Genomic DNA, 57,671 nt, shown 5'->3' on the forward strand with positions numbered 1-57,671 from the left:
AAACAAAATATTTGTGTACAAAATTTTCTGTAGCCGCAACAATGGCTCTCGGTCAGTTGTAAAATTAGTTAACAAAAAAGGAGGGGTACAATGCAGATCAGAAACTATTACCTGGGGCTCGGTTTGGCGGCGGCGCTGCTCAGCGGGTGTGGAGCGGCGTCTACGGCAGGTACCGAGACCGCGAGCACGGCCAGCACGAGCAGTACCGACGCGGCGGCTGCGGCTGTTGCCTCGTTGTTCAGTTCCGGAGCGGGGGCCAATATCGCGAAGGCCGCGAGCGTTGAAAGCCAGTCCCAAGATTTGGGGGACACCTGCAATTTTGTTGCGGCTGATTTGGCGCCGAGCACGGCAGTGCAAGTAAGTCCGTATCGGGATCCGGGTGCGTTTGGTTCGGTAAACGCGCTGCTGAATGTCGACGCGGCACATTTCTGTACGCAGCCGGATGGAACGCCGAATGAGGGGGCGGGACCGGATGGTGAAGGGAAGCTCGCGGCCTTCGAAATTACCGGTCAAGTCACCGGGGATTGCAATGGCACGACGATCCTGATGCAAAGCGGGTCGGTCGGGGTGTGGCGGAATACCGACAGCTATGAGCCGCAAATTTGGGGACAGTTTAACTTCGATGTCGAGGGAGAATCGTTGACACTCGACTGCACGCTCTATCTCCAGGGCAATGGCCAAGTTGCGTATGCCGATTGCTCGGACCAAAACGGCAACACCGTGGTGCAAGATAGTTCCGAACAATGCCAATTCAACGACGAGTAGGCATTCCCACGCTACTCGGTCCGTGTGTTCACGGGGCGCCCCTCTGCCGGGCGCCCCGTTTTATTGCCTGAACCGATTTCAAGACGGGCGTTCCAGTGGCGTGTCTGTGGCGAGCGCGATCAGTTCGCGGAGGGCGTGGTTGGCGTCTTGGGTCGTGTGGGGCAGCAGTGCGGCGAGGAGTCTGCGGCCACGCTGGAACTCTGCGGCCGTGAGCGGCTCGGCAAACGTGGCGCCCCATTCGGTGTTGGTCAGTTCCTCACAAAGACGGGCCAACAAGGAGAAGTCGCCGCTGGGGTCGGGTCGCGGCGCGGCCCTGTCGATGTCGGTCGCGATGGCGCGGGCCCAGTCATAGGCGCCGATCTCGAGACACCAACGATAGTGGAGGAGCAGCGTGTCGGTCTCCGCCGGGCGATACGTGTGTTGGTGTGTGACCACTGTCGTATCCGCGATGCCCGGCAGGCAGTCTGCTGCCACTACGGTGGCGGCGACTGCGAGGACGGCACGGACTCGGAAGAGGAAGGGAAAATCGGTGCGGCGCTCCGGTTGTGTAGCGGCGATTTCTTGGAGGCGTTGGAGGGCGTGGGTCAGGAAGTCGTGCATGCGACTGTGGGGAAAGGTGCGCCGGATGGTTGTATCCGCCATGCCGGCGGGCAGGCGGCGCGTCCATTCCCGAGACCAGTCCCGCAACAGGGCGGCGTAAGCGAGGCTGGTGTCCAGGGACGCATGCGGTTCATAAGTGCGCGCGCCGAGGGCGTTGACGATCGACACGGTCTGTTCCGTCGCGAGATCGCGGCGACCGCGTTGCCAGGCCGTGGTGATATCCTTGCGTCCTGTCGGGTAGCCGACGGTTGCGAGTGCGGCATCGAACGGACGTTGCCATCCATCCTGAATGTGATCCCACGCCAGACCACGCAGTGCCGCCAACACGGGGGGCGAGATCGGAGGGAGTCGGTCGCCTCTGGACGCGGAGTGTGAGCCTTCGTGTGCGGCGGCGTCATCGGGTGGGGGGGCGTTCCGGGCCGGCACTGGACGGCCGTGCGGGGAATCCGCGAAGCGCAGCGCATGCGGGGTCGGAGGTTCGGAGTTCCGAAGTTCCGAGGTTCTTCCTTGGGATGGATCCGAGATATGCATGGCCAATGCCGCGTCGGTCCGAAGGCCGTGCGCCGCAACAGGCCAGCCGCGTGAGACGTAAATCCATCCGTTTGGCAACGGGACGGCGATAGTGCCGAGCGGCAAGCGGACGCGGCGGAGATCGGCGGTGGCTGGGAGATAGCGGGCGGCACGAGGCACGGGACGCAGGGGCATGGCGCATCTCTAGCCATTGATATGTCGCATAGTAAAGGATGTTTTTCTGAGGAACACGGAGCGATCCCGGAGAAAATCCAGCACGTTGGAATACGGTTAGCGCACTGCATCGTGACAATCCACGCAACTTTTTCTTTGAAGGCGTCGATATACACGGCACACGGAGGAATGACACCTATGGCACTGACACCCGGATTGGTTCGACGCAATATGAGCACGGTGCGAGAGGCGCTTCGTGGGTTGCCGGCGCCGCAGGCGCAACGGTTGGCGAAGCGGCTGCAACGTGCCGAACAGGGCCTGAATAGGGGGCCGCGCTGGTTTGATTTTTTGCGTCCGGGCGACGACTGGCATCTCGCGTATCTGCAGCGTGCGAATGCGCGTGTGCTTGGCGTGGCGCGCGCAACGCAACTCGAGACGCTCGAGATCGTCGGCGATACCGTGCAACGGCGCCGAGCTGCGGCACTGGATCATGCGGCGCGACGTTTCGCCCCGACGGCCGGCGATTACGATCCGCGGATGCAATCCGTCACCATCGACATCGGCGGGATCGAGGCCGGGGTCGCAGCGGCCGCGCGCGGCACATCGCCGCTCGCCCATGCAGTCAGTTTCGGGGCGCATTCGATCGACATTAATTTGGCAGGACTTCGGCTGAGTGCTCCGGTGCAGTTCACGTTTGCGCGCGGCGGTACCGGGTGCGACGGGTCGCAGGGCGTCGAGGCATTGGGGGCCGAACACGTTTTGGTGCGCATTGATGATAGACTAATCTCCCGACGACACGACGGGCGGCCGGGTCACTTGACGGTGACGTATGATCCCCTGCATCGGAGTGCGTCCTTCGTGGTCCAGGACCATGGGTCGACAAATGGGCCGCTGGTCGGTGCGACGCGGGTCACGCGGGGGACGAGTCAACAATTCGAGGCAGCGACGCTGCGTGGGGGGCAACGCGGTCTTGAACTGACGATCGGCGATTGGCCGGTGACTGTGGTCGTGGGGCAAGGCGCTGCGGCGGCAGGGCGAGGTCGTGCGGATGCGCCCGCCGAACCACCGCCCGATCGGGCGGCAGCGCGGATTCGTCGGTCGGTGGAATTACGTGAAGACGACCCGGTTGCCGTGGCGGAACGGCGTCGCGACGCATTGGGTGGTCTCGACGATCTCCGTGAGGCGCCGGATCCCGCAGCCGCGCCGTTAGTCCGCGCGCGGGGGGCTAGCCCCGCCGTGGTGGAGGAGGGCTCGCATCCCTTTGTTGCGCGGGGTAGCAAAGAGCGGCAGTTACGCGAAGCGCTCGGGGGGCTGTTCGGGCCTGAGTGCCGGGTGAAGGTCTCGGAGCGGGACAACGGCGATATTGCGGTCGAGGTGTTGCCGGCGGCGAGCGGCGAGGCCGGGCATCTACGCATCTCCCTCCCGGGTGATGTGGCGGTGGATGGCATGATTGAAGTCGTCGCGGCCGTGTCGCAACACATCCGCCCCTTTGGGACGTCGGCGCGCGCTAACGTAGATGTCGATTTCTTCCGACGCCGTCACTACGACAGCATGGTCGGCGTGTATCAGGGGGACATCCACGACGTGGAACTGGCCAGAATCCGCGGAAGCATCGCCTTTGCGGGCCCAAGCGGCGGGGGTTCGCTGACGAGCGCGTGGTTGCCGCAGGTCGATCGTGACGGAGTGATGGGTTCGTGGACGAGTGCCGACGTGCAGCGAGCCCGCAGCGCTCCCCCCGGCATTACATTCAACCTGCCGTGGCCGGACGCGGGGTATCTGTATCAGCACGAAGGTCGTTGGTATTACCATCGCAACGCTGCCGATGCGGCGCGGCTGCTCCTGAACGACGCGTGCGCGCGTGCATGTGCGGCGCTGCGTCGTTTTACGCGACTCAATCCGGACGTGACCGCGCGGGCAGAAGACATGTTCCATCATGGGAGGGTGCCGGGCGTGGTCTATTTCCCGCATCAGGATCGGGACGTCAGCGCCGAAAATCCGCTGAATCGCGTTGCGTCCGCGTTGCCGCCGAATGCGCGCATCCTTGATCCCGCGCACTTGTTGCCCTCCGTCGTGCCGCAGCGTCGGTGAGAGAGGAAACATCGGTCGACTCGGACCCTCATCCTCCGCCTCCGGCGGAACCTTCACCCCGTCGGGGTGAGGGGAAAATATGGAAGTCAGGTCTACTCAGGCAACTTTTTCCGTGCGGCGGTCGATATAGGGACGAGGGGTGCAGGTCAGTCGGCGGAACGTTTGCCGGAGGAGTGGATCGTATGGGCGTAGGACGCAATGGGGTCGGGAATGGATCGAATATCACGGCGCGTTTGGCGGCGGCGCGGGCGCGGTTGATGCGCACGCCGAACCCTCCACCGCAGGCCCAGGCGTTGGTGCAACGTGCTGAGCGAGTGGCCGCAAAACAAGTCGGCCCGCTTGGCCGGCTTATCGGCCGGGCACAGGATCATTATCGTACCGCTGCGGCGGGGTTGTTGGATCGATTCGACGCGTTGGTCCAGCCACGAGCGGAGCGGGCGCGAGTGGGACTGTTTCGAGAGCGGGCGGCCGATTTGGGTGCCGAACCGGTGGCGGGGCGGACGGCGCTGTTGCCGGGTGATGCACCGCCGAGCGCGGGACGACCAGCGGCCTCTGACCGCATGGCCGCATTGAAGCAACGTGTCACAGCGACTGGCCACGGTCTGATCATCGATCTCGATGGTTGGGAGGGGCGGGTCGAATTTGTTCTAGGGCGAAATTCCGATACCCTTGCTCCAATTAACAGTGGACGTGTGTCTCGGCAACATGCCCGGGTGACCTGGGTCCCGACGGCGCGTGAAGTGACGATCACGGATTTGGGATCATCGAACGGCGTGTATGTCGGAGGTCGTCGCATCACAGGGAGTCACTCATTGACTGTTCCGTCGGACCAGGATCGGGTGGAATTCAATTTGGCGGACGTGTCTGATTTCCGCGTAGTATTGCAATTGCCGCGAGGTGCGCAGGCCCGAACGGTGGCTTCTTTCCCGGCAGCGCGACCGCAGTCGGCAGCGGCAGTCGCGGCGATGCCGACGCTCAGCGCGGCGGAGGTACAGATGACAGTCGCGAATGCGGTGAGCGCGGGGCCGAATCGCCTGACTGTGACCGCGCGTGCCGGTGGGCGCTTCGATATCCGAATCATGCCGGATGCCGAGAGCGCGCCGCGACGGCGCGGGCAAATTCACGTCTTGTTGCCGACGACGGTGACCGTGCCGGAACTCAACGCCATTTTCGCCCGACTCGACTGGCCGGCTTTGTTTGCGGAAGGCGTTCCGAGTGTGCAGGTGGCGATCGACTGGGTCACTCCGGATATGTACCAGAACGTGCTCGGCGGGATGACGATTGGCGGCGATGCGGCGGGACGTGCCCGCATGGCACGTGAAGGGATGATTTCGATTATGTCGGGATCGGGAAAGACGGCCATTAAACAGTGGCGAGTCGATCAGCACGGCGTTGATGGGACGTTCACGGTTGCGGATCTGACGAATGCGCATGGCATGGTCCCGACGGTGAATTGCGTGGTCCCTTGGGAGAGCGGGCGTCGGGCAGCGGAGCAGGTGCAAATCCTGCAACGGCGCTTGGCGGCGCATTTAAGTGGATATGAAGAGGTCGAAGCGATGGAATTGTATGGGCGTCTGTTTGATTCTACATCACGACGTTGATCATAAAGGCAGTCATGTTCCAATCCGGACGCACGCGTGCTGCAAATCTTCACCGTAACGATGGACTGTCGTTTGCGCCGCAACATCTGAGGCGAGAACGGCTGCGGCAAAATCTGGTGCGGTTGCAAGAAGGACTCTTAGGTGATCCCGCGCGTGTGCTGGACGCATCCGATGCGATGGGCGTGGTGCGGGTCGTCGGGCAAATAGTTGCGGGAACGCGGGCGGGGCGAAAATTGGACGTCGGTTCGCTGCGGATCAGCGATGGCTCGGATCCGGTCGAGGTGGCGCGGGCGTTGGCGCGTGTGACCGGCAAGGCGTATGGCGGCTTCGCCGACGCGCTGAGCGAGATCCGGCATTTGGATATGCCCGGGCGCTTTGCGGAACTGGTCGGCGCGCCATTATCGGCCGTGCCCGCAGCGGAGGCGTTGTCGACTCCGTGTCCGGAACCGCTCCTGTTCCCCGATGCCCCGGAGTATGCCGCGCGGGCGCGTGGGTTGCGTATTCAAGGAATGGCTTGGGCATTGGCGGCCGGCTGGCCGTGGGGTGTAGGCGTCAGCGCTGCGGCGTTAGGCAGTCTCGCCGCAGTCGTGGCTGGATTGTTTGGCCCGCTTGCCGGAGGCGTGGCTGTGGTGAGCGGCGCCGCCACGTTGTGGGGCGGGACGATGGCAGTGGCCCACAGGGCACGCGCGCTGCATCCTGCCGAAGTGGCATTCTTAGAGCGGGCGGCGCAGGCGCCCGTTCCGTTTGACGCGTGGGCCGCGTTTTTTGCCCAATTCGCCGGGAACGTCGCAACGGCATCGACAGCGAGCGCCGAAAGCGCGGCGTCCGTGGTGGAACAGACCGTCGCGGAGTTGGCGAAGAGTCGCGGGCCATATCCCGACCGCGCGCCGGTATTTTCCACTCGTGCCGGGATGTGGCCCCATTTGGACGATTGTGCCGCGCTGGTCTCGTTGCTGAGTCGCAGCGCGCTGCCAGACGCCACGGTCTGGCGCCATCTCTCCGGCGCGGTTCCGCTGGCGATGTTGCAACGACTCAATTGGCAGCCGTATGTCTATCGCGTCGATCGCTTGGCGGCCGTGGCGCAGGCGCAAGCGGAAGGAAAGCGCGTCATCTTTGTGGTCACCCATCGCTCCCATTACGATACTCCGACGATCCTCGGGTTCCTGCGGATGTTTGCGCCGGCTATTGCCGCGAAGGATGACTTGTTGACCGCGCCGTGGATCGGGCTCTCCGCGTTGCGCCATCCGTGGCGGCCCACGCAGTGGCGGCATGACGGGGCGTTGGCCATTGGTGACTGCATTATCGTCGATCGCGATTCCCCACAGGCGCGCGCACATTTACGGGCGCAGGCGTTGCAACGCTTCGACGCCGACCGCAGCGTGCTCATCTTCGGTCCCGGCACCCGCGACCACACGCCGATCCCTGGATTTGAATATGGCCTCTCCCCGTTCACTGCCGGGATGGTCAATGTTGCGACGGCAACGCGGACGCGAGGAGAAGACGTGCTCTTCGTGCCGATTTACCTGGTGGGGCCGGGGAGTACGATGGGCACCGATGGCGGCCGATTTTTGAAGCATGGGATCCGTTTGAATCAGCGGATGATCATGGGGGTCGGGGAGCCGCTGGCATTTTCGGACCTCGAGGCCGCGTGGGATGTCGCGCAAGAGGGGATAGTCCGGACCGCGCAGCGGCAGAATGGGCGCGGTGGGGAGGCGTTAGCCCCGGAGCAACGGGAACGACTCCATGTGCGTTGGGTGACCGGCCGAATCTGGGCCGCGACCGCGCGCGAACTACTGCCATTACAACGGTTTGCGCACGGATGGGAGCCGCCGTTGGAGGAATAGCCGCAGTAGCCGCGCAGCACGAGTTGTCCCCTCTCCCTTTGGGGAGAGGGCTGGGTGAGGGGGAGCGCAACAAGGGAAATCAGGTCGATGCAGACCCTCACCCTCCGCCTAAGGCGGAACTCTCTCCCCCGTCGTGGAGAGGGGAAAATATGGAAATCAGGTCGATTCAGGCAACATTTTTGGCTTGCGGCCGATAACGGTTGTATTAAGGGGCGGTACTCTATGGCAGGTCCTCCGGAAAAGGCGCCGCCGGTGCGAACTCCGACGAAGCCCGCATGGGCCACGCGGCGTGCGAAGCCTCCTCCCAGTCCGTTGCGTGCACCACGACCGCCGCGGCGCGTAGTGCGACCGGCCGAAGATCTTTTCGTCGCTCCGCCTCCCGCGCAAACCTGGAATGCCCAAGCGTTCGCTGCGCTGGAGCGGGATCTGGCGCGTTTCGTTGCTTTGTCTCCCGCCGCGGTTCGGGCGTCTGTCGAGCGGTTGGGTGTGAGGATCTGGATGACCAGCGCAGGCGTGGCCGGCGGACGCCCGGCGCATGATGCGGCGTGGCCGTTTGCCGGTCTTCCTGGACTTGCGGGCCGTTCGTTGAGTTTCGATCCGGCTCGCTTGTTGGATCGGGAGCAATTTGCGGAGCTACTCCGGCAATATCCGTTCCTCGCAGGATTATCGCTCTATCCCGCGATGTTGCCGCTGCGCGCGGATGCGCATCCGTTGGCGGCAATCCTCCAACGCGCAGTGCGACCAGTGCTCGGTGGCGATCCGGTCGCAGTGGCTGGCGTAGGTGGCACATTACACGAAGTGCTTACGGCATTTGCGCAACTGCGCGAACGTCCGATCCGCGAATCTTCAACGGCCATCCGTGATCTCGATTTGGTAACGCGTCAGGCGGCGGAGTTGTTCGTTGCAGAGACGGGTTGGTTCCTGGCGCAGGCGCGGGCCGCACGCGCAACGGCGTCGCGAACGAATGAGGAATTAAGCGGGTGGCAAGACTTGTGGGTCGGCGTCGCGGACAATTTGCAGACGTGGTTGACGCGAACCGTCGGCGACGTGCGGCACGGCGCGCAGCTCGAGGGCGTGGTTGCAACACTCTACTATTTCGCCCGACAACACGGTTTCCAACGGAGCGCGGCGATATTGGGGCGGGCGTTGGTTGAGCGTGGAGTAGCGGGCGAGGCCGCGTATTTGGAACCGCTCGCATTGCTGGCGGCGATCCACGACGCTTTGCTTGCGGGGAATGTCGAAGCGGTCAGCGAGGCGGTGTGGGCCTATCAAGACGTCGAGCGACGGCTTGCGGAACGGATCGATGGTGGCGCCGAGGTGGTGCGCAGTCAACTGCGCCGTTTGCTGGAACGGCGTCGGCAAACGCCGGTCGAGGTGGGCACGCTCTTCCGTGATGGAACGGCCGCCATTGCCGCGCAAGGGCTCAGCGCCACAGTGCAAGCGGCGGAAGATTATCGTGCGGCGCACACGTTGGATCAACGTCTGGGACTCGCCGCTGGACGGGGCGAACTCCAGCCGCTGCCCGCTGTCCAATTTGCGCTGGCCGACCTCGAACTCGTGTTGCGCCATCCGCGGCCGTTGCAGCTGTTAGAATCCTATGTCGTATTGCGGGAGCGTCGTGCTGCGGCCACGGCCGCGTCGACTCCCGGGACCCCGGCCGCGTTGCCGGCAGGTCTCTCGTCTGGCAGTGACCTCTTTCATCGACGCTTCCAGCAGCTGCTGGCCAATTTGAAAGAATTTGTGGCCCCTGCGAAGCAAGCTGAGTCCCGTGCTGTGGATATCTATATGGATGCCGTCCGTACCGGGGCCTTAGCGCTCGCCCGCTCCGCACTCGGTCCGCTGGCCCGCCTCTTCGAAGCCCATGGCGATCAACTCGACGGCCGAATCGTTACAATCGCCGAACTCCTGACGCTGGCCGGCGACGACGAACTGCTGCGCGGCGCGGTGATGACCCTTCAAAACCTCCTCAAACCGATTCTCAAACCAGTTGCCGTTGCTTGACGTCCCGCGAAGCCCCGTGTTAGCGCGTCCGCCATTGATCGGGTGTCCCACCTTAATATAAGGAGCCACTATGACCATTCGTATCGCCATTAATGGGTTCGGGCGCATCGGGCGCTATGTGGTGCGGGCAGGGATCAACGATCCGGCGCTGGAATTCGTCGGGATCAACGACCTGTTCGACGTCTCGACGATGGCGCATCTGTTGAAATACGATTCGGTCTTCGGGCGCGCGACGGAGGCGGTCGAAGTGCGCGCTGGCGCATTGGTTGTGGGCGGTAAGACGATTCCGGTGACGCAGGAAAAAGACCCGACCAAGCTGCCGTGGAAAGAGCGCGGCGTGCACGTGGTCCTCGAATGTACCGGCAAGTTCACCGATCGCGCGGCGGCCGCGCTGCATCTCCAAGCCGGGGCGCGCAAGGTCTTCGTCTCGGCGCCGGCCAAGGAAGCGGACTTAACGGTCTGCTACGGCGTGAATCACGAGAGCTACGACGCTGGCAAACACGATGTCCTTTCCAACGCGTCCTGCACCACGAACTGCCTGGCGCCGGTGGCGAAGGTGTTGCACGAAAACTTCGGCATCGAGCACGGCTTAATGACGACGATCCACTCGTACACCAACGATCAGCGTCTGATGGACAGCCCGCACAAGGACTTGCGGCGCGCGCGCGCGGCGGCGTTGTCGCAGATCCCCACCACGACCGGGGCGGCGAAGGCCGTCGGCTTGGTGCTCCCGGCGTTAAAAGGGAAGCTGGATGGCATCGCGATCCGTGTGCCGACGCCGAATGTCTCGTGCCTCGATCTCACGGCGACGCTCGCCAAAAAGGCGACGGCCGTTGAAGTGAACGCCGCACTCAAGGCCGCGGCCGCCGGTCCGTTGGGGGGCGTGCTCCGCTATTGCGACGAGCCGCTGGTCTCGATCGACTTCCTCGACGATCCGCATTCGTCGATCGTCGACGCCGCATCGACCAATGCCATCGGCAACTTAGTGAAGGTCCTGGCTTGGTACGACAACGAGGCCGGTTTTTCGCGCCGCATGCTCGACGTCGTCCGCTACATCGGGACGCGGTTGTAATACGTGCGTACGTCAGGGGGGAGATATGGTCCAATCACTCCAAGAACTGAATGTTCATGAACGGCGCGTGTTCCTGCGGGTCGATTTCAATTGTCCGATCAAAGACGGCCGCGTGACTGACGACACGCGCATTCGCGCCGCGCTGCCGACTATCGAGTATTTGCGGGAACAAAAGGCGCGGCTGATTTTGGCCTCGCACCTCGGCCGTCCGAAGGGGAACGGATTCGAGGAAAAGTATTCGCTAGTGCCGGTGGGCGAACGGCTGGCGGAACTGTTGGGGGGCGTCGATATCGTATTACCCGAAGATTGTGTGGGCGATGGGGTGCGGAAGCTTTGCCACGAGCTGCACGTCGGACAAATTGTGTTGCTGGAAAATCTCCGCTTCCACGCGGAAGAGGAAGCTAACGACGACGGCTTCGCGCAAGAATTGGCGGCGCATGCCGAAGTGTATGTTAACGATGCGTTCGGGGCGGCGCATCGGGCGCACGCGTCGGTCGTGGGTGTGCCGAAACATCTGCCGGAACATGCGGCTGGATTGCTGATGCGGCGTGAAGTTGAAACGTTGGGTAAATTGTTGACCGCGCCGGCGCGTCCGTTCATCGCGGTGTTGGGCGGGGCGAAGATCGGCGATAAGCTCGACTTGATCGAAAATTTGCTCGGCAAGGTCGACGTGATCCTGATCGGCGGTGGCATGGCGTACACGTTCTTGAAGGCGCGTGGCATTGCGGTGGGCACGTCGTTGGTAGATGAATCGAAGGTCTACACGGCCAGCAAGTTGTTGGCGCGGGCCAGCGAAGTCGGCGTACGCATCGTGCTGCCGGTCGATCACGTGATGGCCGAATCGCCGCAATCCACGACGCCGCGGCCGAGCGGAGACGATGCGATTCCCGCCGGGCTGATGGGCCTGGATATCGGACCCGCGACCGTGGCGGCGTTTTGTAGTGCCTTAACGCGGGCCCGCACGATCTTTTGGAACGGTCCGCTCGGGTGCTTCGAACAGGCCCCGTTTGCCGCCGGCACCAAGGCCGTCGCGGATGCCGTCGCCGCCAGTCGAGGAACCACCGTCGTTGGCGGGGGGGACTCGATTGCGGCATTGCAACAGGCCGGAGTGGCTGATAAGGTGACGCACCTCTCTACGGGTGGGGGGGCGAGTATGGAATTTTTGGAAGGGAAACTGTTGCCAGGAGTGGAGGCCTTAGCATGACACGTCGGCGGCTGATCGTGGGGAATTGGAAGATGAACGGGACGGTGACCGAGTCATTGAAGATCGTGACGGCGCTGGAACATCAGTTCAAGACGCCGCCGGACGCCGATGTGGTCGTTGCCCCGCCGTTCACGGTCCTCTATTCGGTCGGGGTCGCGATCCAAGACCTGCCGTTTCAACTCGGGGCGCAAAATTGTCATTGGGAAGACAAAGGAGCGTTTACCGGCGAAGTGGCAGCGGCGTTTCTTTGCGATATCGGCTGTCGCTATGTGATCGTCGGGCACTCGGAGCGGCGGCAGTACTGCGGCGAGACGGACGAGATGGTCAACAAAAAGATCGCGACCGCGTTACGTCACGAATTACAACCGATCATTTGTGTCGGCGAGACTGCGGGCGAACGGGAAGCGAATCGAACTTGGGAAGTGTTGGATCGCCAACTGAAAGGGGCGTTGGTCGATTTGCACCATCGCGAAATGGAACAATGTGTCGTGGCCTACGAACCGGTCTGGGCGATCGGGTCGGGGACTCCGGCCACGCCGGAAATGGCGATTGAAGTGCATCATTATATACGGAACCAAATCGCAAAACGCTTCGATGCCCCGACTGCGGCCCAAGTGCGCATTATTTATGGCGGCAGTGTGAAGGGGAGCAATGTCGCGCAATTCTCTCGCCATCCGGAGATCGATGGCTGCTTGGTCGGCGGCGCGTCGCTCGAGGCGGTGGAATTCGCGGAAATCGTCCGCACGATGGAACGCGGGGTGCGATCGCGGGAAGAAGGGAACTAATATGGCTACGGCGTTATTGATTGTGCATGTGGTGCTATGTCTCGTGCTGTGCGGGGTGATCTTGTTGCAGCAAGGGAAAGGGGCGTCGATCGGAGCCGCGTTTGGGGGTGGCTCGCAAACGATCTTCGGCGGGCGGGGGCCTGCCACTTTTTTCCAAAAGATGACCACGGGCGTGGCGCTCTGTTTCTTGCTGACCGCGCTGGGGCTGGCGCGGGTCGCGCGCACCACGATGGAGGTCAACAACTCGGTGATCGAAACGGTCCCGGCCGCCGATGTCGCGCCGACGCCCGAAGCGTTCCCGGTGCCGGAGGCCGCGCCCAGCGAAGCGCCGACCGAGCCGACAACGCCCGCACAGCCGTAGCAATGTCCCTTCTCCCTTTGGGGAGAAGGACAGGATGAGAGCCCATGGCATTCTCCCCCTCACCCCGCCGTCCACCGAATGTGGACGGCTACCCTCTCCCCAAAGGGAGAGGGAGAATAAGGAAGGATGCGTAACTGGCCGCGGTGGTGGAATTGGTAGACACGCATGCTTGAGGGGCATGTGGGGCAACTCGTGGGAGTTCGAATCTCCCCCGCGGCACAACGATTTTCCGCGAGGTAAATCGTCCTCTATTTTCCATTTTCTATTCTTCTATTTTCTGCTGTTTCGTGCCGTTGCTGTGGGCGGAAAATCGGGAAAATAGAAAATGGAGAATAGAAAATAGAGGTTTTCAAAAGAAGCGAATAGTCAATCTCCGCCCTCCTGAATCATGCTAATACCATCTGCATGTCCCCCCGCGTGTTGAAATGGATTTGTTTGGTTGTGCTGGGCGTGTGGGTGGTGGCGTCGCCCGCGCATGCGACGGAGTCCATTCCGCGGACCGTGCTGGCGATCTACGACGATCGGCGCTTTCCCGACCACTTCTTCACTTCGATCCATCAACACGCCGAGGTCTGGCTGAATCACTTGGGCCTCATCGTGCGCTATCATCCGCTCAGCCGGCCGCTGCCGCGCGCCGCGGAGTTGGAGGATGTCCGTGGCATTCTGACCTGGTTTGCCGGGCGCGATGTCGTGGCGGACGGTGCCGCGTACTGCGCGTGGCTCGACGCCCAAGCGACGCGAGGACGCCGGATCGTGATCCTTGAAGAGCCGGGCGTGATGTTGCCGGGGACGCGGCGGATGTCGCCGGCGTGCGTGCAATTGTTGCATCGACTCGGCGCCGATTATGATGACGAATTTTCCGACAATCCATTTTTCTGGGACGTCGTGACCAAGGACTCCGCGATGGTGGAGTTCGAGCGGCGACTCGATCTGACGGAACCGCTGACGTACAACCGGTATCGTGCCGCGTCGGCGGCCACGACGAGTTATTTGACGGTGCGCCGTCGGGACTTGGCGGACAGCGACGCCGCGTTGGTCTTTACCAGTCCGGCCGGCGGCTTCGTACATGCCGGGTATGCGTTGTATGAAGACACAGAGCTAAAACGGATGCAGTGGCGACTCCATCCGGGTCGTTTTTTTGCGGCGGCTCTTGACCTACACGGATTACCACGCCCCGATGTGACGACCGTGAATGGGCGGCGGATCTTCTATAGCCATATCGACGGCGACGGCATCTTTAATGTCTCGCATCTCGACGGGCAATCGTACGCGGGCGAAGTGATCCTCCGCGAGATCGTTCGGCGCTTTGCCGACGTGCCGATCACGGCGTCGCTGATCACGGGTTATTTCACACTCGCGAATTATCAAGGGCCGCGGATTACGGCGTTGTATCACGAGCTGTTGGCGCTGCCGAATGTCGAAGTGGCGGCGCACGGTTTTGCCCATCCGAATCACTGGGGCAAACGGACGCTCGCGTTGCAAATCCCCGGCTATCAATTCGATGTGGCGACCGAGACGGTCGGATCCGTGGAACGGCTGCGGGAGTTGCTGCAGACGTTGCGGATCGACAAGCCGGTCCGACTCTATCAATGGACCGGCAATTGTCTTCCCGACGAGGCCACGCTGACTGCGGCCGCGAGCGCGATTCCGCTCACGCTCAATGGCGGCGATAGTCGGATCGACCGATGGCATCCGAGCACGGCGTATCTCTTTCCGATCGGGATCGAACGCGGCGGCGCGCGGCAGATTTACACCAGTATGCCGAACGAAAATGTCTTCACGAATCTCTGGTCGGGGCCGTATTACGGCTATCGCGATGTGTTGGAGACGTTCACTCGTACCGAAACGCCGATTCGCCTGAAGCCGCTGAATATCTACTACCATTACTATAGCGGCGAGCGGGAGTCGTCCGTCGCGGCGTTGCGCCAAGTCTACGATCAGGCGCTGCGCGAGGAAATCTTTCCGCTGTGGGCGAGCCAATACACGGCGCTGGCCAACGATTTTTACCGTGTGCGGATGGAACGCCAGGGCGACGGCTTTGTGCTTCACGACCTCGGCACGTTGCGCACCGTGCGTTTCGACGACGAGCCGCGCTCGGTGGATTTCACGCGTTCCCACGGAGTGCTCGGTTTTCGCCATGTCGCAGGATCGCTCTATGTGACGCTCGACGCCATCGCGGCGGCGCCGTTCATCGCGTTGACGCCGACGCAACCGACGCGCGCGTATCTGGAGCAGGCCAATCTGGAAATTCGGGACTGGCATGCGGATGCGGTACAGGTCCGGTTTGCCAAGCAGGGCTGGGGGCGCGGGATCGTGGTGCTGGCGGGGATGACACCGCAGCGCCGCTACCGAATACAGCGCGGCAGCAGCGAGCAGACGGTCGACGCGGATGCCACCGGGCGGCTGACGTTGCACTTCCCGGTGGCGACGTCTTTCCGGCGATCGGAAACGGTACACATCGATGCGACGCAGTAGGCTCACGTTATTGGGATTCTTCGGCGCGATCGTATTGGTCGCGACGGTGCTCTATCCACGCGCGTTTTTCCTCGGCTACATTTATGAGGGACGCGCGGAGCTGGAGCGCGCGGAACAGGCTTATTTACGCGGTTTGGCCGACCGGCCAACGGCGAAGCCGCTGCTGTTGCGGCTGATCAATTTGTACGAACGAATGGGACGCCCCGAGCAAGCGGCGCTGTTGTGGGAGCGTTTGGCGGCCCACCGTGCGACCGACTGGCGCATTGCGACGCAATACCTCGATTTCTTAGAACGGCAATCCGATCCGGAGGCCGTGTATCGCGCGCAAGTGCGCGTGGCGCGCAACTTTATGGCAATAAAGCGATTTCGTCGGGAACGCGTCGAGGCATTGCTCTACGACGCGTATCGCTATGCACGCTGGACGCAGCGACGCGACGAGGCCTACGCCTTGTTGGCGGACTTGGAACGGGTCGCGCGCGATCCGCAGCCGTATCGGGAAGCGCGCGAGGGAATGGATCGCGGCCGGCAGGACCGCGCGGCGGTGCGCGCGGCGTTGGAACGACAGGTCGTTGACACGCCGGATGACGTTGGGTCGCGTCTGGAACTCGTCAGCGTGTTGCGCGATGGCGCTGCGTTGGACGCGGCGCGACGGGTCCTCGACGAAGGCTTGCGTCGAGCGGTGGGCAGTGCGCCACTGTTGCGGGCAAGTGCCACGTTGGCCATAGCGCAGGGCGATTTATCGCGAGCGGTGACGGATCTCGAGCAATGGGTGCAGCAGTCCGGCGCGGGAATGGCGGAGCGCCGCGATGTGTGGCGCGAATTGGCGAGTCTCTATCGGCGGCAGGGAACGGCCGCGTCAGCGGAGGCGGTGTATCGCACGTTATTGGCACAGGACCCGCGCGATCAACCGGTGTGGCAGGATTGGATTGCGCTGTGGCTCGATGCGGCGCAGCCGCGCCGCGCAGTGGTGGCGCTGCAGGAGTATTTACAGCACTTTCCCGACGATCACGAACGGCAGCGGCTGTTAGTCGATCTGCTTCTCTATGAATTGCACGACGCCGCGCCGCTCCCTCTCTATTGGCGCTATGTAGCGACGCATCATGATCGGCGACGCGCGCTGGATGTGGCGCATCTGTTGATGAGCCGTCGCGCCGATACACGCGCCGCCGCGTGGTTGGCGCAAATCGCCGGACTGTGGCCGCGTTGGCCGGAAATAGTGGAGCTGCGGATCGAGGCGTTGCGGCGTGCCGGGCGCAATGCGGAGGCAGTGCGGATCGGGCGTGTTTTTTTGCAACAGGCGCCCGCGCATGGTGGTGTGCGGCGCGCCGTGGCGGCGTTGGCCGTGGAGCACGGAGATTTCTCGAGTGCGGTGCAGGATTATGTCGCACTCGCGCGATCGCATCGCGCCGACGCGGCGGTACAGCAAGAGGCGGCGGAACAATTGTTGGCGCTGGGAGAGCCGGAGACCGCGCGACAACTGTTAGTCGCCGCGACCGCGCAAGCGCCCGCGCACGCGGCGCTCTGGTTTTGGCGCAGCGAGGCGGAAGCGGCAGTGGCGCAGATGAAGGCCGCGCGCGCCAGCGCGGCGCAACTGTTGAGCGTCGCGGGCTCGGCCTTGCCGCGTGACCCGCTCGTCGCGCAACAGTGGTTGAAGGCGAAAGTCCGTTTGGCCGACGTCGGCGCGAAGCGACTCCCGCGCGCGTTGTGGGCGGATTACGAAGCCGCGTTGGTGCGATTTCCGCAGCATGCGGACTTGGTCATCGATGCGATCGATCTGTTGTTGGCCGATCGGCAATATGCGGCGGCGCGGCAACAGTTAGATGGTTTTGCGCAGCACTTTCCGTTGCTGCGCGCGCAGCGGGAGTGGTTGGAGACGCGTTGGTGGATTGCGACGGCGCAGTGGGACCGGGCCGTTCCTCGCTTAGAGGCGCTGTTGGCAAAGCCTAGCGCGATCCCGCTATTGCCGAGTGCGCGGAGCGCGTTGCAGCGCGATTTGGCGGAAGTCTACGGCCGCTCACGACGCTGGCGCCAGGCCGTGCCGTTGTGGGAGCAGGTGGGTGCTGCAACGGGCAACCGGCTCGGCGCGGCGGACGCGTTGTGGGCGTTGCATGCCGAACACGATGCGCGGCTGCGCGCGGTCTCGCACGTCACGCGCTATGGCAGCGACACGATCGTTGCGGAGGAGTTGGGGTATCGCCAGGAAATCGGCGCGCGATGGGCGATTGCGGCCGATGCGGAGCTCGGCCATTTGCAGAGTGACGGCGGGGCCTGGCGCACGGCCGGCATCGCGCGGATTCACGGCGTGACTGATATCGGCGCTATGTGGCGAGTCGGTGTGGGACTCGGAGGCGGAAGCAGCACCGCGCGCCAAGTCGTGACGCCGTCACTGATGCTGCGATTCGCGCCATCCGATCGGCTGCAACTGTCGCTGGCCGGAGAATATCACGGCTTGCGCATCGATCTGCCGTCCGCGGTGCAGGCCGGTACGGCGCAGGATCGCGGCGAATTGCAGTGGGAATATCGTCCGTGGCGTCGTGTGGTGTTGAGCGGGCGCTACGAATATCGGCATCTGCACGCGAACAGTGACGGCGCGGCGGCGGACGAGCACCATTTCGAGCCGGCCGTGGCGATGATCGTGACCGAGCGACCGCTATTCAGTGTCGGGTACCAATTCGGGCTGACGCAGGTGGAGGATCGCGGCAACTTCCTCGCGCAAGTCCCGTTGATTGCGCGGAGCCGCGCCCATTACCTGACGGCGCAGCTGGCGCATCGGCTCCGCAATCATGCGTTGCTGGAGGCGGGCATCTTTCTGGGAGAGGATCCGAGCCGTGGCCTGCATCTGTTGCAAGGCGAGCTCTTCGGGGTCCGCACGCGGGCCGAAGTGCCGCTCTCTTCCTGGCTTGATTTCGCATTTGGCTACCAGTATGGGCAGGAAACACGCACGCAGCTGGCCGGTCGCAGTCATGACGTGCAGGTCGGATTCTCCGGCCATTGGCAATGAGCGGATCATGACGACGACACCACACATTTTACTGATCGACGACGAGGTCGATTTTACCGAGCTCACGGCGGCGTTGCTCCGTTTTTACGACTTTACCGTGACGACACTCAACGATGCCGCCCACGCAATGGCCACGCTCGATCTGCAACCGGTGCAATTAGTGGTCACCGACCTGATGATGCCGCAGGTGGATGGAATGCAACTGATCCAACAGCTGCGGGAGCGGCCCACGACGGCGACCGTCCCGATTCTCACGTTGACGGCGAAGGTCTTGACCGACAGTGAACGGAAATTCTTACTGCAACACCGCGTCGTCGTGCTGACTAAGCCGTTCGAACCGCAACGCCTCGTCGACCAGATTCGCCAACTCCTATGCAGTGGTTAAAGGCGTACGCCGCGTGGTACGAAATCCCGCTCGCGTTCGGCCTGCTCGTCGCGCTGAATCAGCTGGTCTGGCCGGAGTGGCCCGGCTTTCTGGAGATTGACCCGCACCCGTATTGGTTGCCGATTCTGCTGTTTGGATTCCGTTACGGGATCACGGCGGGTGTCGTGAGCGGCAGTCTCGCCGCAGCGCTGTATCTGGGATCCGCGTGGCATTCCGTCGATCCGTATCGGCTGGAAGATTTCAGCTTCTATTTTTTGCCCGGCACGTTTGTGTTGCTCGGCGCGCTGATTGGTGTGGTCACGGCCCGCGATCGCGCGCGCATCGCGCAATTGCAGGCGGAGAATGCGCAGGCCGCAGCGGGATTGCAGCACGTGCAGGAAGAAGCACGCACGCTGGCCGACGTGAATCGCGGCTTGGAACAGCGCATTGTGTCGCGGATGTCGACGCTCGTTACGCTGTACGAAGGGGCGCGACGATTGGACGCGACATCGCTCGAAGCGCTCTATCCGGCGTTGCTCGATTTTATTGCGAAGACGCTCGAAGCCGACGTGGCGGCGCTGTATCTGCGCGACGGCGCGACCTGGCGTTTGCATACGTCGCACGGCTGGCGCTCCGAAGAACAACGGCCACGGAGTTACGCGTGGAACGAAGGGTTGGTGGGGCGCGCCGGGGCGTTCGGTCGCGTCGTCAGCGTGCGCGATGTGCTGAGCGACGAAGTCTTAGTGGGCGGCGCGTTGTCGTCCAGCGATGCGGTGATGGCAGGCCCGCTCTTTGCGGGCGAGGGCGGCGATCCGGTGGCGATCGTCGCGATCCAGCAATTGCCGTTGACCCAATTTCACAGCGCCGGGATCAATCTGTTCAGCTTCCTGCTCGGCTGGGGATCGCGCGCGATCGGGCGTGCGCAGTATGTCGAGGCATTGAAGGCCGGCGAAATCCTCGATCCGGAATTCCAACTCTATTCCGCCCGCTATTTCGCGGCGCGGGCCGAACAAGAATTCTTGCGTTCCCGCACGTATTATCTCCCGCTCGGCATCGTCTTGGTGCAAGTGGAAGGGTTGGATGGTCTCCGCGTCGCACAGCGTGATCGGTTGTTGCTGGCCTTGGCGCAACTGTTGAAAGGCTGCGTGCGCGATCTCGATATCGTCGCGCGCTACGGGGCCGCGGAGATCCCGTTTGCGATGTTATTAATAACGGCGACGGAACAACATGTGGCGCAGGCTTGCGCCCAATTCCGCGAACGCCTCACGAGTTTCCGTTTGCACGCGGTCGGCGAGGGATTTGATCGGATCAGGATCCGCGTCGGTGCGGCGAACTTCACGCCTGCGATGCACGAATTGGCGACGCTCCTGCAGGCGGCCCAACAACGTTTACTGCACAGTGACGACTATGCCGCCGCCGGATGAGTGGTTCCCGCAGCGTGCTGCGGGACTCCATTCCCCTCTCCCCCTTGGGGAGAGGGGTGGGTGAGGGGGAGGGGCACACGACATGGCATCGCTACGAATTGACTGGAAACCGCGCTGGCGTCCGTGGCTCGCCGTGGTGTTGGCGGGTCTCTGCGAGTGGCCGTTTCTCCAGGCCTTGGGAACCAACGGACGTTGGATCGAACAATTTCCCGGGTCTGCGCTGCTCTGGCATTTGGTGGCGGTCGGCGTCCTCTTTCTGTTCGCGGAACCACGAGGCCGAAGTTATTTCGCCCCGGAACGCCGTCACGCCCAGTGGGGCGCATTGAGCGTCGCGTTCCTGCCGCTGATCGGATGGGGTGTCGCGGTTGGGCTGACATGGTGGCGTCATGCCGTCGGCTCGGCGTCGCTGGACGACGCGCTCGATCCGATGGGCGCGTCGGATCTGCTCACGGCCGTGCCGGCGGCGCGCTCCGCACGTGAGCGGCGTCTGCAAGTGTTGGAAGGCCTCGACGTGCTCCCGTTCGCTGAAATCTTGGCGGGCACCGACGAGGCCTTGAAGCGCGGTGCGGTGCAGCGGCTGGCGGTGTTGCGGACGTCCGACGCGATTGCGTTGTTGCTGCATCATCGGCGCGATCCGAATCTCAGCATCCGTTTTGCGATCGCGGCGACGCTCGAACAAATCAAAAAAGACTTCGACGAGGCGCTGGACGCCGCGCGCCAGGAATTGCGCCGTGGGCCGTTCAAGGTCTCGGCGCGCATCCTGATGGCGAAGGTGTATTGGCAATATGTCACGTCGGGACTGCTCGACCCCGAGACCGCGCGCGCGTACACCCAGGAGGCGCGCGAACATCTGACGGCCGCGACGCGAACGCCGTATGCGAACGCCTCGGCCTATTGGTTGCTGGTGGAGTTGCATCGCCGTGCGCGCGATTGGTCCGCCGCATTGACAGTGCTCGAGCAATTGGCCGCGCAGCCGGAAATGGATTCGGTCGCCGTCCATCAGGCCCGCGCGGAATGTTTGTTTGCGGACGGCCAATATCACGCCGTGCCTGCGGCGATCGCGGCGATCCCGCAAGTGACCGCCGGCGAAGCGACGTGGCGGAGTTTGGGGCAATGGTGGGGGGTAAAAGGGGTGGCTGGCGACTAGTGACTGGTGACTCGTGGTCCGATCCCCAGCCACTAGCCACCAGCCACTAGCCACCAAGAATTTATGATCGATCTCATCACCATCCGCCGGGAAATTGAGGAGGGGAGCGAAGACGCGCGCTTTGGGGCGTGGCTCGGGCTGTATCGCGCCGAGGCCGAGCCTGTGCAAGCGGTATGGGAGCAGATCATCCATGGCGGCGATCCGATCTTGAAAGTCCTCTGTTGTCGGTTCCTCGCGCATATCGCGGAGCCGCGCGCCACGCAGACATTGCAGGATTTATTGCGCGACGCGAATCCGGTCGTGCATCGCGCGGCCGCGCAGGCCTTTGTCGAAAATCGCGATCCACAAAAAGACGCACAGCTACTGCCACTGCTGACGTTGAGTACGGGGCCGGCACTCGAATTCGCTATTGAGCAGTTGGCGAAGGGCGGACATCGGGAAAGTCTCGACTACCTCTTAGCCCTGTTGCCCCACGCCGAGGAGGCGTTGTTGCTCCACGTATTGCGCGCGTTGCGCCATTTCCCGGAGCCGCGCTTGTTGTTGGACTTGCGACCGTGGTTGGCCGATCCGCGCGCCGTGGTGCGGGTGCAAGCGCTGCTTGTCGCGGGTGCCGTCTATGCGGCCGGGAGCGGCGCGGCGCATGCACTGTTGCGTGCGGCAGTGCGTGATGCCGACGGTGCGGTCCGCCAAGCGGCGATTTGGAGTCTCTGCCAGCGACCTCGACGCCGCGACGTGCCGGTGCTGCTGGCGCGGCTCACCGCCGATACGTCCGCGCGGGTGCATGCCGAGTGTCTCCGCGGGCTGGCCCATTTCCCCAGTGTCACGGTCGTCGCAACCTTGGTCCGTGTCGCAGCCACAACGACCGCACATCATTTGGCATTAGGCGCGGAGGGGATCTTGTTGTCGTTGCCGCCGCGCCTCGTGGCTCGCGGCGTGGCCACGCTGTATGCGGCGCCCGAATCGGCGGTACGGAGCAAGGCCATACTGTTGGGGGCGCAAGTGGAACGACGATCCGCACGCTATTTGCGCCGCTTGACGAATGCGTTACAGCAGGCCGCGTCGGAGCGGGAGCAATTGTTGTACATCGAGGCGCTCGGTATGCTCGGAGCGCCGCGTGCGATTCCCGTGCTCGAACCGCTGCTGACGGCGAGCCCGTTGCTCGCGTATGCCGCGCTCGGCGCGATCCTGCAGTTGGTGCCCGCCGACGCGACGCCGCAACTCTTTCAGTATCTCGCGATCACGAGCGCGCGTCCGATTCTACAACAGCAAGTGCTCCGGGCGTGCGTGCGGCGCGTGGCGTCCGGCCGCATACAAGACATCGTCGTGACTCCGCTCCGCACGTTGTTGCACTCCCCGGCGATCAATCTCTGCTATTTGACCATCCAGATTCTTGCCCACATCGGCGATGCGACACTCGTGCCGGAAATCCTGGCCCGCTGCGCGTCCGAAGCCGATCCGGGCGTGCGCGCGCATTTGCTCGAAGCGGCGCATCCGCTCTTCACGCAGCATCCTGCCGCCGTGATTGCATGGGCGCGTTCGGCCCCCGTCGCGGACGATGTCGTCGTGGCCTGTCTGCAGGTCTATCAAACGTTGGACCCGACGGCCGTCGACGGGAATGCGTTGGCGGAGGCGATTTGCGCCGAACCGTGGGACGCCGGCTCCGTGGCGTTTGCGGCCTATGCAGTGCCGTTGTTGGTCGCGTTCGTCGGTTCAGGACGGATCGATATGGTCCGCCTGATGGAATGGCTGCTCGCAACGGACGTGCGCCGGGCCTGGTTGGCGCGTTTGGTGCTCGCGTTGCAGGAAACCCCGGTGCGGTTTGCGCTGCCGCTCGAGACCGTCGTGACGTGGATCGAGTCGCACCGCGATGCAACGCGTCGTGTCTTGATCGAAATGCTCAGCTTCAGCTCGCAAGCGGACGCCGTGGGTTGGCTGGCAACGCGCTTGGGAGACGAGACCTGGTCGCCGTGGCACGCCGATGTCGGCGCGGCGCTGCGCCGGATGCTCGCAAACGCGGCATAAGATATGATCGATGTCTGTCTGATCTTGGAAGGGACTTATCCGTATGTTGCGGGAGGCGTCGCGACGTGGGTGCATCAGCTCGTCTCGGCGATGCGTGATTTGCGCTTCGGCATCGTCTATATCGCGCCGCAATCCGATCCGACGCGCCGGGCGAAATACACCATTCCGCCGCACGTCCTGTTTTTGCGGGAAATTTATTTGCACGATTACGTCGTCGAGTCGACGCGGCGCCGCGATCCGACGGACGCCGATTTCGCGCAGTTGGCCGCGTGGTACGACGATCTCGCGCAGGCGCGCTACGATCGCTTTCCCGCGTTGGTCCGCAGTTTCCAAGGCGATGCGCGCTGCTTCGACCTGCCGACGCTCTTCGGCCATCGCGCGATCTGGGATCTGCTCTGCCGCTGGCACTTGCGCGTGGCTCCTAGCGTCTCGTTCCTCGATTTCTTCTGGACCTGGCGCGCCACCCATTTGCCGCTGGCGCAAGTCTCGATAGCTGCGATTCCGCCGGCACGCATTTATCACGCTGTCTCGACCGGCTATGCGGGATGGTTCGCCGCGATGGCCAAGCTGCAGCATCACGCGGCGATGTTGCTGACCGAGCACGGGATCTATAGTTACGAACGGCTGCTCGAAATTTCTCAGGCGAATTGGATTTACGAAGAGGCCCAGCCGCGCGTACGCGCCGCACGCCAACTTCCGTTTTTCAAGCAGTGGTGGGTCCAGCTGTTCCATGTGTTGAGCGGCGTCGCGTATGCGCAGGCCGATCAAATCTTTACGCTGTATGAAGGCAACAAGACGCAGCAAGTGCTGGGCGGCGCCGCACCGGAAAAGATCGCGATCATTCCCAACGGCATCGACCTGGATCGCTTGCTGCTCGTGACGCGGACGCGCAGCGCGAAACCGCAAATCGGCTTGGTGGGCCGCGTCGTCGCGATCAAAGACGTGAAGACTTATTTACAGGCCGCGCAGCGCGTCTGTGAAGCGATGCCCGCAGCGCACTTTTTTGTGATCGGCCCGGCCGACGAAGAGCCGGAATATGCGGAAGAATGTCGCCGTCTGGTCCGGCTCGCGCGCTTGGAGGATCACGTGACGTTCACTGGCCGCGTCGATCCGCTCGAGTATTATCGTTTCCTCGATCTCGTCGTGCTCACCAGCGTCTCGGAGGCGCAACCGTATGTGATCCTCGAAGCGAACGGCGTCGGGATTCCGGTCGTCGCGACCGACGTTGGCGCGTGCCGCGAGATGCTGGAGGGCCGCGGGCCGGACGATCGCGCGCTCGGCGTCAGCGGCCTGCTCACCGAACTCGCCAATCCAGACGCTACGGCCGCCGCGATCTTGCAATTGCTCCGCGACCGCGCGCTGTATGATCGCTGCGCCGAGGCCGGCCAAACCCGCGTCCGCCGCTACTACGACCAAACCGATCTGCTGAGCCGCTATCTGAATTGGTACGAGCGCTATCTGTGAGGGGGATAATTGACGTTGACTACGTATGCTCAATACGTATGATAATCGTATGGCAAAACCGATTACGCTGAGCTTCACCGAAGCGACGATTGCGCGGATGAATCAAATGCTCGCAAAAGGCGCGAAGAGCGCCTTCATCGAACAGGCGGTTGTCGAGAAGCTCGACCAATTGCAACGACACGCCGCACTCACGACCCTCCTCGACACGGTCAAGACCGTGCGCCGCCGCGCCCGAGGCGCCGCCGTTCGTTTGTTGCATCGCCAACGCCGCACACACTGACCATGGATTTGCCGCCACTTATCGTGTTGGATGCCTCTGTGGTTTTGACGCTGTTGTTGAACGAGCCGGCCGCTGCGGATGTCGCAGCGCTGTTGCACTTGTTCGTGCGCGGCCGGATCACTTGTCTGGTGCCAGCACTGCTCTCGTATGAAATCGCCAATGCACTACAACAAAAAAGCGTCAGCCGATCGGACGGTGTCATAGCGACCACGCTCTATGCGCAATGGATGGCCTTCAGAATCCCACAGCGAGATCCGCAGCCGCAGGAAACGGCCATGGCATTTCGCATCTTGGGTACGACCCGCCGGCAGACCTATTACGATGCCGTGTACCACGCGATGGCCATCGTCCAGCAGGGGACACTGCTCACGGCCGACCGCCGCTACGCCCGCGCAGCCTCCACCCACGGCCATCTCTTGACGCTCGACACCGTCCCGCCGCTGATCCGGCGATGGCAAAAGTGATGCGCTCAACTGGTGACCGCGCTTCACGCAACTTATTTTCTGTGCCGCCGATAATCGACCAATATGCGATTGAACCTGTCAACCAGTCCCCGCAGGTGGGGGAGTAAAAAGAGCGGAGCCCGCGATGCCATTGTTCAGTAAACGTGGATATCAACCGATGACCGTGCGGACGGCGCTGGAGACGCAACCACATGTCGGAAACGCGGCAGCGCGACGTGAGTGGCTGGGTGGTTTGGACCGAGCACAGGGGAGCAAAGGGCAGCGCATGGTCGCGCAGATCGTCAGCGAGGCCCGCGCGGAGGGGCTGCAATTGGCCCCGTTGCCGGCGCGATGGGCCGGACTCCGCCGATGGCAAGTGCAACGGTGCGATGCCGCGCGATTGTTCGAGATGGTGCTCCACACCACGGATCCATGGACGGGGGGCCTGGCACTCGATGAAGTCGTGCGACAATATCAGAACGGCGACAGGGTGGCGGTCTCGGCCGTAAAGTTGCTCTTAGAGGACAGCCCGTTCTCGTTCGCGCGTTCCGGGGCTGGGCAACAGTTGTTTGCCACGCTGGTTGCCGCAGCGGCGACGCAGCGCAACGCGGCGATGCAGGAACAACACCGTCGAAGCGACCCGGGTCCGGCCGAGTTGGATGAACTGGCGATCGCGACGGAACGCGCGTTGCTCACCGTAGTGCAGGATGGTTATCGGGACGTCCGTTCCGTTCCACTGTTGCAAGCGATCGCGCGCACCAATCCTCTTGTTATCGGCATGGTCTATTTCACATGCTTGATTCGCACCGCGGTGCGTTTCCCGACATTGCTCGACGCCGTCGGAACCATTGCGCAAGCGCGGTCGGACCTCGGCGTCATGCTGTTGGAGGCGTCGGAGTTTGCCCCAACGGTGCACAGCTTTCTGACCGATTTGCTGCACGGGCCAGCATCGGCTCTGGAAATTCCGGCATAATGTGGCTGTTCGTACGAGCAGTGGGGTGTACGAAGCTTTTTGAAAGATCATCTCTGCGAATGCATCGATGTTGCTTTCACGCCCTCAGCGGTTGCCGGCGCAATGCCTACCGCGTCTCCAGGACCTCAATACGGGCGGGATCGCGCAAGATGCGGGCGCATTGGTAGTCGAACGGCGCACTGTACAACGTGAGGATCTGCTCCGCGACCCAACGTGGATCGAGCATGCCGGTCACGTCGCGTCGGCTCTGCGCCCAAAACGGCGTCTGCATCCCTGAAGGGCCCGCGACCAACACCCTGCCGACGCGTTCGTCCAGCGCGACCGAGTTGGCCAACATCCCGAGGCCTGCTTTCGCTGCGGTATAGATCGGCTCCAAGCGACGCGGTGTCCATTGCGAGGTCGACGTGATCGCGATGAAGCCGGGCAAATCGACTTGCCGTTGTAAGAGGCGTTGCAGTAACAGAGCGGGTGCCAAGAGCCCGACCCGTTGCATGGTCGTCAACGCGACGTCGGACAACTCGCTGATACGGCCCTCTTGGTAAAACCCGGCGGCGTAGACGAGCAAATCAACGCGTGGCACGGCACGGAGCAATTGGTCGAGCCGCGTGCCGAGCGTGGGCTTCGCCAAGTCGAGCCGATAAAAGGTCGCAGCGGCCGTCCCAGGGTTCTGCCGCCCAGTGATCGTGACGTGATAATCCTTTGCCAATATATGCGCGAGCTCCAATCCCAATCCGGAACTCCCGCCGATGATCAACGCTTCCATAACATCTCCGTTTCAGACACGTTGTAACACGACGCCCTTGAAATAATCGGTCTCCGGGACGCCGAGGCGGACGGGATGATCGGGGGCAGCGCTGAACACGGCTTCGATGCGGTAGTCGCCACCGGCATCGGCGGCGGCGGCGCGGAGCATCTCCATGAATACCGCACGATCGACGTGGTAGGAACACGACGATGTGTAGAGCAACCCGCCCGGCGCCAACAGCCGCATCCCGCGCACGTTGATTTCCTTGTAGCCGCGCAGTGCGCCCGCGACAGCACGCGCGTCTTTCGCAAACGGCGGCGGATCGAGGATCACGCGATCGAATTGCGCGCGTTCGCGCACCAACGTGCGCAAAACTTCGAACGCGTCGTCCGCCAGCACGCAGGCCGCGGGCAGCTCCGCGCGTAGCTGCGCGACGGCGGCCGCGTCGGTCTCCACACACGTTACGGCTGCGGCCCCGCCGGCGAGCGCATAACGCGCGAACAAGCCGAGGTGCGCGAAGCAGTCGAGCACGCGCGTATCGGCGGCGTGCGCGCGCAGATGGCGCCGCAGTTCGCGCGCGTCGAGGAACGCGCCGGTCTTTTGGCCATGCAGCGGATCGACCGCGACCGCGATCCCGTCGCATTGGCAACGGACTGGCAATTCCGGCGCGCCGTGCAACACCCCCACTTGGGACCGCACGCCTTCATGCGCCAGTCGTGCCGTGTCGGAACGTTCCACGATCGCGTCGGTGGGAAAAAGCGCGCGCAGTGCGGCCAGGAACGGTTCGCGCAGACCATGTGCGCCGGCAGTGCCGAGTGCCACCACCAAGACCGGTGGATAACGATCGACGATGAAGCCGGGGAGGCCATCGCCTTCGGAAAAGACGACACGGCACGGTTCTTCCGCTAAGCCGTATTGCTCGCGCAACGCCCAAGCGGCCGTTATTGCGCGCCGGAAAAATGCGGCGTCGATCGCCTCATCGGAGCGGCGCGTCAGCAAACGAAACGCAATTTCCGAATGAGGATTCACATAGCCGCGACCGATCCAAGCGCCGCGCGCGTCGTGCAAATCCACCACATCGCCCGGTCGCAATCCTGCGGGCAGCACCAGTTCGCTGCGATACGCCCAACAGTGTCCGGCCATGATTCGGCTCGGTCGTCTTCCAGGCTTCAGACGCAACGTCAGCATCGACCGCATCTCCTCACGAAACACCGAACGACGGTTCATCCAGCGTGACCGGCCGTCGACGGGCCTCGGCTTCGAATTCCTGTGGTGGCGGTGTGATCGGTTGATGCATGAACGTAATGAACGTGAGCGCTTCGACGCGCTCGTAGAGGCGGATTGTGCCCCACAATAACGTAATGAAACTCGCGGCCGCAAAACCGAAGCCATAGGCCGGCAGTCCGACGGCCAGCGTGCCGAGCGCGAAGCCGCCGTTCAACACTGCGAACAGGCCGGTCAGCACCAACGCCTCGCGTTGCCAGTCGAAGTAGAAAAAAAACGTCAGGATGATCAAGATGCCCATTTGCAGAAAGGCGCCGAGCAGGCCGATCCGGAAGATCCCGAACTGCGCGGGATTGAGCTGAAAAAATTCGCTGATCTCGAGAAAGAACAGGATGATCACGCCGGTCACGAGTCCTTGAAACAGCGCGAAGCGTCGCAATTGCGTCGTGATCGTTTCGCGGACGTTGGTCTCGTGCGCTCGGATCGTCGTGAGCGGCGCACGTTGGCGGATGGCGTGGTAGTACGACCAATACACGCGTACGAAATTGGTTTCGATCTGCACTAAGAAAAATGCCATCGACGGCACGATCGTCAGGAAGGCCAAAAACATCGGGGTGTCGTACGCGAAACAGACGCGGAGATTGCCGCCGATCGCATTGCCGGCGTCAGAAAACCAGAAGCACCATTTGTCGACCCAAATGCCGACCGTGTACGCCACACCGATCAGCGCCAGCAACGGATGGGTCTTGAAATAGCGCAGGAAGAAAAATTCCGGGCCGCGCGGCAGTCCGAATTCGCGCGCAATGCGCACGCTCAGGATCAGCCAGGTCACACCTTGCCCTAAGGCGAAGCCGAGCAGGAAGCCGTCGAAGCCGCGTTGTGTGCCGAACCACACGGCCGCGCCGTAGCCAACCACGCCGCCACACAGAAACGCCGCGCCGATCCATTGAAAGCTGCGCGCGGCGGAGAGGAAGAGCATCGCGATCCAGGTCCCGCTGACGGACAGCAACAACATCAGCAGCGCCCACTTCGTGACCACGGAGAACGGCTGCGACGTGAGATAGGCCAGGCCGACAAGCGCTTGGAGCGGAAAGACGCAGCACAGCGCGCCCCCATACGCCGGGGTAAAGCGGTCGAGTTGGCGCGCGTAGTGTTGATCGGCCAAATAGCGCGTGACGATATATTGAAACGGAGCCACGCCGAGCATCGATGCCGTATACGCGTAGACGATCAGTCCGAGCAGCAGTTGGCCTTCTTCCAAACTGACGTAGTGACTGAATTGCCATTTGATCAGCGCCAACGTCGTAATGACGATCAACATCGGGCCGGTGGTGATGACGGCGGAATACAAGTACGCGCGGAGCCAGTCGGTGTACGACTCGCCGCTCAACAGACGCTGTAATCGAAACCCGATGCCGGCCATGCGTTTCCACTACTCGAGCGCGGCGATGCCTTGCAACAACGATTCGGTTTGGAGTGGGCTTTGCTTGCCCCTGCGCACTCCTTATCGGACGTAGCCTCCGCTCACAGTCAGACAGGTGCCGTTGACGTGGGCGGCTTCGGGGGAGAGCAAGAAGCGGATCGCCGGGAACACGTCGTCGAAATGCGACAGACGACCGGCGGGGAGTTGGGTCGCGTCGATCGTATCCACGGTGTTTTCTAGAAATCCAGGCGCAATTAAATTCACCGTCACGCCGTCGCGCGCGGCCAGCTGCGCGTAGGCCTTGGTCAGCGCCAAATTCCCACTGACCGCGATCCGGTACGCGACCGAACGCACGCCGTGGTAAATGCGTTCACAGCCGACGCAGCCGACGGTGATGATGCGGCCACGCTGGCGCGCCCGCATCCGCGGCAACAGGGTTTGACAGCAATGAAACGTGCCGCTGAGCGTCGTTTCCAACGCCGCACTCCACTCCGATGCAGTGAGCTCCGGCAATGCGGCAGTGTCGTACCGGCCGGCCATGAAGACACCGATGTCGATCGGGCCGACTGTTTGTTCGATCGCCGCCACGCCGGTCTCAACGGCGGCGGTGTCACGGACGTCGAACGGGAAAAACGCCGCGGAGCCGCCCTGCGCGCGGATTGTGGCGACGACGGCGTCGCCTGCGGCACTCGCGGTCCGGCCATGCACACAAACGCGCGCTCCCATTTGTGCGAGCGCCACGGCCACCGCCCGCCCCCAGCCGCGCGTCGAACCGGTCACTAACGCGACCCGTTCGCGCCACATCGCCTCGCTTGCCATCGCCATGGCGGCGGCGTATAGCACCGCTCCGCGCTCCGCGCAAACGCTATGGCTTACGCCGTTCTCGCCACGATCGACTTTTGTTACGGCCACCGCATCCTCGGTCACGACGGCCCGTGCCGCCACCTGCATGGGCACAACGCACGGGTCGAGATCGTCGTCAGCCGCGCGGCCCTCGATCCGCTCGGCATGGTCTGCGACTTTCGCACCGTCAAACAGGCGATGAAACAGTGGATCGACACCCACTTGGATCACCGCATGGTATTGGCCACCAACGATCCGCTCGTTCCGCTGCTGCAGCAACACCAAGAGCCGCTCTATCTGCTCGCCACGCCGCCCACGGCCGAGACGCTCGCATACGAACTCTTTACCCAAGCCCGCGCGCTGGGCTTAAGCGTCACCGAAGTGCGACTCTGGGAGACACCAAGTTCCTGCGCGATGTATCGGGCCGGGGCGGATTGACATGGACACGATCACGATCCGCGACATTATCGTCGATTGTCTGATCGGCGACCTCGATTGGGAACGCACCCAACATCAACCGATCCGCTGCGACATCACGCTGGCCACCGACCTGCGTCCGGCCGGCAGCAGCGACCGATTGGCCGACACCATCGACTACGCCGCCGTCGGCAAAACGGTCGCGTCCGTTATGCAAGCGTCGACGTATTACATGTTAGAAGCACTGGCCGAGGCCATTGCCCGCCATGTGCTGCGCGACTTTCCCGCCCACCACGTTACCGTGACGTTGCACAAACCAGCGCACTTCCCCCAGGCCCGCGAAGTGGGCGTAACAATCACACGGCCGTGACAGCATTGGTCGTCATCCGGAGCGGCGGGCGCAGCGGCTTCGCTCAGAATGACGAATCTTTCCTCGCACGCAACTTTTCCTGCGATTTGCCGATACTTTAGATAAGGGGAGTCCATTAGTCAGTACTCGGTGCACGGCTCATGACGACAAGTCGGCGAATTCCCGGCCAATTCGGAGCGGCACGCCCCATGGGCGTCGGAGGACGGCCACGTCCAACGCGCGGTTCCGGCCTCTGTCACGCGACTGAACCACCGCGACGGGGAGCCGACAGACCACCCGCCGACGCCATCCCAGCGGCGGGACACGTCGCCCGCACGTTTCGGATAGCTGCTGGGCCGTCGGCAGCCGCAAGGGCCGTCCGCACTAGAGTCAATCATGCGCTCGCGCTGAACCTCTTCTTCGCTGGCCACGTGAAGGGCGATGGTCCGACTGCCGCTGCGCGCTGCGCCATGCCGGGACACGTCGCGGCCATCCGTGCGTTAGGCATCAGCGATACGGAATCCGACCGGTTTGCTGCGTGGCTCGCGGATCGCGGTTGGGACCGGGACGGTCAGTGGCTTGGCCCCGAGGCCGCGTGGTTGCAACGGTACGGCGACACGCCGTTGCATCGCGCCGTCATCGCGGCGCCGGACCTCTTTACTGTACTGGAGGCGATCAGTGCACAGGAACCGGCTCTCGGCGCGGCGCTGGTGGATTATCTGTGGGACAGCAGCGACATCACACCGCCGCCAATCGCACTGCGCGGACGTTCGGGCCTCGTCCGTCGGCTCGCCAGTTTGGCCACCGCCTACGTCGAACGGCTGCGCACGACCCTCGGCCTTGACCCGGAGTTCCCGGCGATGATGGCAGATTTCTGGCGGGACATCGTCACCCCACCTAGTCTCGGGGCGGCTCAACGCGCGCTCATCTCCCCCGCGGCGCAATTTCGTGCCGCATTGGAGGATCTGGATACGCGTTTTGCTACGATCGCAATGCCTCTCGCGACGATCCGTGCCCTCGACGACACGCTGCATGCAACCCAAGCCGCGGCCGACCTCCAGACCCTTGCGACCACACTGGCTGCGGCCCCGTTGCCCGGCATGGATCGCCTCGCCGCACAGATCCGCGCCATTCACGAGCGCCGCTGGGCGGACGGCACGACGTTGGCACTCCCCGCGCTCCCGGGACTCGCCGCGACCGTTGTCGGGCTGTTATGGAAAGCCACGCTGACCGAATTTCCGCAGGAATGGCAACTGGGCGAGTTACTCACCGAACATTTGCGGACGATCACGCCGCCATTGCCGGAAGCCGGACTGACCGAAACGGAGCGCGCGCGGCAACTGGTGCCAACACTGCATGCCTTTACTGCGCGTGTCGCGCAGGCCCGCGACTTACTTGACCTCGCCATCATTGTGGCCGAGGCCCCGATCGACCGCCTTTCGCACACGCATAACACGACGCGGAACGACGCGAGCGATGCGCTGCGGCGCGCTGTTACCCGCCCAGATGCATCCGTTTTGCCGTACCTCGCTATCTTCGGTATTGCCGACCGCGCCGCCACCCTGCAGGCCCTGCAGCCGCGCCGCGAAGTCACTCCCGCAGAACAGCAGCGCGCTGCATTGCTCAAAAGTCTGGAACGGAGTCATTCTGAATTGTTGCAGCGGGTCGACACGCTGGGTGACGCCACCGGCCATATCGGTGCCCATCCAGTCGAGGCGATCCGCACGGTTGTTGCGGACTTGCTCGCCGGAGAATTAATCTCGCTGTTGGAAGTCCCACGCGACATCCGTGCCGCGATTGACGCCCACTTGCGCAACGTTATTTCCGTGGCTACGCAATTGCACACCACGACGATGCAACCCGAAGACGGCCGCAATCCGCTGACCCACGAATGGTTGCGCGACAATCTCCCCGCGCAATATCGACTCGCCAAGATGGCGCTGGACGGCTGGTTGGAACGTGGCACGTTGCCGCCCCCGCCGGTCCACCTTGCCAAACGCGCGCGCGAATTCGCCCGCGACCACTGGCAGTGGGCCGATTGGGCGAGCCAACCCTTCACGGCGATTGTCGATGCGCTGCGCAGTAGTTTCGAAGACGAGGCCTATATCCCGTGGGCCGAACAGTTCTGGCAAACAGCCGATCCGGCCGCCAAGCGACTGGCGCGTGAACTCTATTTCCATCGCCAACTCTATCGCGAAGTCGGCACGGCCGCAGCGTACCGGCTCTGGCGTTGGATCGGCGCTAACGGCTGTATCGGCGAATTCGGCGTGGTCCGCACCCCGCGACTAGGCCGCGAGCGCCGGCTCGTCGCGCGCGGCGACTTATTCAACGTCGCGCCGAGTGTCGACGGCGAGGTCGAGGCCCACACCCATCCGCAGTTTCTGCAATTCACCGATCGCGAGGGCAGACAAGGCATCGCCGGAGTGACCGTGGCGGTCAACGATGTCAATCTCACGCCGGCGCCGAGCACGCATCCCACGCTGCCATCGGAAGGGGATCTGGACTACATCCACGGCATCGGCCGGCTGCGCAACGCGCAGGCGCAAGAGAGCGGAAAAACCTGGAACGGCCGCGTCACGCATGCGCTGCTCCACGAACACGGCGGAACGCTGATCGTATACGACTCCACACAGCGCCGTTTCGACCTCTATTACGCCCGCAATCCGGCGAATCCCGGCGATGAAGAATGGACCCAACAATGGGATCGTTTGCAGGCCTGGGCACTCGATCCGGGCGGTCCGTTCCAATACCGCCGCCCGTTTACTGTAGCCCTCCACAGCATCCAGTTCGTGGACGTCGTAAACCGCCGCATCCCCGCTGGCACGGTGTAACAACCCTCTCACGGCTTCCTCCTCGACAAGGCGAAAAGGCTGTGCCAAGAAACGCGTATGTCCAAAGCGATCCGGTGGCGACAACGCTTTCAGAATTACGCGTCGGCCTTTCGCGTGTTGGCACGGACGGTCGCGCTCTCGCCCCGATCGGAGGCGGAACGCGGCGGCTTGATCCAGTTTTTCGAGACGACGTTCGAACTGGGGTGGAAACTGCTGAAAGACTACCTTGAAGCGCAAGGCGTGGTAGCAATAAGCCCGCGCGAAGCGATCAAACACGCCTATCAAATGACGCTGATTGCCAACGGCCAAGGCTGGCTGGAGGCCCTCGAAGACCGCAATCTCATCGCTCACACCTACGATGAAGCCACGTGCCTCAAATTGGAACGGCTGATCGCGGACAAATATTTTCCGCTGCTACAAGCGCTGCACGACACCTTCAACAGCAAGGCGGAGTAATGGTCGATATGCATTTCGGCTTACGCCCCGATGAAATTGCCCGGATCCGGCAGGCATGCGCCGCGTTGCCGGAGATTGCCGAAGTCATTGTGTTCGGTTCACGCGCCATCGGCACGTCCAAACCCGGATCGGACGTTGATCTTGCGCTGAAGGGACATCTCGACGAACGGACCGTAGCTCGTCTCTCGGCCGCGCTGAACGAAGAGTTACCGCTCCCGTACTTCTTCGATGTCGTCGACTACCACGCGATTACCAACACCGCGTTGCGGGAACATATCGATCAACATGGGCAGCGCATCTTCCCCGCCGACGCGCCGTAACACGAACGGCACCGCGCCTACGAAACCCATGTTCATGTCCGCCGATCATCAATGCGGTACGACGCCGGCAGCAAGTCGGCGAGCCGCAACGTGGCGGTTTGGCCGGTCAGATTGGCCATCGTGACTTCCAAATCGGGCGCGTACTCAAACAGCGCCTGACGGCACGTCCCGCACGGCGGCAGCGGGGCATTGAAGTCGCCGACCACCGCAATCCGCACGAACTGCCGATGCCCCTCGGAGAGGGCCTTCAGCAGTGCGACCCGTTCCGCACAACAATGGAAGATGATCGACGGACTTTCCACATTGCAGCCGGTCACCACCACTCCAGCTGCCGTTTGCAACGCCGCCCCCACCTTGACTCCAGAAAAGGTCGGCAGCGCATGATCCCGCGCCGCCACCGCCGCCACCAACAATGCATCCATTTTACCTCCAGTGGGGACAGGTACCTTCAAATATGCGCCAATGCTGCATCCGAAGGTACCTGTCCCCATTCAGATGCACTTAGTGGGCGGCGCGGATGCGTTGCCATAGGGTCCGCGTTTGGGCCTGTACTGCGCGCTCGACCGACGGAGCCGTGACCAACACATCGAGCCAGCGTCGCAATCCGACCGTGTCGCGCCAGGAAATGATTTCCGGCGCCGGCCGGCTGCGCCCGCGGTTGTGGTAATTCCCGAGCGGCAGGATGATCGAACCCACGAGGTACCCCTCCAGCCGATACAGCGAGGCCTCCGTGGTCCCACCGGCCATCAACGCACGTTGATACGCAAACCCTCCAGGCCCGGCCGCCAAACCGTCCGCGGCCGCGCGTAGCCACAAATCCATGCGCGGATCGAACGAGGAAAACTTATCGCCGACCCGCAACACCGGACCGCCACCGATCGCCACTTTGCCGCCCGGCGCCGAACTGGCCTCCAGCACTACGATCGGCACGCCGCGTGGCAGCCGTGTACTGCGCACCAGCGCCGCGGCGCCGACAAACCCGATCTCTTCGGCGCGCGTGAATACGCCGAGCACGCACGTTCGCGCACGGGCGTGCGCCCGCAACCAATCGAGCACTACGGCACAATTGGCGATATTATCAATCGCCCGCGCGCGGAGCTGGTCACCGACCCGCCGCACCGGCTTGATGTCGAGCATCCCGAACGTTCCCGCCGGTACGGCATGCGCCAGTCGCGCATGATACTGTTTCTTCGCCACATCGCCGACGCGCACCATGCGTCCGTGCACTACGCCGCCAGCGGCCGGAAAAAAGCAAATCCGCGCACGTTGCAGTTGCGCCACCTCGCCGCCGCACAATCCCCCACGCACGCGCACTACGGCGTCACGGCCGCGGATCGATTCGACCACCACGCCGGGATGATCCATATGCGCCGTCACCGCCAAGCGCACGCGACCGCGGGCACGATTTCTCACCAACAAGTTGCCGAATCGATCCGCATGCACCACCAGACCATGCGACAGCGCAAACTGTCGCACATATTCTGCCACATGGTCTTCATGCAGCGGCGCCGTCGGCAACTGCAAGACCTCTTGCATGGTCCGCCACAGTAGTTTCTGATTGAGTGTCATCGCATTTCCCGTATGGTGCGGGGCTATAATGCACTCGCATCGGGAGAACAACCATTTATGGCTTACATCCTCACGCTGAATTGCGGTTCCTCGTCGATCAAGACCAAACTCTTCGACATGCCGAGCGAACGGCTCATCGTCGAACTCAACGTCGGCGACGTCGGCCTGAAACGCGGCACCTGGGAATGGATCGCGAACGGCACGCGGCGCCGCGGTCACGCGCGCTTCGCGCTGTATGAAGACGGCCTCGATTTCATCCTCGACCGGATCCTGCACGACACGGATGCGCCTGTCACAGCGACCGCCGACATCGCCGCCGTCGCGCATCGTGTGGTCCACGGCGGTCCACAGTACTGCGATTCGACGCTGCTCACCAAGGCCGTGGTGCACGGCATCAAATCCAACACGAAGCTCGCGCCGCTCCACACGCCGCCGAACTTGAAAGGGATCCGCGCTGCGCAAACGGCTCTCCCGCATTGTCCGCATGTCGCAGTCTTCGACACCGGATTCCACCAAACGATCCCCGACTTCGCCGCGACGTACGCCATCCCGTACCACTTCGCGAAAAAACACGCGATCCGTCGCTACGGCTTCCACGGCATTTCGTATCGCTACGTGATCAGCGAAGCGGCGCGGATGCTGCGGCGTCCGCTCCGCGCGCTCAAGCTGATCGCGTGTCATCTCGGCAGCGGCTGCAGCGTCTGCGCGATCGGAGCGGGCCGAAGCATCGACACCTCGATGGGCTTTACTCCGGTAGAGGGCTTGATTATGCGCACCCGCTGCGGCGACCTCGATCCCGGCGTGCTGCTGCACTTACGCACCGCGCACGGCTACACCGCGGAGCAACTCAATCGACTGCTCAATCACCAATCGGGATTTTTCGGCATCTCCGGCGCCGCGACCATGCCGGAACTGATCCGCCGCATGCGCGCCGGTGAACCTCGCGCCAAGCTCGGCTTCGAAATGTTTTGCTATCGCGTGGAAAAATATATCGGCGCGTACACCACGACGCTCGGCGGCCTCGACGGCCTGATCTTCACCGCCGGGATCGGCGAAAACGAACCCGCGGTGCGCGCCGAGATCGTGAAATGGTGCCGTTGGTTAGGCGTCAAACTCGCACCCCGCAAGAACGAAGCGGCCCGTGCCGTCCAAAGCGCCATCCACGCCGCCACGTCCCGTGCCGCGGTCTTTGTCATTCCCACCAACGAAGGCCTAATGATGGCGCGTGATGCGTACCAGTTATTGGGCCGTCATTGAACCGTGTGCGTCGGATCGACAACCGTCAGGAATGGGAAGCGGCGGAAGTCCTGGTCGGCGGTGATGATGGTCGAAATGCCATTCTCGTAAAGCAATGCGGCAATATGGCAATCGTGAATGAAGTGTCCTTGTTTGTACCCCGCTTTTTCCAGCACAAATTTCAACGCTGCGGGATGATCCGGCCCTTCTTGCAGAATGGCGGCGCCCGCATGTTGAAAAATCTTACTGATACATTGAAATGCCTCGGACCACGAGGCCGGTGTGGCGTACACACGGGGATCGGTCGCGGTCCGAATGAATTCGTAGAAAATCTGCCACGAAACGGCAAAACGCTTTTCCCCGCGCAAGTAGGGATCTAGGGCGTTTTTGACCTTGCGATGCGGCACGGCGCGGGGATTGGTCAGATACAGCCAGGCATTGGCGTCGATGAAAGCGATCATCGCTCTTCATCCCACAGTGCGTACAGACGGGCACGATTCGCAATATCCCGCCGTTCCTTCCCGAGATGGAGCGAAGGAAGATGTAACGGCGTTGCTTTGGTCGGCGACATGTTGGAGAGTCCGGCCAGGATCAACGTCCGTAATGTTTCCCGCAACGTCTGGCGGCTCTTGCGGGCAGTTTCCCGGATGCGCTCCAGTAACGGCTGCTCAAGGATAATCGTCGTGCGCGCATTCATATGTTAAAAACATATAATCTCAGCATATATATGTCAAGTTTCGGATATCGGCCCAAGCACGGCATTGAGGTGCAATTCCTTCGCTTTTTTTAGGAAGCAACTTTTTTGCCGGACCGACGATAACTACGCATATGCGAGCGCAGCGCGGACAATTGCTGTATCTCCCCCATATCTTGGACATGCCGGGTCCGTCGCGACTTCCGGCGCGCATCGCCGTCGGTCAACGCCGCTCACTCGAAGTCAATACGCGGACCTTTCTGAATGCCGCGCGGCCCGACCCGAAACGGGGAACGGTGCAGCTCGCCATCCCGAGGGCCGTCGATCCGGCAGACCGATTCGCGTATCGGCTGGACGTCGGCACGGTGGAGACCGCGCAGGCCCATTTGGTCAAGAACGCACTCGTCGCCGCGAACGCCAGCGCACGCTATTTCCTCGTGGCGGATGTCGTGGAGGCGTGTTGCGCGAATGAGCTGCCTCCCGCAGCCGTTCTCCCCCTCCTCAGCGAGGCGGGGCAACTATGGAGCGCACAGGGTGTCAGTCGCATGCTCCCGCTCCCGGCAACGGGCGGCGAGTGGACTTTTGAAATGTATCGGGCGGCGATCGCACAACGGGAGCTCTCGATGGTGGAATTCCCCAACGGCCACCGTATCGCCGCAGTCCCGGCCGTGACGGTCTTGCAGGCCCAGGACGGGCGGCACGTCATTTTCGACGATCACGATCCCGCACGATTAACAATCGACGCTGGATACTCCGGCCCGCGCGGGATGGCGGCCCTCGCGGTCACCGTGTTGGACGACGCAATCATTCGCACCCACCATTACCAGTTCGGCTTCGAAGGCCCGTTGCAGGGCCCCGCGTTTCAAAGTCTGCGACGTCGCCTTGATGTCACGGCGCCCTCTATCGCCGCGTTGGCTCGCGCCGTGGCCGAACGCATTGTCACATCCGGACAATATGCCGATATCGGCACGCTCGATGACTTGCCAAATCCCGCCACGTCGGCGCCTCGACAAGGGCAGATCGCACGCGGCCCATTGCAGGTCCTTTGGGGACAGCCAGCGACCGACTATGGGACGCTCACGGTCCTACTCGGCAATCCCGATCCCGCGAACGGCACCCTGTTGATGCCGCTCCGCGACTCGTTATTCGAACTACTTTGGCAACCGGTGCTGGCGGGCAATTTGACGTGAATTGCTCAAAGCACGCAACTTTTCCGCAAACTATCCGATAACTGAGACACTATGGCCCGATTCGTAAACGGATTCAGCCGCATCATCCGAGTCCCTCAAGGGGGTTATACGGTTGGTCCGGCATGGCGGACGACGTTGTCGATTCCACTGAGGTCTTCCGAAGGCGGATCAACGCCCTCCTCTTCCAAGTTGATGTGGAGCAGTGGTCAGCCCGTCGGAGCGCGCCGCGTCCGCCCTCCCCACTCTGGCCAGACATTGGCCGGCCCTGATGACAAGGCAACAGTCGGCTCGCCCGTCGTCAGCGCAGCACCTCAGCTTGATAGCACGCCGAACGCGGCGCTGCAGGCCTATTTCGAATGGGCCGAAGCGATTCGCACTGGACCATTTGATCATCGACACACCGCCCTGGTCTCAAAACCGGACGCCCTCTGGATCTACACGCCATGGTTTGCTGGCGGATGTCCCGTGCCCGACGCCTTAGTCCCACCATCCGGCCATCTGCGCGCTGGATCGCTCATCATGGCCTGCCTCTACTGCATCGAACGCGTCGCAATTTTTTCACACCCGATGCCGTTGCGCTATGGAGCGCGTTGGGAACAGCGCATCCAACAAGACTTCGCGCGCGCACTGTTCGACACCACCGTGACACCGCCACTCGCAGAGCATGTGGCCGACTTCCAACGCGCCGTGGCCACAGCCCAAGCCGCAATGCCGCCAGGAACGCGGAATCGGCAGACGTCGGAAACGGAGATGCGGCTGGCGTTCGGCGCGATGCATTATTTCCTGCTCCCGGACGAAAAGGCCTATTTGGGGTCACTTGCGGAGGGCGAACGAGTCCAAGCCGCGTTCGAGCTGCTGAATTACAAAGTTCAACTCTGGGTCTCCGTCTTACACACTGAATTACCGGTCTATGAAGCCGCTCGCGCCACTATCGCCCCGATCGACGCGCGCCGCGAACTGGGCAGCGCCGCCGAACATACGGCTGAGCTGGTCGACAGCTGGCTGAGTGCACTGCCGCCGATCGAATCCGATTGGCAATTGCCGACGGGCGAGGAGGCGGATCATTACCTGCGCACTAGTTACATGAGCATCATCGCCGGATTGCCGCTAGCGCTCAACCGCCTCACGGCCGCCGTATTTTCCCAGGTCGGGACCGATGCCTATCTGAACGCGTTTCGCCGCCGCTTCAACGAAGGCCTGCGCGGTCGACAGCCCATCGAGAGCAACTTCATTTATCGACAACTGCGCCGCTGGGTCGCCGCAACGTTAGTGCGAGAAGGGCTCTATCACTTGATCTACACCGCGCGGCAACTCCCGCACGAAGCGGCGATGACCCTCCCCACCTCCGGACTCGAGATCTGGGACTCGACATTCAGCGACGCCGACCTCGATGCATTGCTCGCCCAACTCGCCACCGATCCGCTCGGCGCTCGTATGACCGTCGACGCCTGCTTCGGCGACCCCTACGCCGCCGGCAGTCCCACAGAAGAGCCACCGCAGTAGGCAACGTCAGCCCGCAAACATAATTATCCGACACAAAACGCCTCCCACAATGCCTGTAGGAGTGCTTGAGAAGCAATTTGGCGGGGTGAAAATGGCGGGGGCACTACGAGGCTGGGGGGAAAAATGACAAAAATATCAGGAAAAACAACGGGGCGGTTTTTTGTGTCGGAGAACGCTTAAATACACTCAATCAATTCAATAGCTTAGCAATGCGGTCTCGACGAGCCCCAGCTCGTCGCGCGTCTGAAACTCGCGATGCAGGGCGCCGTCCGGGGTTTGGGGACCCAAATAGAATTTCGGCCATTCCCATGCGGCAGCGCGGAGGCGTTCCGTGACCAAGGCCGCGGCCGTCGTTGGATCGTCGTTGATTTCCGGCAACGGTCGGTCGCGCAACGCCGCGCGCACCCGGTCGCGCAACTCCAACACGAGACTGAATCCGAGTTGCAAGCATTGCACCAGCGGCCGTTCTACGAGCAACCGCGCAGCCTGCGGCAATGCCCCTTCGCTGGCGCATTCCAGACCGAGATTCACATAGGCCCCCGCCTTTGCGACGGCTGCGGCCAGGGTTTCCGGCGTAATCGCGTGGCGATCCGCGACCAGCATGCGATTCGCGAGCCGCGCCAGTTCGACCAAGCAGGCATCGTGGAGCGCCGCGTCTTCGAGCGTCGCCAATGCCTCGTGCAACAGCCGCGGCCGCGCCGCTCCCGTAGCGGCGAGGGCCACTTGTCCGGAAACCGTCGCGTGTTCCCGCTCCGCAGCCGCCATCACTCGTTTCGGTAGTCGCTCAAATTGTTCCCGCGTCAACCGCCGATACACGCCGATCGCCTCTTGCCATTCTGGAAATCCGCACTCTTCCAGTCGGCGCGTGCGCGCCTGATACGCCAATTCCTCTTGTTCGGACGAGAGTAGGCCGCAGAGCGCGTCCAACAACGAATAGAACATCGCCAGATCGTGCCGCGCGCCACATTCCAGCAACGGCCGCAGCACCGGATCGAGGCGCTCGTCGGCGATCTGAAAAAAATAGGCCCCATCCAGCGTAAACGGCGACTCCTCGCGAGGCCAGGGGATGGCATCCGCCGGATCTTCGTCTCCGACGCGGCGATACACAACGAGCCAGCGTTTCAACAGCAGCCCGACCCAGTCTTGATCAAGAGCGGTAAAGAACTCGACCATTTTCGCTTCGCCGGCCGCGACCATCATGGCGAGCCACGCCGCCGTGACCGTGGGCATCCAGTCGTCGCGTTGCCAACATTCCACATCCAGACAAAATTGCGTCTGCTCCGGCGTCGCCGCCGCAAGCAATGCCACCCCTTCCGACTGCCCGACCGCGCGGATCGTGAGCCACAGATCTTGCGGCGGCATCGCGTGGACCAGCGCAGGCAGATCCAGGGCCAATTCGCACGCCAGCCAACGTTCGGCCGGCGGCAGGCGCAGCGTATAACGGAGCTGTTCCGCGGGACTCAGCCGATGGAACGCCCGCTGCGCCAACACCAAATCGCGTTGCCGTAGTTCCACCGGATCGAGGTCGATGATTTCGCTGTTCGCCATAGAACGCGGCTGTAGCAAAAACCCCATGCCGCGGCCAGGATTTCCATAAATGACGCCGCGAGGCTACCGCCCCCCTCTCCCCTTGGGGAGGCTAAGGGCGCAGCGGCCTGAGCCGCTGCATGGCCCGCAGCAGCGGTTACAGCAATGCGACGAACAGGAGCATTGCTCACCATTGCAGTTGGGTGAGGGGGAGGCGCATCAAGGCCATCCCAAATAAATTGACAGTTCAGGACCAGCGGTCTAATCGCCGGTTTTTCGTTCATACCTCGTCAAGGAGTAAGGACCGCGAAGCGATAGCGGAGCGATGGTCCGCGGTAGTTACGATTGCAATGCGACCGAGCAGGGAGCATTGCGCACCTACAGGAGAAGATCATGCCTCATCCATCGGTCAAGAAAGTCGTCCTCGCGTATTCCGGCGGACTCGACACCTCGATCATCATCCCGTGGCTGAAAGAACATTATCAGTGCGACGTGATCGCGTTCGCCGCCGACATCGGCCAAGGCGAGGAATTGAGCGGCCTCGAAGCCAAGGCGTTGCGCACCGGAGCCAGTCGCTGCGTCATCCAAGATCTGCGCGAGGAATTTTGCACCGATTATTTGTTCCCGATGCTCCAAGCCGGCGCGGTCTATGAACGCAAATATCTGCTCGGCACCGCGATCGCGCGGCCGCTGATCGCCAAACGGATGATGGACCTGGTCGAGGCCACGGGCGCAGACGCGGTCGCGCACGGCTGCACCGGCAAAGGGAACGACCAAGTCCGTTTCGAACTCACCTGTAAGGCCTACGATCCGACCGTGCGGATCATCGCGCCGTGGCGCGAATGGTCGATCCGCTCGCGGGAAGACGCGCTCCGCTACGCGCAAGAGCACAACATCCCTGTCAGTTCCGCGCCGAACAAACTGTACAGCCACGATCGCAATCTCTGGCACCTCTCCAGCGAAGGTGGCATCTTGGAAGACCCGTGGAATGCGCCGCCGAAGGACTTGTTCCAGCTCACGATCGATCCGCTCGATGCGCCGAATACGCCCGAGACCGTGGAGATTGAATTCGTCGGAGGGCGTCCGGTCGGCTTAAACGGCCAACGTCTCCCCCCGGTCGCACTGCTCGAACAACTGAACGCGCTCGGCGGGCGCCACGGCGTCGGTCGCGTCGACATCGTCGAAAACCGCTTAGTCGGCATGAAGTCGCGCGGCGTCTATGAAACGCCCGGCGGCACGATCCTGTACGCCGCGCACCAAGCGCTCGAGCGTTTAGTCCTCGACGCCGCCACGCTCCATTTCAAGGAATCGATCGCGCCGAAATATGCCGAGCTGATTTACAACGGCCTCTGGTTCACGCCGCTGCGCGAGGCGATCGACGCGTTCGTCCAGGAGACGCAGAAGAACGTCGCCGGCACGGCGCGGATTCAGCTCTATAAAGGATCGTGCGCGGTCCTCGGCCGCAAATCGCCATATTCGCTCTATCGCGAGGACTTTGCGACGTTCGGCGAAGACGACGTCTATAACCAAAAGGACGCGGAAGGCTTCATCAACTTGTTCGGCCTGCCGCTGAAAGTGCGCGCTTTAATCGAGCAAAGCGGCGACGAAACGCTGAAGGGCTATCAGCCGCCGAAGTACAGCAAGTTCAAGCGGGATTGATGACTCCTGCGGCGAGCCGCGAGATTTCCACCCCCCTCTCCCTTTGGGGAGGGTAAGGACGCAGCGACTTGAGTCGCTGCATGGTCCGCGGCAGCGATGGTAGCAAGGCGACGAGCAGGAGCATTGCTCACCATTGTCAATGGGTGAGGGGGAGAGTCACCGTATGACCCTCTGGCACGGACGATTCAGCGGGACGATGAGCGACGCCATGCGCGCGTTGAATCATTCGCTCGCGATCGACATCCGCTTGCTGCCGTACGATTTGGCGGTCAACCGCGCCTGGGCGCAAGAACTTGCGCAGATCGGCATTCTGACAGCTGCGGAACTGCAAGCCATCGAACGCGGGATCGACCAACTTGCGCAGGAACCGGCAACAATCACGTCGGACGAGGATGTGCATTCATTAGTCGAACGGCGGCTTACGGAAATCGTCGGAGCGGCCGGTGCGAAGATCCACACCGGACGGAGCCGGAACGATCAAGTCATGACTGATCTGCGGCTCTATTTGAAAGACGCCTGCGCTGGGCTGCAACGGGCGATGTGCGACACCGTCACCGTGCTCTGCGATCGTGCCGAAGAATATCGCGACACGGTCCTGCCCGGCTACACCCATTTGCAACAGGCCCAACCGATTGCGTTGGGCCACTATCTCTTGAGCGCCGCGACCAGTCTGCGCGACGATGCCGGACGGCTCCGCGACGCCGCCGCGCGGTTCGACGCCTGTCCGCTCGGCTCCGGTGCGCTCGCGGGAAGTGCCTATCCTATCGATCGCGCCCGCGTGGCGCGGGCGCTCGGCTTCGCAGCCGCCACACCGAACAGCCTCACGGCCACCAGCATGCGCGACGAATGTCTGGAAGTCGCGTCGGCCTGCGCGATTTGCATGACCCACTTGAGCCGGTACGCGGAAGACGCCGTCCTCTGGTCGAGTCAAGAATTCCGCTTCGTCACGTTCGCGGACACGGTCACGACCGGCAGCTCGATGATGCCGCAGAAGAAAAATCCCGACGCGATGGAACTGATTCGCGGCAAGACCGCGCGCGTGATCGGCCAACTGCAAACGCTCTTTACTCTGGTAAAGGGGTTGCCGCTCGCGTACGCGCGCGACTTGCAGGAAGACAAACCCGCGTTGTTTGACTGCCTCGACCAAACGCATCTGTGTCTCACGGTGTTCGCGGAAGCCGTCCGCACCGCCGCGTACCACGCGGATCGGATGCGCGCCGCACTCGACCCGATGCTCTATGCGACCGATCTGGCCGATGACTTGGTCCGCAAAGGGCTCCCGTTCCGCGAGGCCCACGCGGTCGTCGGCCGCTTGGTCCGCGAGGCGCTCGCGGCCGGCCGCGCACTCACTGCATACAACGTGACAGAACTCCAAACCTACTCGCCGCTCTTCGACGCCGACACCCTCGCCTGCTGCAACCCCACCGCGAGCCTCGCGCGTCGCAACCTCTGCGGCGGTACCGGCCCGGACTCGGTCGCCGCACAGTTGCACGATTGCCGCGCGTGGTTGCAAGCAGAACGCACCAGGCTAGGCTAGCCCATGCGTCTCCGACTCCGAGTCACTCTGCATCGCTCGCTATTTTGTTGCATACTCAGCACGACACTGTGCCTCTTGAGTGGCCGCGCCTCGGCGGAGGCGGCGGATCGGCCGGATCGGGTCCCGGACGTGGCTGCGCCGGCCCCGGAGGCCACGCCATCGCCGGTACCGATCGCCACGATTCGCTTGATCATCAACATCCCCGCGCGCGAATTGCGGGTGATCGATCAAGGACAGCTCACGACGACGTATCCCGTCGCCGTCGGTCAGCCGAAATACCGCAGCATCGTGATGAGCGAATTGATCCAGCGCATCGAGTGGAATCCGGTGTGGTATCCGCCGAAGAGCGAATGGGCGAAGGATGCGGTCGAAACGCCGCCGGGCCCGAACAATCCGTTAGGCGTCGTGAAGCTGCCGATCAGTCGCGGCATCTTAATCCACGGGACCAATAACGCGTCCAGCGTCGGCCGATCCGTGTCGCATGGGTGTTTCCGGATGCGCAATCCGGACGCCGCCGCGTTAGCGTGGCTGCTGCAAAGTCGCTTCTCCGACAAGACCGACCCGAACCTCCCGGCGACGTACGCCAAACATCGGCGCCGCACCTTTGTGGTCGCGCTGTTCGAGGCGGTCCCGGTCGATATCGTCTACGAGCCGATCGAAGTGCGCGGCGACACGCTCTATCTCTATCCCGACGTCTACGGTCGCGTGGCGCACTGGGAAGAGGCGGTCCGCGCGCAACTGACGGCCGCCGGAATCGATGTCAGCGCCGTGCCCTCGACCGCGTTCCGCCAACTCCGAGTGCGCTTACGGAAAGGGAAGGTCGTCATCCCGATTGCCGAATTGCTCACTGTTTCTTGAAATAAAATTCGTTCGAATACATGGCCGGATCGGCCGTGCGGTGAAATCGGTATTTGCCGTACGCGAATTGCGGCGCGCGCAGCGTGATCGTCTCGTGCGCGGGAGCGCGCTGCACGACGCGCCAGATGCCGCGATGATAATACTCCAACGCCAGCTCGCTCTCCATCACTCCGGTCCAGCCCGCGTTCTCCGCCACTCCTAGCGGGACAGGCTCGCCGCTGCGATACGTATTCCGATCGGTCACGTAGACGATCGTCCCCTCGCCCACGAGTTTGCGCGCGCCGGCCCGTTCTTCCCAGCTGCGCATCGGGCCGAGATCGACGTGCACGAAATTGAGGCTGGGGTAAAACCCCACGCCGCCACAGCCGAGCGCGCGGGCGTAATCGCGTAACGCCATTTCGCTGATCTCGTCGAAGTGGATATCGGCGGCCAAGCCCTTCAGATGCTGGCTTTCGCGCGCGACCGCATGCCCGCTCGTCTTCAGCCGGCCGTTGTAGGCCGGTGATCGATAGCCGGAAATAATTTCTACCGTATCGGCGCCGAAATGATCCTGGATCTGATCGAGCAATGCGATCAGCCGCAGATCGATCGTGGCCTCCACGCCGTCCGGAGAGCGCAACGCGTGTCGGATCTTGGCCAGTCCGGTGGCGTCCATTTGGTCGCTATGTCGATAGGTCACTTCGATCAGCGTCTGATGCGGATAGCTGTAGAGGACCAGTTTCCCGTCGCCGCCGAGCGGCGCGCACGCCCACGCGGTGTGCCCGATGAAGAGTGCGAAGAGACAGAGGCAAGACCAACATGTTCGCATGGTGCCTTGCTATCTACTCTGATTGCGCGCGGCAATGGGAAATGATGGTTCGCTTACTTGACCGTGTGCTCGCTGCAGAGCGCAAAATAATTGGTCGAGATCGATCCCCCATTGTTCACGTGTTTCCCTTGCGCGTCGAGATGATCGGCGAAGCGGATTAGGCCCACCAGATGTTCGCCGGCGCCGCAGGTCAGCGCATCGGTCGCGGCTGGCGCGGCGTCCGCGTTACAGGTCAGTTTGTCGATATGGCGCACCGCATTCGGCTGCGAACTGCCGCAACCACCCCAGGCGGCGAAGGCGCAATATCCCGCAGCCGGCGTTGCGAGTTTGATGCCAGTCGCATATTGCCCGTCGGGGCACGCGACCGATTCGGTCTCCGACGTCTGGCTCTTCGCCAATTTGGGGAACGTCTCTCCATACGCGATTTCGTCGACCAATTTCCCTGCTACCCACAGCTCGGCCGGTTTCTCCACACCACTCGCGCCGGACGGATTCCAGGTGCGGCATGTCCATGTCTGATTCGTTCCTTTCACTAAGACGGACTGGTGCGGACACAGGACCATCGTCGTCGCGACGTCGCTCAGGATCCAATCCGCGCCGAGATTGAACAAATATCCGTCGGAGGCATCGGTGATGAATGACTGATTATTATAAGTGGCCTCGGAAGTCGCTCCGCCGTTCACAGATGGCACGCCGATCCCGTTCGTCCCGAAGAAGACGGCTTCATTGACACTGAAGGTCGGCTTCGTAAACGCGTCTGTCTTGAGCGACGCGCAATGTCCAGCCAAGCCGATGAGTCGCCCCGATGGCTGTCCCGCATTTTTCACTGCGGGCGCAATGCCGACAACGACTTGATCGCCCGGACATTTGAGCTCGCTCGAGTCTTCGAAATTCCCTTTATTATTTTTGTTCTCGAACGCGACTTTCGCCGTCGTGACGTTCCAAGACTTGTCCGTGTGGGTTGGCTGGACTGTCCAAGTGCCACTGCCGAGCCCATACGCCAACGGTTGGATGGCGCGACAGAAGACCTCGACATAGCTCAATCCGGTGTATCCACACTGTATGTCCGCACCGGTATCGTTACAGACATCACTGGCCACGAGTTGCTTCCGCAACCGCCAGCCGACGACCACGCCACCCACCCCGCAATCGGCCGTGATGGTCTCGCCACCACTGCCGCCGATGTACTGCAGATTACCGAATTCATACGATTGATTATCATACGCTGCTGTATTGGTGAGTTTCGCACACCATGGTTGATTGATTCCGTCGATCTCTAATCCGGCCCGAAATCGCAGTCCGCGCGCCACGTAATCGGTCGGACAGCCGAACGATTGGAGAGTTTGTTCCCCATCCGGATGGCCGAAATACGGAATGGCCTGTTCCGTCGCGCTGCTCACGAGTGCGCCGCCCTGTGGCTGCTGTGTCGCTTGCTGCTCTTTCATCGCTTGCAGCGCTTCGAATTCTTTCTGCAACAATTCCATCTGTTGTTTTTTCTTTTCCGCCGCGGCTTTCTCTTCTTGCGATTTTTTCAACGCTTCAAGCAGCGTAGGATTCACTTGGGCTCCAGCCAATATCGCCGTAACCGTCGTGGCAGTTATGACCGGAGGATAGTCCCTCTTCGGCTCTTCAACCACTGGATCCGTCGGCGGCTCTGTTGGCTTCGCCGCATCCACCTTCTTCTTCGCTTGCTCTTGCAACGCTTTCAATTGCGCTAATTCGGCCGCCATCGCTTGCACCTTGGCCTCTTCCGCCTCGACTTGCGCTTGCAGTGCTGCGTTGTCCGCTGTCGCCGTGGATGCTCCAGGATCGGGCGTCGTCACATCCGGCAACGTCGCGCCTGGCGCTTCCGGAGCCGGCGTTCGTGTCGGCGTCGTCACAACGGCCGGGGCTTTCGGCGCGGGCTCGCGCGGTTCGGCGTTGTCGCCGCAACCGGTGGCGACGAGTCCCACGGTGACGAGTGCGATGATCAGCGGATACATAGAAACCTCCCGGTTGTGCTTTGTCTGTGTTGTGGAGCGCATATGGTAAATCCCCCTTCGAACGATCTGGTGAATGTCCTAGCTCGCTAGTACAGCAACCCATGTGCCAATTAGCGCGGGTTTGTGCGCCCGCGATCGTCGTCCGTCAGCCCGCCGATTTCTATCGCTTTTCTCTTGTCGCACTGGCGAGGCACCGCCACGCTCGACCGCTCATGCTCTGGGGGATTGAATCCCCGGGGACTGGGATTACGCGGCTGGGTATTTTTTTGCCGCTTATCGCACAACGTCCTTTACCCCTCCGGGAATAATCCGTTATAATGATTACAGATCATTGGTGCAGGCGCTGCGATCACGACCGATGATCAAACTTTTTCGGAAAGGACGGGGCGGCGTACCACCACCACGCACGACATGAGCGAGCGGGCATCGGGACGCGACAAGGCTCCAACTCTGCAATTCCTCGGTGCGGCCGGAACGGTCACCGGTTCGAAATACCTGCTGCAAACTGCGCATGAAACCTGGATGGTCGATTGCGGCCTCTTCCAAGGCCTGAAGGACTTACGACTCCGCAACTGGGCGCCGCTGCCGGTCCCGGTCGACTCGATCGACGGCGTCATCCTGACCCACGCGCATATCGATCACAGCGGCTACATCCCGCTGTTGGTCAAACATCATTTCCGCGGCCGCATTTACGCCAGCGAGCCGACCGTGGATCTCTGCAAGATCCTGCTCCCCGATTGCGGCTATATCCAAGAAGAAGACGCGCGCTTTGCCGAGCGTCACGGATTTTCGAAACACTCAAGTCCGCGCCCACTCTACACGGCGGCGGACGCGGTCAAAAGCCTCGACTATTTGCACGCATTGCACAATGGCGACCTGCACACCCTCGGCGCGGATTTGAAAGTCCGTTTGCTCAAGGCCGGCCATTTGCTCGGCTCGCGCTTCATCGAAATGACATTGGAATATCCACGACGGCGCACCATTTTATTCGGCGGCGATATCGGCCGCTACGATGCACTGATCACGAATCCGCCGCTGCGGGTCCCGGAGGCGGATTATTTGATTTTGGAAGCCACATACGGCGGCCGCGTGCATCCGAAAGAAGATATCTTCGCGCGCTTAGCGGGCATCATCAATGAAACGGCGTCGCACGGCGGCAAGGTCCTGATTCCGGCCTTTGCCGTGGGCCGCACGCAAGAAATGCTCTACATCATGAAAAAATTACAGCATCGTGGTCTGATTGATCCGAAAATTCCCGTGTATCTCAACACGCCGTTGGGGATCGACGCGACGGAGATTTACTCGCGCTACCTCGAGGAACATCGGACCTTTTCCGGCATCACCAACGGCCATGGCAATGGGCATGGCGCCAATCCGTTCCACTGCGAGAATTTGCACTTGGTGCACGACCAAGAAGGCTCGAAGTTACTCAATACCATCCCCGGCGCTGCGATCATCATCGCGGGGAGCGGCATGATGACCGGCGGACGGATTCTGCACCATTTGCGCGCGTATGGCAGCGATCCGCGTTCGTGCCTCATTTTGGTCGGCTATCAGGCCGAAGGGACGCGCGGGCGTGCCATTGTCGATGGGACGCGCTCTATTAAATTGCACGGGCAACAAATCGATCTCCGTTGTCGCACTGAGATCATCGAATCGCTCTCCGCGCATGGCGATCAAATCGACATCATGCGGTGGCTCTCCGGATTCCGTCGGCCGCCGAAGAAGACATTCATGGTGCATGGCGAACCGGAGGCCGCCGAGGCACTGGCCACGGCCATCCGCGAACAACTTCATTGGTCGGTTGAAATCCCTACGTATCTCCAATCCGTCACGCTCGAGTGATGCAACCGGCTGCGCCGTCTGGGGGCTGGATGCCCCAGACAGTCGCGCAGTGGCCCACGAAAACCGCAGCGAATCGCGCCATTACCGCTACCACTCTCTGGCACACGCGTTGCTCATTACGTCCAACAGATGCTGAACGTCGCGCCCAACTACTATCAGCTCCTCCAAGTCGATCCGTCGGCCGCGCCGGAGGTGATTCAATCCGCGTATCGAACCCTGATGACAAAATTGCGGATGCATCCCGACCTGGGCGGGCACACGGAGACCGCCTGTCGCTTGAATGAGGCCTATGCCGTCCTCCGCGATCCGGCACAGCGGCACGTCTATGATCAGCAATTGATCGAGGCCAGTACGCGAACGTCGACAATCTCTCATCTCACAGATACTCACAACACCCGAAACGACAGCACAGCGCCACCCAGCGCGCGTCGCCATATTCGTCGCCCGGGATATCATCGCGCGATCATCGCGCAGACGCCGCACCGCGCGCCGCTCACCGGGCAGTTGCTCGATCTCTCGGCCCAAGGCGCCAAATTACGACTGGCCGCGGCCGACGTGCCGACCGGGCCGATCGCCGTACAATGCTCTGAATTCGCGGCCTGTGGCCGTGTCGCATGGTCGCGCTGCGGTACCGGTGCCGCCGCCAACGAGCTGGAAGTCGGATTGCAATTCGACAATCTCACGCTGCATGGGACATATTTCTTACTCTCCACCCACGCGTAATGCAGGCCGGCTGCTTTCCGTACGGCTCACGGTAATCCGTGCCGGCCGCGTCGTGGTTTGACCGACGCGCGCGCGCAGTTCGTAGCGTCCGGGCTCGAGGCGCAAGAACGTCTCGGCGTGGGCGGCCGCACTCCGGTCGATCACCGCGCCATCGACCAGCCATTCCACGGGCAGCGATGCTTGCCGTGCATGTTCGGCGAGGACGCGCGGCAGCCGCGCACGGCAGCGTAGTTGCTGACGATCCTGCGGCTGATGCGGATCGAGCAGAAAGTGATCGCCGTCGACGGGCGCCAACAGGCGGAAAGATTCGTGCGGCTCCGGCACTTGCGGCGATACGGCCGCGCCGCGCGTGGCCCAATCCGCTTTGACGATCGCGCAATCGCGTTCCCGGCAAAATGCGGCGCGCGCCAGCTCGGCCGGCCGTGGAAATTCCAGCGGCGGGAGCCCGCGATGCAATCCGCGCATCACCGCGTGCCACACCGGGATCGCCGAACCGGCGCCGGTCATCCCGGGCATCGGGGAATTGTCCGTGTGGCCGAGCCACACCCCGACCGCGTAGCGCGGCGAATAGCCGATCGCCCAGACATCGCGCGATCCGTGCGAGGTCCCAGTTTTCACGGCCATCGGTTGGCCGTCGAGATTCATCAGCGCCGCGTCGCCGAAACTCCGCAGGCGTGCCTCGGGATCGCTCAGAATGCTGGTCACCAGAAACGCGGCGCGCCGCAAATCGGATGCCTCGGTGATAGAGAAGGGCGATTCCGTTGGAACCGCGTCGGAACCTTGCTGCATCTGCACCCCACGAAACTCGCCGCCGCGCGCCAAGGCGGCGTATGCGTTCGTCAGTTCCAGCAAACTGACGGCGCCAGAACCGAGCGTGAGCGCGAGTCCATAGTGCGCCGGCGCTTCGCGCAGCGAGGTCATGCCGAACGAACGGAGTAGCGCCAAGTAATACGGCGCGCCGAGCGCCTCGACCGTCAGCACGGCGGGGATGTTCAACGAATTAGCCAGCGCCTCGCGGATCGTCAGCAGGCCATGGAAGCGCCGATCGAAATTGTTGGGCGTGTAGCTGCGTTCCGCGCCGAGATAGAAGTGATATGGCGCATCGATTACGAGATCCGCCGGGCGCCGTTGATGGAGAAACGCGAGCAAATACGTGAACGGCTTGAGCGTCGAACCCGGTTGGCGCAATGCGGTTGCGTGATTCACTTGGCCGCCGCGCGTGGTATCGGCCGCGTCGACGGAGCCGACCAGTGCGCGGAGCTCGCTCGCAGCCACATCGATTACCACGACGGCCCCTTGCAGCGCCGCGTCGGCGTCACGCAGCCGCTTGACTTCGCGCTGCAGCGTCGTCGCGGCGAGACGTTGGACTTGAACATCCAGCGTGGTCTGGAACACGCGATCGCCGGCTGCCGATGGCGCCGCTGCCGCGTCGCTCGTCAGCAATGCCGTCACCAGGTGCGGCGCGGCGTTCGGCGGCAGCGCGGGACGCGTCAATACCGCGAACCGATTCGGGCGCCGAATGCGCGCGGCCAATTGTTGCGCCTCCACAGCGGTCACATCGCGCGCCGCTTTGCCGAAGTACGCTTGCGCCGCTGCTTCGACGCCGTAGCGGCGATGCCCGAGATAGACATTATTGAGATACCGCTCCAGGATCTCCGCTTTACTCCAATGCAGTTCACAATCGATCGCGACGACGGCCTCCGCGAGTTTCCATACAAAAGTGCGCGGGATGCGTCGCCCGCGCCAATTTTCCAGCAGGATTTTGGCCAATTGTTGCGTGATCGTGGAACCGCCTTGTCCTACGGCGCCCGCGCGGACATTCGCGACCACGGCGCGTCCGAGGGCCAGCGGATCGATGCCCGGATGGTGATAAAAGCGCCGATCCTCTTGCGCAACAACTGTGTTGATCAGCGTCGGCGCGATGGCCGCTAACGGCACATATTGCCGCGATCCGTACCGCTCGCTCGGGACCTGCGCGAGGGGAACACCAGCGCGATCGACGACCAGCACATTCGCGCGCGGATCCGGTGCCGTGCGCACGTGCTCGGCGAACACGCCGGCCGCCAACAGGCACGCCAGCAAGCCCCCCGCTATGACCCACCGTTTCCGCATCGTGCCGAGGCGTATATAACAAGCGGCGCAACGGATCTACTGCGCACTTACTTCACCGGACTGAGGCCTTGTTTGACGTAGAGCGCTTCGAACGGATTGCCGTCGTTGTTGGTGTCGCCGTCGACGTCGAGGAAGATCGGATTGGTGAATCCCCAGGCGGGGATCGCATACAGCGGATCGGTGTAAAACGCTTGCAGGGTCGGCACGGTCGCGGTCGGCGGCTGCGCGCCGGCCTCGGCATGATTGTGCAACGCGACGGGAAAGATCGGGCGGAAGCCCGGCGTTTGCGGGGTGCCGCGGGCAAAGGCGACAATCCAGGTATCGGTCTTGATGTCCAACGTCGCCTCGACGGTCGCGCGGATCACGCCGTCGCGCTCCTCCCACTGTTTCAGCGTCCCGTCCTGCAGCCGAAATGTCAGCAATGGTTGATAGGCATAGTGGGGGCGATGATACGGCTGGTAAAACGTCTGCGCATGCTCCGCCGTCCCGCGCATGATCCCGAAATTGTCGTCGTCGACCGGTTCCGTTTCCGTGTTGGCATACAGTTCGATCGTATCGAACCAGGCCCATGCGGGGGCCGTGACTTCCACACGAACTTTCGCGCGATGGGTTCGGAGCGTATCGCCGATTTCGGCGCGCCGGCCTTCCTCGTTCTCCGCGGTCATCGACACAAACGGTCCGGCGGAGACGATCACTTGGTGCCGATTCACCGCGCGCGCATATTCGTCGGCGCTTAAGTCCCGCAAATCCCCGCCCATTCCATCGGCGGGGTCGAGCGCGGAACGGACAAAATTGCGCGGCAGGCCGATCGGTCGCGCGATGATATGGCTGTCCGAATCGGCCGTCGCGGTCAGCAACACGCCGAGATTCAGCATATTGAACCACTGCGGCAATCCCGACTCCAACAGCTTCGTTTCCGTCAACTCCGACCCGATCGTCAACTCCACTGCGGTAAAGCTCGCGCTCGTCGTCGGATTCCCTTCCCACGGCAGCGGCAGATCGGCCGGCCCGCCATACGGGAGGCGCAACATCATCGGATCGCTGAACGTAGAGAGCGGCGGCACGTGCTCGGTCTCGCGATATGCATTCGAGGTGACCAGGCCGTTGATCAGCCACATGCCGGTGATGTCGTTGATGTGATTCACTTGCAACACCAGCTCGCCGGACTGTTGTTGCCGCACGCGGTCGATAATTTCCTGGACCGTCATTCCGACTGTCGGGCCGGCACTGCCTAGTTGCGCGCCGCTGCCGAGCGACCAATCGAGTGCGCCGCCGGCCGGCTGCAGGGGATCGGCCTGGAGCGGGAACGCGTGGATATGGCCCAAGTGATTCGGCGTGATCTCGTCGCCCACGATGGTGCCGACCGTGCCGGCACGGACCATGCCGCGCGACTCTAGCTCCGCGATCAATGGGGCATAGTCGAACAGGTAATCGTGATCGGAGGAATGGAGGACGTCGAGCCCTTCACCGGCCGCGGCGATCGCGCGTTGGCGCGCCGAGACGGTGCTGTCGGGCGAGGCCTGGGCGTGGACGTGAAAATCCGCGCCCACGTAGCCGAGCGTCGGCACGACACGGCGCAACCGCCCGGGCGCAATCGCTGTAATCCCATACGTGGCGACGTGCAGCGGTTCGACGCGCAATTCGTATTCGGGACCGCGCGAGTACGCGAGCAGGTACTCGCCCGGCTCCAGCCGCAAGAAACTCTGTTCCGTTGCATCGATCCCGCCGCGTGCGTTGAGATAATGGAGTTCCACGACGCCCGGCGGACGCTCGTGGATATCGGTGTCGTGAAAAACCCCCGGATGGCCGCGATCGGGACTCGGATCGGCGCCGAGAATCGTCAAGCGAACAGGGATCGGTTGACCACTGCCGGATTCAAACATCGGGCCGGTGAACTGGATGACGCCGCCCTCGCCGAGTTGACACTGCACTTCCGCGAATGGCGCCGCGCGCAAGTCGATCGTTTCCGGCGTGCAGGTTCCCGCGCGCTCGCCTCCACGTTCACGAAAGCCGGTCGCATCGACGCGCACCGTATACGCGCCGCTGCCGAACGCGCGCGCAAACGCATCGCTCCCATCCGGCAAATGTCCGCTGAACCGGCCTTGCGCGTCGGTGCGATACGTCACGATCGTCTGGCCCGCTTCGTTGAGGATCGCGACCGCCGCGCCGGCCAGCCCGGCGTCGCTGCCATCCACAACGCGCCCGTTGACCGTTCGCGTCGGGAGTTGCAACACGCGCAAGCCTTCATCCAGCACCGATCCGGCGGACCCATCGCCGATCACCAAGTAGCGCGTGATGGTCCGGCGTCCGTGCGCCGGAATCGTGAAGTGAATGTTGGTCTCCGTGCCCCCGCCGATCGGGAAGACATCGGTAAATTTTTCGCCGAGCAATACGCCGGTGACGCCGGAATAACTGAGCGAACTGGCCGGGAGCCGCTCCGATGCCTCGGCAGCGGTCGCCGCCTTGGCACTGCCCGTGGGGATCGTCACAAATTGCCGAAGATCGTAAAAGTATCCATACGAGACATCGACTCCGGGATGTCCCGCGTAAATCACGGCTGCGGTATCGCCCATAATTTGGCTCATCAACGCCGGCGCGAAGCCCTGTCCCGGAATCAGCAGATCAAGTTCGCCGCTCCCGTTGACATAATCGCCGATCGGCAGCGTCAACGGTGCATCGCCATCATTAAAAAACGTGGTGCGCAATTCGACCGACCGCGCGCCGTTGGGAAGTCGGTATTCCGTCAACACGTCCGGCCGCAGATGGCGCAACTCCGTCGCGGTAAAGGGATCGTTCACGTCGTCGTATTGCGCATCGTACGAGAGCGATTGGCCGGTCAAGGCCTTGGCCAGCGGTTCCAGGAAATCGATGTCGAGATACGGGTACGGCGCCAAGCGACTGCGCACGACAACGACAGGATTGGGCAGTTTCGCATCGCGCTGGCTCAGCGGCTCCAATTCGCCGTTCAAGAAACGATCGAGTTCAAATTCCCGAAACGCCAACGCCTCGATCCCGTTCAGCGTCCATTCCACATTCACCATCGGGAGCATCACGCCGAACTGATCGTGCCCTGTTCCCACGCCACCGGGACGCACCCAATCCGCGTCGATCAAATGGCCGCCGAAACTCCCGACGCCGGGATAACGCCCGTGTTGCTGGATTGCCACGCGGACGATGCCATTGCTCAGTATCACGTCTCCCGGCCGCGCCGCGGCCTGCGGC

The 57,671-nt window shown here is 62.6% G+C and carries 46 protein-coding genes and 1 tRNA gene (1 of these 47 running past the window's edge); 33 read left to right on the forward strand and 14 right to left on the reverse strand.

The window, feature by feature from the left end; genetic code table 11:
• Nucleotides 1-90 precede the first annotated feature (90 nt).
• Entirely contained in the window at nt 91-765 is a 675-nt protein-coding gene (locus HY696_02040; GenBank protein ID MBI4237183.1) for a hypothetical protein, read from the forward strand.
• Between the two features lie 78 nt (nt 766-843).
• Here the strand turns inward: HY696_02040 and HY696_02045 are convergent, their stop codons facing one another.
• Nucleotides 844-2,070, reverse strand: coding sequence for a hypothetical protein (locus HY696_02045; protein MBI4237184.1), 1,227 nt, complete (start codon nt 2,068-2,070; stop codon nt 844-846).
• Nucleotides 2,071-2,247: 177 nt separating this feature from the next.
• On the opposite strand from HY696_02045, the gene HY696_02050 reads away from it, so the two are divergent.
• The 19 genes from HY696_02050 (at nt 2,248) to HY696_02140 (ending at nt 26,598) form a co-directional block, all read left to right on the forward strand.
• A complete protein-coding gene (locus HY696_02050; GenBank protein ID MBI4237185.1) occupies nt 2,248-4,137 on the forward strand; it encodes an FHA domain-containing protein in 1,890 nt (629 codons plus the stop codon).
• A 182-nt stretch (nt 4,138-4,319) separates the two neighbouring features.
• On the forward strand, nt 4,320-5,738 hold the full coding sequence (locus HY696_02055; protein ID MBI4237186.1) for an FHA domain-containing protein: 1,419 nt from the start codon (nt 4,320-4,322) through the stop codon (nt 5,736-5,738).
• A 14-nt stretch (nt 5,739-5,752) separates the two neighbouring features.
• Nucleotides 5,753-7,582, forward strand: coding sequence for a 1-acyl-sn-glycerol-3-phosphate acyltransferase (locus HY696_02060; GenBank protein MBI4237187.1), 1,830 nt, complete (start codon nt 5,753-5,755; stop codon nt 7,580-7,582).
• A 222-nt stretch (nt 7,583-7,804) separates the two neighbouring features.
• Nucleotides 7,805-9,583 (forward strand): hypothetical protein, encoded by a 1,779-nt coding sequence (locus HY696_02065; protein ID MBI4237188.1) that lies wholly within the window; start codon nt 7,805-7,807, stop codon nt 9,581-9,583.
• Nucleotides 9,584-9,653: 70 nt separating this feature from the next.
• Nucleotides 9,654-10,655, forward strand: a complete 1,002-nt coding sequence (gene gap, locus HY696_02070; protein MBI4237189.1) for a type I glyceraldehyde-3-phosphate dehydrogenase — start codon at nt 9,654-9,656, stop codon at nt 10,653-10,655.
• Between the two features lie 25 nt (nt 10,656-10,680).
• Nucleotides 10,681-11,859 carry a phosphoglycerate kinase gene (locus HY696_02075; GenBank protein ID MBI4237190.1) on the forward strand — a complete coding sequence of 393 codons (1,179 nt, stop codon included), beginning with the start codon at nt 10,681-10,683 and terminating at the stop codon, nt 11,857-11,859.
• Nucleotides 11,856-12,644 (forward strand): triose-phosphate isomerase, encoded by a 789-nt coding sequence (locus tag HY696_02080; protein MBI4237191.1) that lies wholly within the window; start codon nt 11,856-11,858, stop codon nt 12,642-12,644. Before HY696_02075 ends, HY696_02080 begins: the two co-directional genes overlap by 4 nt.
• A gap of 1 nt (nt 12,645) precedes the next feature.
• Nucleotides 12,646-13,005, forward strand: coding sequence for a preprotein translocase subunit SecG (gene secG, locus HY696_02085; protein ID MBI4237192.1), 360 nt, complete (start codon nt 12,646-12,648; stop codon nt 13,003-13,005).
• A gap of 137 nt (nt 13,006-13,142) precedes the next feature.
• Nucleotides 13,143-13,224, forward strand: a tRNA-Leu gene (locus HY696_02090).
• A 198-nt stretch (nt 13,225-13,422) separates the two neighbouring features.
• Complete coding sequence (locus tag HY696_02095) at nt 13,423-15,480, forward strand: hypothetical protein (GenBank protein MBI4237193.1); 2,058 nt, start codon at nt 13,423-13,425, stop codon at nt 15,478-15,480.
• Nucleotides 15,467-18,481, forward strand: a complete 3,015-nt coding sequence (locus HY696_02100; GenBank protein ID MBI4237194.1) for a hypothetical protein — start codon at nt 15,467-15,469, stop codon at nt 18,479-18,481. Before HY696_02095 ends, HY696_02100 begins: the two co-directional genes overlap by 14 nt.
• Nucleotides 18,482-18,488: 7 nt before the next feature.
• Nucleotides 18,489-18,866 (forward strand): response regulator, encoded by a 378-nt coding sequence (locus HY696_02105; protein MBI4237195.1) that lies wholly within the window; start codon nt 18,489-18,491, stop codon nt 18,864-18,866.
• Nucleotides 18,854-20,269, forward strand: a complete 1,416-nt coding sequence (locus HY696_02110; protein ID MBI4237196.1) for a diguanylate cyclase — start codon at nt 18,854-18,856, stop codon at nt 20,267-20,269. The genes HY696_02105 and HY696_02110 overlap by 13 nt, the downstream gene beginning before the upstream one ends.
• Before the next feature lie 82 nt (nt 20,270-20,351).
• Nucleotides 20,352-21,416 (forward strand): hypothetical protein, encoded by a 1,065-nt coding sequence (locus HY696_02115; protein ID MBI4237197.1) that lies wholly within the window; start codon nt 20,352-20,354, stop codon nt 21,414-21,416.
• A gap of 63 nt (nt 21,417-21,479) precedes the next feature.
• Nucleotides 21,480-23,438 (forward strand): HEAT repeat domain-containing protein, encoded by a 1,959-nt coding sequence (locus HY696_02120; GenBank protein ID MBI4237198.1) that lies wholly within the window; start codon nt 21,480-21,482, stop codon nt 23,436-23,438.
• A gap of 3 nt (nt 23,439-23,441) precedes the next feature.
• Nucleotides 23,442-24,902, forward strand: coding sequence for a GT4 family glycosyltransferase PelF (gene pelF / locus HY696_02125; GenBank protein MBI4237199.1), 1,461 nt, complete (start codon nt 23,442-23,444; stop codon nt 24,900-24,902).
• Nucleotides 24,903-24,951: 49 nt separating this feature from the next.
• Nucleotides 24,952-25,182 carry a hypothetical protein gene (locus HY696_02130; protein MBI4237200.1) on the forward strand — a complete coding sequence of 77 codons (231 nt, stop codon included), beginning with the start codon at nt 24,952-24,954 and terminating at the stop codon, nt 25,180-25,182.
• 8 nt (nt 25,183-25,190) lie between these two features.
• Nucleotides 25,191-25,646, forward strand: a complete 456-nt coding sequence (locus HY696_02135; GenBank protein MBI4237201.1) for a type II toxin-antitoxin system VapC family toxin — start codon at nt 25,191-25,193, stop codon at nt 25,644-25,646.
• A gap of 124 nt (nt 25,647-25,770) precedes the next feature.
• On the forward strand, nt 25,771-26,598 hold the full coding sequence (locus HY696_02140) for a hypothetical protein (protein MBI4237202.1): 828 nt from the start codon (nt 25,771-25,773) through the stop codon (nt 26,596-26,598).
• A 106-nt stretch (nt 26,599-26,704) separates the two neighbouring features.
• Here the strand turns inward: HY696_02140 and HY696_02145 are convergent, their stop codons facing one another.
• The 4 genes from HY696_02145 to HY696_02160 all read right to left on the reverse strand — a co-directional run bounded on the left by HY696_02145 (nt 26,705) and on the right by HY696_02160 (nt 30,815).
• Nucleotides 26,705-27,361, reverse strand: coding sequence for an SDR family oxidoreductase (locus tag HY696_02145; protein ID MBI4237203.1), 657 nt, complete (start codon nt 27,359-27,361; stop codon nt 26,705-26,707).
• A gap of 12 nt (nt 27,362-27,373) precedes the next feature.
• Nucleotides 27,374-28,570, reverse strand: coding sequence for a class I SAM-dependent rRNA methyltransferase (locus HY696_02150; protein MBI4237204.1), 1,197 nt, complete (start codon nt 28,568-28,570; stop codon nt 27,374-27,376).
• On the reverse strand, nt 28,545-29,990 hold the full coding sequence (gene pelG, locus HY696_02155; GenBank protein ID MBI4237205.1) for an exopolysaccharide Pel transporter PelG: 1,446 nt from the start codon (nt 29,988-29,990) through the stop codon (nt 28,545-28,547). Before pelG ends, HY696_02150 begins: the two co-directional genes overlap by 26 nt.
• Before the next feature lie 81 nt (nt 29,991-30,071).
• A complete protein-coding gene (locus HY696_02160) occupies nt 30,072-30,815 on the reverse strand; it encodes an SDR family oxidoreductase (GenBank protein ID MBI4237206.1) in 744 nt (247 codons plus the stop codon).
• Between the two features lie 42 nt (nt 30,816-30,857).
• Between HY696_02160 and HY696_02165 the strand changes: the two genes are divergently transcribed.
• From HY696_02165 to HY696_02185, 5 genes are all read left to right on the forward strand, one after another.
• Entirely contained in the window at nt 30,858-31,271 is a 414-nt protein-coding gene (locus HY696_02165) for a 6-carboxytetrahydropterin synthase (GenBank protein MBI4237207.1), read from the forward strand.
• Nucleotide 31,272: 1 nt separating this feature from the next.
• Nucleotides 31,273-31,620, forward strand: a complete 348-nt coding sequence (gene folB, locus HY696_02170; protein MBI4237208.1) for a dihydroneopterin aldolase — start codon at nt 31,273-31,275, stop codon at nt 31,618-31,620.
• Nucleotides 31,621-31,760: 140 nt separating this feature from the next.
• Nucleotides 31,761-34,430: a hypothetical protein gene (locus HY696_02175; GenBank protein MBI4237209.1), complete on the forward strand. Its 2,670-nt coding sequence runs from the start codon at nt 31,761-31,763 to the stop codon at nt 34,428-34,430.
• Nucleotides 34,431-34,487: 57 nt separating this feature from the next.
• The gene (locus tag HY696_02180; GenBank protein ID MBI4237210.1) at nt 34,488-34,886 is read left to right on the forward strand and encodes a nucleotidyltransferase substrate binding protein; all 399 of its coding nucleotides are present in this window, start codon (nt 34,488-34,490) and stop codon (nt 34,884-34,886) included.
• A gap of 8 nt (nt 34,887-34,894) precedes the next feature.
• Entirely contained in the window at nt 34,895-35,206 is a 312-nt protein-coding gene (locus HY696_02185; GenBank protein ID MBI4237211.1) for a nucleotidyltransferase domain-containing protein, read from the forward strand.
• A 32-nt stretch (nt 35,207-35,238) separates the two neighbouring features.
• Here the strand turns inward: HY696_02185 and HY696_02190 are convergent, their stop codons facing one another.
• Complete coding sequence (locus HY696_02190; protein MBI4237212.1) at nt 35,239-35,628, reverse strand: cytidine deaminase; 390 nt, start codon at nt 35,626-35,628, stop codon at nt 35,239-35,241.
• A 79-nt stretch (nt 35,629-35,707) separates the two neighbouring features.
• A complete protein-coding gene (locus HY696_02195; protein ID MBI4237213.1) occupies nt 35,708-36,775 on the reverse strand; it encodes a hypothetical protein in 1,068 nt (355 codons plus the stop codon).
• A gap of 57 nt (nt 36,776-36,832) precedes the next feature.
• Between HY696_02195 and HY696_02200 the strand changes: the two genes are divergently transcribed.
• Nucleotides 36,833-38,032 (forward strand): acetate kinase, encoded by a 1,200-nt coding sequence (locus HY696_02200; GenBank protein MBI4237214.1) that lies wholly within the window; start codon nt 36,833-36,835, stop codon nt 38,030-38,032.
• Here HY696_02200 and HY696_02205 read toward each other — a convergent pair.
• The gene (locus HY696_02205; GenBank protein ID MBI4237215.1) at nt 38,026-38,472 is read right to left on the reverse strand and encodes a PIN domain-containing protein; all 447 of its coding nucleotides are present in this window, start codon (nt 38,470-38,472) and stop codon (nt 38,026-38,028) included. The two genes, HY696_02200 and HY696_02205, sit on opposite strands and share 7 nt — an antisense overlap.
• Complete coding sequence (locus HY696_02210) at nt 38,469-38,708, reverse strand: hypothetical protein (protein MBI4237216.1); 240 nt, start codon at nt 38,706-38,708, stop codon at nt 38,469-38,471. Before HY696_02210 ends, HY696_02205 begins: the two co-directional genes overlap by 4 nt.
• Nucleotides 38,709-38,839: 131 nt before the next feature.
• Between HY696_02210 and HY696_02215 the strand changes: the two genes are divergently transcribed.
• Both HY696_02215 and HY696_02220 read left to right on the forward strand, forming a co-directional pair.
• On the forward strand, nt 38,840-39,895 hold the full coding sequence (locus HY696_02215) for a hypothetical protein (protein MBI4237217.1): 1,056 nt from the start codon (nt 38,840-38,842) through the stop codon (nt 39,893-39,895).
• A 51-nt stretch (nt 39,896-39,946) separates the two neighbouring features.
• On the forward strand, nt 39,947-41,398 hold the full coding sequence (locus tag HY696_02220; protein ID MBI4237218.1) for a hypothetical protein: 1,452 nt from the start codon (nt 39,947-39,949) through the stop codon (nt 41,396-41,398).
• 195 nt (nt 41,399-41,593) lie between these two features.
• Here the strand turns inward: HY696_02220 and HY696_02225 are convergent, their stop codons facing one another.
• A complete protein-coding gene (locus HY696_02225; GenBank protein ID MBI4237219.1) occupies nt 41,594-42,946 on the reverse strand; it encodes a hypothetical protein in 1,353 nt (450 codons plus the stop codon).
• Nucleotides 42,947-43,318: 372 nt separating this feature from the next.
• On the opposite strand from HY696_02225, the gene HY696_02230 reads away from it, so the two are divergent.
• The 3 genes from HY696_02230 to HY696_02240 all read left to right on the forward strand — a co-directional run bounded on the left by HY696_02230 (nt 43,319) and on the right by HY696_02240 (nt 46,979).
• Nucleotides 43,319-44,584: an argininosuccinate synthase gene (locus HY696_02230; protein ID MBI4237220.1), complete on the forward strand. Its 1,266-nt coding sequence runs from the start codon at nt 43,319-43,321 to the stop codon at nt 44,582-44,584.
• Between the two features lie 163 nt (nt 44,585-44,747).
• Nucleotides 44,748-46,121, forward strand: coding sequence for an argininosuccinate lyase (argH, locus tag HY696_02235; protein MBI4237221.1), 1,374 nt, complete (start codon nt 44,748-44,750; stop codon nt 46,119-46,121).
• Nucleotides 46,122-46,124: 3 nt separating this feature from the next.
• Nucleotides 46,125-46,979: a L,D-transpeptidase gene (locus HY696_02240; protein ID MBI4237222.1), complete on the forward strand. Its 855-nt coding sequence runs from the start codon at nt 46,125-46,127 to the stop codon at nt 46,977-46,979.
• On the opposite strand, the gene HY696_02245 is transcribed toward HY696_02240, so the two are convergent.
• Both HY696_02245 and HY696_02250 read right to left on the reverse strand, forming a co-directional pair.
• Nucleotides 46,966-47,787, reverse strand: coding sequence for a YcbK family protein (locus HY696_02245; protein MBI4237223.1), 822 nt, complete (start codon nt 47,785-47,787; stop codon nt 46,966-46,968). The two genes, HY696_02240 and HY696_02245, sit on opposite strands and share 14 nt — an antisense overlap.
• 53 nt (nt 47,788-47,840) lie before the next feature.
• Nucleotides 47,841-49,769, reverse strand: coding sequence for a hypothetical protein (locus HY696_02250; GenBank protein ID MBI4237224.1), 1,929 nt, complete (start codon nt 49,767-49,769; stop codon nt 47,841-47,843).
• Between the two features lie 411 nt (nt 49,770-50,180).
• Between HY696_02250 and HY696_02255 the strand changes: the two genes are divergently transcribed.
• Together HY696_02255 and HY696_02260 are read left to right on the forward strand one after the other, a co-directional pair.
• Entirely contained in the window at nt 50,181-51,614 is a 1,434-nt protein-coding gene (locus tag HY696_02255; GenBank protein MBI4237225.1) for an MBL fold metallo-hydrolase, read from the forward strand.
• A 129-nt stretch (nt 51,615-51,743) separates the two neighbouring features.
• Entirely contained in the window at nt 51,744-52,337 is a 594-nt protein-coding gene (locus HY696_02260) for a DnaJ domain-containing protein (GenBank protein MBI4237226.1), read from the forward strand.
• On the opposite strand, the gene HY696_02265 is transcribed toward HY696_02260, so the two are convergent.
• Nucleotides 52,317-54,449, reverse strand: a complete 2,133-nt coding sequence (locus tag HY696_02265) for a transglycosylase domain-containing protein (GenBank protein ID MBI4237227.1) — start codon at nt 54,447-54,449, stop codon at nt 52,317-52,319. The two genes, HY696_02260 and HY696_02265, sit on opposite strands and share 21 nt — an antisense overlap.
• A 47-nt stretch (nt 54,450-54,496) precedes the next feature.
• Nucleotides 54,497-57,671 carry the 3' portion of a CehA/McbA family metallohydrolase gene (locus HY696_02270; GenBank protein MBI4237228.1) on the reverse strand. The gene runs 155 nt beyond the window's last position, so the window shows 3,175 of its 3,330 coding nt (coding positions 156-3,330); its start codon lies beyond the right edge, outside the window; the stop codon is at nt 54,497-54,499.

The organism is Deltaproteobacteria bacterium (assembly GCA_016210045.1).
Lineage (GTDB): Bacteria > UBA10199 > UBA10199.

Bases quoted from the DNA above. Each gene is read 5' to 3' on its own strand.
- HY696_02040 (MBI4237183.1), top strand. From the start codon at position 91: ATGCAGATCAGAAACTATTACCTGGGGCTCGGTTTGGCGGCGGCGCTG.
- HY696_02045 (MBI4237184.1), bottom strand. From the start codon at position 2,070: ATGCCCCTGCGTCCCGTGCCTCGTGCCGCCCGCTATCTCCCAGCCACC.
- HY696_02050 (MBI4237185.1), top strand. From the start codon at position 2,248: ATGGCACTGACACCCGGATTGGTTCGACGCAATATGAGCACGGTGCGA.
- HY696_02055 (MBI4237186.1), top strand. From the start codon at position 4,320: ATGGGCGTAGGACGCAATGGGGTCGGGAATGGATCGAATATCACGGCG.
- HY696_02060 (MBI4237187.1), top strand. From the start codon at position 5,753: ATGTTCCAATCCGGACGCACGCGTGCTGCAAATCTTCACCGTAACGAT.
- HY696_02065 (MBI4237188.1), top strand. From the start codon at position 7,805: ATGGCAGGTCCTCCGGAAAAGGCGCCGCCGGTGCGAACTCCGACGAAG.
- gap (MBI4237189.1), top strand. From the start codon at position 9,654: ATGACCATTCGTATCGCCATTAATGGGTTCGGGCGCATCGGGCGCTAT.
- HY696_02075 (MBI4237190.1), top strand. From the start codon at position 10,681: ATGGTCCAATCACTCCAAGAACTGAATGTTCATGAACGGCGCGTGTTC.
- HY696_02080 (MBI4237191.1), top strand. From the start codon at position 11,856: ATGACACGTCGGCGGCTGATCGTGGGGAATTGGAAGATGAACGGGACG.
- secG (MBI4237192.1), top strand. From the start codon at position 12,646: ATGGCTACGGCGTTATTGATTGTGCATGTGGTGCTATGTCTCGTGCTG.
- HY696_02100 (MBI4237194.1), top strand. From the start codon at position 15,467: ATGCGACGCAGTAGGCTCACGTTATTGGGATTCTTCGGCGCGATCGTA.
- HY696_02105 (MBI4237195.1), top strand. From the start codon at position 18,489: ATGACGACGACACCACACATTTTACTGATCGACGACGAGGTCGATTTT.
- HY696_02110 (MBI4237196.1), top strand. From the start codon at position 18,854: ATGCAGTGGTTAAAGGCGTACGCCGCGTGGTACGAAATCCCGCTCGCG.
- HY696_02115 (MBI4237197.1), top strand. From the start codon at position 20,352: ATGGCATCGCTACGAATTGACTGGAAACCGCGCTGGCGTCCGTGGCTC.
- HY696_02120 (MBI4237198.1), top strand. From the start codon at position 21,480: ATGATCGATCTCATCACCATCCGCCGGGAAATTGAGGAGGGGAGCGAA.
- pelF (MBI4237199.1), top strand. From the start codon at position 23,442: ATGATCGATGTCTGTCTGATCTTGGAAGGGACTTATCCGTATGTTGCG.
- HY696_02130 (MBI4237200.1), top strand. From the start codon at position 24,952: ATGGCAAAACCGATTACGCTGAGCTTCACCGAAGCGACGATTGCGCGG.
- HY696_02140 (MBI4237202.1), top strand. From the start codon at position 25,771: ATGCCATTGTTCAGTAAACGTGGATATCAACCGATGACCGTGCGGACG.
- HY696_02145 (MBI4237203.1), bottom strand. From the start codon at position 27,361: ATGGAAGCGTTGATCATCGGCGGGAGTTCCGGATTGGGATTGGAGCTC.
- HY696_02150 (MBI4237204.1), bottom strand. From the start codon at position 28,570: ATGAACCGTCGTTCGGTGTTTCGTGAGGAGATGCGGTCGATGCTGACG.
- pelG (MBI4237205.1), bottom strand. From the start codon at position 29,990: ATGGCCGGCATCGGGTTTCGATTACAGCGTCTGTTGAGCGGCGAGTCG.
- HY696_02160 (MBI4237206.1), bottom strand. From the start codon at position 30,815: ATGGCGATGGCAAGCGAGGCGATGTGGCGCGAACGGGTCGCGTTAGTG.
- HY696_02165 (MBI4237207.1), top strand. From the start codon at position 30,858: ATGGCTTACGCCGTTCTCGCCACGATCGACTTTTGTTACGGCCACCGC.
- folB (MBI4237208.1), top strand. From the start codon at position 31,273: ATGGACACGATCACGATCCGCGACATTATCGTCGATTGTCTGATCGGC.
- HY696_02175 (MBI4237209.1), top strand. From the start codon at position 31,761: ATGACGACAAGTCGGCGAATTCCCGGCCAATTCGGAGCGGCACGCCCC.
- HY696_02180 (MBI4237210.1), top strand. From the start codon at position 34,488: ATGTCCAAAGCGATCCGGTGGCGACAACGCTTTCAGAATTACGCGTCG.
- HY696_02185 (MBI4237211.1), top strand. From the start codon at position 34,895: ATGCATTTCGGCTTACGCCCCGATGAAATTGCCCGGATCCGGCAGGCA.
- HY696_02190 (MBI4237212.1), bottom strand. From the start codon at position 35,628: ATGGATGCATTGTTGGTGGCGGCGGTGGCGGCGCGGGATCATGCGCTG.
- HY696_02195 (MBI4237213.1), bottom strand. From the start codon at position 36,775: ATGACACTCAATCAGAAACTACTGTGGCGGACCATGCAAGAGGTCTTG.
- HY696_02200 (MBI4237214.1), top strand. From the start codon at position 36,833: ATGGCTTACATCCTCACGCTGAATTGCGGTTCCTCGTCGATCAAGACC.
- HY696_02205 (MBI4237215.1), bottom strand. From the start codon at position 38,472: ATGATCGCTTTCATCGACGCCAATGCCTGGCTGTATCTGACCAATCCC.
- HY696_02210 (MBI4237216.1), bottom strand. From the start codon at position 38,708: ATGAATGCGCGCACGACGATTATCCTTGAGCAGCCGTTACTGGAGCGC.
- HY696_02215 (MBI4237217.1), top strand. From the start codon at position 38,840: ATGCGAGCGCAGCGCGGACAATTGCTGTATCTCCCCCATATCTTGGAC.
- HY696_02220 (MBI4237218.1), top strand. From the start codon at position 39,947: ATGGCCCGATTCGTAAACGGATTCAGCCGCATCATCCGAGTCCCTCAA.
- HY696_02225 (MBI4237219.1), bottom strand. From the start codon at position 42,946: ATGGCGAACAGCGAAATCATCGACCTCGATCCGGTGGAACTACGGCAA.
- HY696_02230 (MBI4237220.1), top strand. From the start codon at position 43,319: ATGCCTCATCCATCGGTCAAGAAAGTCGTCCTCGCGTATTCCGGCGGA.
- argH (MBI4237221.1), top strand. From the start codon at position 44,748: ATGACCCTCTGGCACGGACGATTCAGCGGGACGATGAGCGACGCCATG.
- HY696_02240 (MBI4237222.1), top strand. From the start codon at position 46,125: ATGCGTCTCCGACTCCGAGTCACTCTGCATCGCTCGCTATTTTGTTGC.
- HY696_02245 (MBI4237223.1), bottom strand. From the start codon at position 47,787: ATGCGAACATGTTGGTCTTGCCTCTGTCTCTTCGCACTCTTCATCGGG.
- HY696_02250 (MBI4237224.1), bottom strand. From the start codon at position 49,769: ATGTATCCGCTGATCATCGCACTCGTCACCGTGGGACTCGTCGCCACC.
- HY696_02255 (MBI4237225.1), top strand. From the start codon at position 50,181: ATGAGCGAGCGGGCATCGGGACGCGACAAGGCTCCAACTCTGCAATTC.
- HY696_02260 (MBI4237226.1), top strand. From the start codon at position 51,744: ATGCTGAACGTCGCGCCCAACTACTATCAGCTCCTCCAAGTCGATCCG.
- HY696_02265 (MBI4237227.1), bottom strand. From the start codon at position 54,449: ATGCGGAAACGGTGGGTCATAGCGGGGGGCTTGCTGGCGTGCCTGTTG.